The following is a 55,939-nucleotide window of genomic DNA, read 5'->3' as shown; positions in this document are numbered from 1 at the left end:
AGATGCGACGGCAGAGGAGATGTTTGACTTCCTCGCGGAGATCATCGACGAAGCAATCGACGGAAATCGGGAGACAAAATACCTCCTTGGACATACCTTCTCCTTTCCCTCCACACAGACCGACCTCTACAACGCACGGCTCATCGTCTGGACGAAGGAGTTCGCCACGCAGGGGGTCGAGGGCAAGGTTGTCAACGACCTGCTCAAAGAGGCACTCGCACGGCGCGGCATGACGAACGTTGAACCCGTCGCCGTCATCAACGATACGGTCGCAGTGCTGCTCGCAGCGGCGTACAAGCACGAGCACACCTACATCGGATCGATCTACGCCACGGGGCAGAACACCTGCTACTATGAGGAGTTCGCGGACGGCAGCGAGACGCCGACCGTCATCAACATGGAGTCGGGCGGCTTTGGGCGGCTGCCCTTCTCCAAATACGACGAACTCCTTGACAAGGAGTCCGAGCAGCCCGGCGCACAGCGGCTCGAAAAGATGGTGTCCGGGCGCTACCTCGGCACACTCTACGGTACGGCACTTGCAGATCTCCTCGGTGCGGACGGGGTCTATCCGTTTTCGAGCATCGAGCTCTCCGAGATCATCACCGATGCCTACCTCGACCGCCATGCGGCAGGTGCGGTCATCGAAGCCAAGACAGGCATGACCTTCACCGCCGCCGAGCGCGCCCTGCTGCAGGAACTCGCGACTGCCGTCATCGTCCGCTCCGCACGCATTGTTGCAGCAACGTACGTCGCCATCATCCAGCACCGCATGGGTGAGAACGAGCTCGAGAACCAGTTCGTCGCCGTCGACGGCTCCGTCTATGAGAAAGTACCGCTCGTCGCACATCACCTACGTGGTGCGCTCGACACCCTCCTCTTAGACGAGGCGGTCAACGTCAAGATCATCCTCGAAAACGCCGGCTCCGCCCTCGGCGCAGCGCTTGCCGCCGCGATGACGGAGAGAAAATAAAGATACACACGAAACCGCCCCGCAAGGTTCAACCCTGCGGGGCGGTTGTGTTCGTTTATCTGTACTATTGTTTTCTCTGCTCCAGCAGATCGAAGACCTCGTCCGCGTCCATCTCGAACATCTTGCTGTCCGCATCAATCGGTGCGAAATAGTAGTCCAGAGTCTCCGCACCGAACTCCTGCGCGAGCCGCCTCCACTGCTCCGCCTGCAACACACAGAACGCAAGCGTATCGCTGCCGAGCGAGCCCATATACCAGCGAATCTCATACATGGGCGCAAGATACTCCTGCGCTGCCTTCAGCGTGGTGTCCCTGTCCGCCGCATCCGCCGCGTAGGGAATGGCGTGCGCTGCTCCATCCACCTTTAGGAGAATATCAAAGCCGCGCTCCTCCGCCGAATCCGTACATTCGTAATCAATCTGCGCCGCCTCGGGGAGAACATCGTTCAGATAGCCAAGAACGGCATCGTCCTCCTCTCCCCAATCCACCCAGATCAGCGCATCGCTCGCGTCAAATTCGTCCGCGTTCTCAGTCGGAGCCGAAAGAAAAGCGCGAATCTGCTCAAATAAATTTTCCATACTGCCTCTCCTTCTGTAAATATGCCCTGCAAAGCACATTGAGCTTTGCAGGGATTTATACAAGCTTATAGTGTTTCAGCTGCCGATACAGGCTGTAGATCGCGGCAGGAAAGCCGAGGAGAATGCCCACGATGGTGCAGACATGCCCCGTGCCGAGGAAGTCGTCGGCACATTTGCCGAGAAAGATGAATACGCCAAGAAAGACGACAAAGTAGATGCCGACACCCGAGAGGAGACCGCATGCACGCAGAGCCTCAACGCCTGCGGATGGCGGCGTATTTTTCTGCTCCATCGGTTCTCCCTCCCTGCGCACGCGAAAGAATCCCTATGCCCCGAACGGTTCCGGCGGTGTCTGTGCGTGTCCCGCATGATAGAGGATCGCCTCGATGATGCGGCGCGATGCCTCTCCGTCACCGTAGGGATTGACCGCCTCCGCCATGTGCGTATAGGCGGTCGGCTCGGTCAGGAGGCGCATAGTCTCGTCATAGACGCGCTGCTCATCCGTACCGATGAGCCGCACGGTCCCCGCCGTGACTGCCTCGGGGCGCTCTGTGGTATCACGCAGCACGAGTACGGGCTTGCCAAGCGAGGGAGCCTCCTCCTGAATGCCGCCCGAGTCCGTGAGCACGATGTCAACACGCGCCATAAGATTTGCAAACGGCTCATAGTCGAGCGGATCGATGAGGTGCACGCGCGAAATTCCGCCGAGCTCCTCGCGCACGATCTCGCGCACCTTTGGGTTGCGGTGGACGGGGAAGATGACCTCCACATCGTCCATCTGCTCGATGATGCTGCGAATCGCACGGTAGACGTGACGCATCGGCTCACCGAGGTTCTCCCGCCGATGTGTCGTGACGAGGAGGACGCGGTGATTTGCAAAGTCCACACCCGCCAACTCTGCGGGAAGGACATAGTCGGGGCGTACGGTGTGATGCAGTGCGTCGATGACCGTATTGCCCGTGACGAAGATGCGCCGCTCGGGCACGCCCTCGGCGACGAGGTTCGCGTGTGCGGTCGGCGTCGGTGCGAAATGTAGGGTTGCGATCCCACCCGTCAGGCGGCGGTTCATCTCCTCGGGGAACGGCGAATAGATGTCATGCGTCCTGAGCCCCGCCTCGACGTGACCGACGGGGATCTGATGGTAGTATGCGGCAAGCGCGCCCGCAAATGTCGTCGTCGTGTCGCCGTGGACGAGCACGAGGTCGGGTCTCTCCTTTTGAAAGACCTCGTTGATGCCCATCATCGCACGCGTGGTGATGTCGAAGAGGGTCTGCCCTGCCGCCATGATGTTGAGGTCATAGTCGGGGACGATGTGGAAGAGGTGCAGCACCTGATCGAGCATCTCGCGGTGCTGCGCCGTGACGAGCGTCCGCATCTCGATCTCGTCCGTGTGCTGCATGAGCGCCCTGACGACAGGTGCCATCTTGATTGCCTCGGGACGCGTGCCAAAGATCGACATGACTTTGATTTTGCCGGTCATTCTGCCTTTGCTCCTCTCTGGATATGGAATCCCCAAATTTATATTTCTAGCTCAAATATTTTGAATCCTGCGGTTGAAGTCCCTTGCGGGGGTGCGCTTCGGAAAAGTTTCTTTTCAGTTCTATTTCTGCGGCACATCCATGCGGAAAATGCCCAACTTGCGCGCGCCGATAAAAACCGCCGCCGCGACAATCAGGATGATGAGTGCTGCCGCCTGGGGGCTGACTGCCGTGAGGGCAAGCGCACACAGCCCAAAGAGGCCGCTCACAACGTACATGAGCAGCACCGCCTGTTTCTGCGTGAAGCCGTGCGCGAGGAGGCGATGGTGAAGATGCCCCTTGTCCGGCTTGAAGATCGGGCGATGATTGCGCGCGCGCCGCACGATGGCAAACGTCGTGTCGAGGATCGGCAGCCCGAGCGCGAGAATCGGAACGATGAGCGCAATGGTCGCAGCGCTCTTGACTGCGCCGACGACGGAGATGCCCGCGAGCATGAAGCCGAGGAACATGCTCCCCGTGTCGCCCATGAAGATGCGCGCGGGGTTGAAGTTGTAATAGAGGAAGCCAACCGCCGCGCCCGCGAGCGCCGCCGTCATCATCGCGACGAAGGGGATGCCCTCCTCCATTGCGACAAGAAAAATTGTAATCGCGGCAATCGAGGAGACCCCTGCCGCAAGACCGTCCAGCCCGTCGATCAGATTCACGGTATTCGTCAGACCAACAACCCAGAAAATTGTCGCGGGAATTGCGAACCATTCCAGATAGATAAAGTCGCCAAGTGGGTCGGTGATAAAGTCGATGCGCACATCAAACGCGATGACAAGCACAGCGGCGGCAACGATCTGCCCGAGCAGCTTCACCTTAGCCGGCAGGTCGCAGTAGTCGTCGATGATGCCGATTGCGACGACGATCGTGCCGCCGACCATGAGTCCAATGAGGCTCATCATGAACTCAGGGCTAAGATCGACAAAGATGAGCTGTACGAGGATCGACACCATGAATGCGGCGTAGATCCCGATGCCGCCGATGCGCGGGATCGGGCGCGCGTGCACCTTGCGCGCGTCGGGCTTGTCGAGCGCCCCCGTGCGGCGCGCAAAGGCAATGACGCCGGGGGTGAGCACGAGCGCCATGCCAAGCGCGATCATAAATGCTAAGACATTATCGGGCATGAATTATAGCTCTCCTTCATTGAGGTTCTCTGCAAGCATACTTCTAGTAATCTTACCGCAGGATAGGTGCTCTGTCAATCAAACAATTTGTATCTGCAAAAACCGCCGTGCGAGGATCACAGCGACGAAATCATCTACAGGCACGGGCGGCACGAGCATGCCGCGCGGCACGAACCGCCGCCATCCGCACGGAGGGTGTACCTCCCAATAGAGCTGCTTCGCCCCATCTGTCGTGCGGTACTCATCGACCAGCGTCACCGTGGCGCCCAATGCCTCTATACGGGTACGCGCCTCTGCACTCGTCGTCCCGTTTCCCATGATAATGGTCGGCTCATATGCCGCAGCAAGTGCACCGACCACATCCGTCAGCGCCTCTGTCTGCACAATTTCCTGCACAAGAATGTGCCCATCTGCCGCAAGCACGGCGACGCCGCATTTCTCGCGTCCGGGGTCAATCGCAAGGACGGGGCAGCTCATGCGCCGCCCCCGTTTTCACTTTCAATCTTGAATTTCAGCCGCAGAGGCCCCATTGCGTCCGTATCGCCGTCCGCATAGGCGGAGATGACAACCGCGCCCGACTGCCCCGCGAGATCCTGCACAAGAGTGTAGAACTCCGCGCCTTCGATCACGCCAACCGTTCCGCGAATCGGATCGGGCAGGATGCCCTTTGCCGATGCCGCAGCATTGACCTCGCGCAGGAATGACATGACCGACTGCTCCGCAGCCGCCCCCATGCCCTCGGGCGCATAGACACGGGCAATGATGAGCTCGCCGTCGTGATAGATGACACGGTTCGGGTACAGCTCGAAGGACGCGCGGATCTCATCCCCGCGCACGAGATTCCCCGCCGCAACGATGCGCACGATCATATCGACGGAACTCGCCTCGATTGCTTTCACGGCGGCATCGTACTCCGGCCCATAGATCCAGATGTCCTGATCCGTATGGTTCTCCCCGAGGCGCGCGGAGATGTTGCGTGTGCCGAGCTGCGCAATCCCCGCTAGTCCGCGCTCAACCTCATCGTGGCTGAGTCCTGCGGGAATGATGCCGCTCGCGATGATCTCACCCGCCTGATAGGTGATGTTCCCCTCGCGCAGATTCAGGATGTTCTCGCGCAGCTCATTTGCACGCACGCCAAGCGCCTGAATGTCGGCGAGCAGCGTTTCATTTTCGCCCGAGAGCCGCCCGTTGATGGAAATGAGCCCCTCTTTCTCCATCATGAGCGCGCGGTTGCCTGCCGACAGCCGATCCGACTCCGCGCGCAGATCCGACTGCTCACCCTCAAGCCGCGCGATCTCCTCCTCGGACTTCTTGAGATCGCTGCTTGCCTTTGCCTGCGCCTCCTGCGCCTGCTGCAGCTCCCCAGATGTGAAGTCAAGCGCCGCGCGTGTATCGGCAATCATCGCATTCAGCCGATCCATGCCGAAGAGCGCCGTGCGCACATTCTCTGACGCCGCCGCGAGAATGCCGAACGTCACCGTCGTGATGCAGATCCCCGTAAAAATCGTCACAATCACTGCCGTATGGCGTGGGCGCAGCCCAAAAATAGATAGCTTCTTCTTTCCGATGCGCGTCCCGAGGCGATCACCAATGAAGGCGATGACGCCGCCGACAACCGCGAGAACGAGGATGAGCGTGATACCGTACATGAGCGTCACCCCTTTCTATCGTGTTCCAAATTTTACTGTGAGGCACGCTTCAGCAGAACCGCCCCCGCGATGATGCCGACGATATTCGGCAGCCAGACGGCAAGCATCGCCGGCAGTACTTCACCACGTGCAAATGCATTGCCCATCGTCATGAGTGCATAGTAGATAAAGATGATGATGACGCTCATAGCAAAGCCCGCCGACGAGGAGTTGCGCGTCGGCTGGAGGCCGAGCGGCACGCCAATCAGCGTGAAGATGAGGCTCGCCATCGGGATCGAGACGCGCTGATAGAGCTCCGTCTCGAGCTTCGAGGTATTGACATACTGCGTCTGCATGAGTGCAATCTGCTCACGCAGCTCACGCATCGTCATCTCCTCTGGTTTTTTCTGTTCGCTTATGATTTGACGCGGGTCTTTCTGAATGGGCAGCACCTGCGTCTCAAAGCGCATGCGACGCTCGAGATGTTCGTCCGCGATCTCATAGACATCGCCCTTGTGCATGATCCACTCCGAACCCGTCCACTCCGCGTACTCCGCATTCTCGACGTACGTGACCTTGCCGTCCGCGCCGAACACCTGCAGACTCACGCCCGTGAGGCGCTGCTGCTCCGCATCGTAGGAACGCGCATACACGAGCCGCTGGATCGCGCCATCCTCGATCTCCTTGATGATGAGATGCTCCTGCGACTTCATGCCCGAATTGCCTTCAATCTCATAGTAAATGACGTTGCGGTACGCCGTGTTCGCACGCGGCACAATGTGCTCGTTGAAGAGGATCGCGCCGACGCTCACGAGAAAGCCGAGCAGGATCGCGGGCGCGGCAATCCGCCCGAAACCGATGCCGCAGGACTTCATCGCCGTGATCTCGCTCGCGGACGAGAGACGCCCGAACGTCAGGAGGCTCGCAAGCAGCATCGACATTGGGAACGTCCACATGACGACCCCGGGCAGGCTGAACACGAAAATTTTGATGATCGACGGCAGTGATGCGCCGTAGTCCGTAATGTATTGCGCAATGCGAAAGAGCGTGCCCGAGCCGATGAAGACCGCTGAGAACGCACAGATTGCAAAGAGGAAGGACTGAAAGACCTCCCGAAAGATGTATTTGTCGAGGATTCGGATGTTCAGGCGCATAGAGCCCTCCTCTGATCGTTTCTGTCATGAGTGGTATCGCTCTATTTTATCATTTTCGCCTCTCCTTGACAAGGATAACAAAAAGGAGCCCCTTGCGGGGCTCCCGATCGAGCTTTATCGCTATGCGGCGATTAGCCGAGGATGACCATGGACTCGCGCACCTTGACCGACTGGCCTGCGGAGACGTTGACCGCCTTGACCGTGCCATCAGCGGGCGCAGCGATCTCGTTCTGCATCTTCATCGCCTCGAGGATGAGGAGCGTGTCGCCAGCCTTGACAGCCTGACCGACCGAAACCTTGACCTCGATGATCTTGCCGGGCATCGGAGCGTCCACGGACTGCTCGCCAGCTCCAGCCGTAGCAGCGGGAGCTGCCGGTGCTGCGGGAGCAGCCGGAGCCGGTGCAGCAGCAGGTGCGGGAGCGGGAGCCGCAGCGCGCGGTGCAGCAGCAGGAGCAGCAGCGCCGCCTGCGCGTACCTCCTCGACCTCAACCTCGTAAGCAGTGCCGTTGACAGTGATGTTGAACTTCTTCATGTGTTATTCCTCCAACATTTATATTCCCAAGGGGAGCGCGGACAACATCCGCTTATGCCCCCTCTCGGCGACAGACTACCTGCGTGCGCAGGAATTCTCAAAGGTTGCTACGGTTGGCAAGCGTCCAGACCTCTGCGGGCTTGATGCGCACAGCGACGACCTTGCCCCCCATTGCCGACTGAACGGCAGCGGTGATGGCGGCGACGATCTCCGGCGCCACGGTATTTGTAGCCATATTTTGCCTCCTGCTTTAGAGAGGAATGTTCCCGTGCTTCTTCGCGGGATTGTCCTCACGCTTGCTCGAGAGTGCGTTGAGCGCCGTGATGATGTACGGGCGCGTCTCGCTCGGCGTGATAACCATGTCGATGTAGCCGCGCTCTGCCGCCTTGTACGGGGTCGCGAACTCCTCGATGTACTCTGCCGTGCGCGCATCCTTGTCCGGATCCTTGCGGAAGATGATGTTGGCAGCACCCGCAGGTCCCATGACGGCGATCTCAGACGTCGGCCATGCCATGACCTGATCTGCGCCGAGCTCGCGGTTGCACATTGCGATGTAGGAGCCGCCGTACGCCTTGCGCGTGATGACCGTGACCTTCGGCACTGTCGCCTCGCTGTATGCATACAGCATCTTTGCACCGTGGCGGATGATGCCGCTGTACTCCTGATCGACACCCGGCAGGAAGCCCGGCACGTCGACGAGGTTGACGAGCGGAATGTTGAACGCATCGCAGAAGCGGATGAAGCGCGCCGACTTGTTGGACGCATCGACATCAAGGCAGCCTGCCATGACGTTCGGCTCGTTCGCAATGATGCCAACCGTGCGGCCGTCAAAGCGTGCGAAGCAGCAGATGATATTTGTCGCGAAATGCTGGTGCACCTCGTAGAACTCGCCGTTGTCGACGAGGCTGCGGATGACATCCTTCATGTCGTACGGCGCATTCGGATTGTCAGGGATGAGCGTATTGAGGCTCTCGTCCTGACGGTTCGGGTCATCGCCCGTCTCCACGCGCGGTGTTTCCTCCATGTTGTTGCTCGGGAGGAAGGAGAGCAGATAGCGGATCTGATCAATGCAGTCCTCATCGTTCTCCGCTGCAAAATGTGCAACACCGGAGCGGCTGTTGTGCGTCATCGCACCGCCGAGCTCCTCCGCCGTAACCTCCTCCGCCGTAACGGACTTGATGACGGCCGGACCCGTGATGAACATCTGGCTCGTGTTCTTCACCATGAAGATGAAGTCCGTGAGCGCCGGGCTGTAGACCGCGCCGCCAGCGCAGGGTCCCATGATGACGGAGATCTGCGGGATGACACCCGAGGACTTCGTGTTGCGGTAGAAGATGCCGCCGTAGCCCGAGAGAGCGTCGACCGCCTCCTGGATACGCGCGCCGCCCGAATCGTTGATGCCGATGCAGGGTGCGCCCATCTTCATCGCAAGATCCATGACCTTCCAGATCTTGTGTGCATGCTTCTCACCGAGCGAGCCGCCCTCGACCGTGAAGTCCTGCGCGAATGCGTAGACAAGACGACCGTTGACCGTGCCGTAGCCCGTCACAACGCCCTCGCCCGGCAGCTCCTTCTTGTCCTGACCGAAGTTCGTGCAGCGATGGCGAACGAACATATCCAGCTCGACGAAGGTGTCCTCATCGAAGAGCAGGTTCAGGCGCTCACGCGCGGTGAGCTTGCCCTTGCTGTGCTGCTTCTCGATGCTCTTGGCACCGCCGCCCTGCATGAGATGTTCTTTCTTCTCAAGCATGAGCTCAATTTTTTCCTGGACTGTGGACATCATATCCCTCCTGTATATTTACCTGCAGGGCGCCGGAATGAAGCGCCCTGCGGCTTTGTGTTAAAGAAGAGTTCGCTCAGCGATCCTCGTGCTCACAAATCTCGAGGAGAACGCCCTTCGTCGATTTCGGATGGAGGAACGCGATCTTCGCGCCGCCCGCACCGATACGCGGCTTCTCGTCGATCATCTTGACGCCCTTCGCCATGAGGTCGGCGATTGCGTTCTCGATGTTGTCAACGCGCAGAGCGATGTGCTGGATGCCCTCGCCCTTCTTCTCAATATATTTCGTGATCGGGCTGTCGTCAGCCGTGCCGATCAGCAGCTCGATCTCGCTCTTGTTCGGGGTCGGGTGGAAGGTCGTCGTAACCTTCTGCTCGGCAACCGTCTCCTCAGCCGTGCAGGGAATGCCGATCACGTCCGACCAGAAATTCTTCCCCTCTTCGAGATCCTTCACGGCAATGCCGATGTGATCTACTGCCAGAACCTTGAACATAGGTGCTTCCTCCTTGGGAAATTGCTATCAATTTCCACTTTTAAGATAACATTTCGGCCATGACATCGCCCACCACGGTGTAGGGGTCGGTCTCATGCGCCTTGATTTTCGCCACATAGTCGTCGAGTCTTCCCGTGTCGACAATGCGGTGCTCGATGTGACGGCGGACGCCTGCGTGCAGGATATCCAGCATCTCATCGCGTGTGCGGCGTGTGCGCCGCTCTGTGAGGACACCGTTGCCTTCAATGTGGGCACGGTGTTCCTCGATGGTGTCAACCAGCTCCGCGATCCCTTCGCCGCGATTCGCGACGACCTTACGGATCGGCGGACGCCAGTCCGACATATGATCGTCCAGATCCAGCATCATATTGATCTCACGGACGAGCTTATCCGCGCCGTCAAGATCGGACTTGTTGATCGCGAACACGTCGCCAATCTCAAGGATGCCCGCCTTGATTGCCTGGATGTCGTCGCCCATGCCCGGAATCAGTACAACCATGGTAGTGTCCGCCGCCCGCACGATATCCACCTCGGATTGCCCGACGCCGACGGTCTCGACAAAGATGATGTCCTTGCCGAACGCATCCATGACCTTTACTGCGTCCGCAGTCTTGTGCGAGAGGCCGCCGAGGCTGCCACGCGTTCCCATGCTGCGGATAAAGACGCCCTCGTCGAGGGTCAGGTCATTCATACGAATGCGATCGCCGAGGATCGCACCGCCGGAAAAAGGGCTCGTAGGGTCGACGGCGATGATGCCGACGGTTTTCCCGCGCTTGCGGTATTCCTTGGCAATCTTGTCCGTCATGGTGCTTTTGCCCGCACCCGGAGGGCCGGTAATGCCGAGAACGTAGGCATGTCCCGTATGCGGATAGAGCGCTTTCATGATGTCGGTCGCCGATGCACGCTCATTCTCGATCGCCGTAATGGCACGCGAGAGTGCGAGGCGGTTCCCTTTCAGCACTTCGGCTGCAATATCCATGCGCCCACCTCCTTCGCGCAGTCGCTCCATAGGAAACAAACGAATGGACGACAGACGGAAGTCCCTCTGCCTGTCATCCATACTTTCAAAGCAGCGTTTTACGCCACATGTTCCTTGATGAAGTCAACTACTTCGCCGGTCGGTGTGCCGGGCGTGAAGACTGCGGCAACGCCCGCATCCTTGAGTGCGGGTATGTCGCCCTCGGGGATGACGCCGCCGCCGATGACGAGCACGTCGTTCATGCCCTTCTCACGCAGGAGATTCACAACCTTCGGGAAGAGATGCGGATGCGCACCCGAAAGAATGCTCATCGCAACGACGTTCACGTCCTCCTGCAGAGCCGCCTCAGCGATCTCCTCAGGGGTCTGACGCAGCCCCGTGTAGACAACCTCGAAGCCTGCATCGCGCAGGGCGCGGGCAACAACCTTTGCGCCGCGATCATGACCATCCAGACCCGGCTTTGCAACGAGCACTCTGATTTTCTCTGCCATTTTGATATTCCTCCTGAACGGGGCTGCCGCAGCCTGCGCTGCGGCGCGCCCCCATTGCATTCACCTAATCGTTTCCGAACCCCGTTCTTACAGGTTGACGTGTGCCTCGTACTCGCCGAAGACCTCGCGCATGACGCCGCAGATCTCTCCGAGCGTTGCATAGGTCTTGACCGCTGCGAGGATGTGGGGCATGAGGTTCTCGTTCTCGTCGCCACACGCCGCCTTGAGGTCTGCGAGCGCCGCCTGCACTGCTGCATTGTCGCGCTTCGCCTTCATCGCCTCGACCTTCGCCTTCTGCTTCTCGCCGACGGATGCGTCGACGCGGAGCAGGTTCTTCGGTGCCTCTTCCTCCACCTGGAACTTGTTGACACCGACGATGACGCGGGCACCGGACTCGACGTCCATCTGCCACTTGTAGGCGCTGTCCTGAATCTCCTTCTGGATGTAGCCCTTCTCGATCGCCGCAACAGCGCCGCCGAGATCGTCAATCTTCTTGATGTACTCCCAAGCCTCTGCCTCGATGCGGTTCGTCATCGCTTCGACGTAGTAGGAGCCTGCGAGCGGGTCAATCACATCGGCAAGTCCGCTCTCGTACGCAACGATCTGCTGCGTGCGGAGGGCGACCATGACCGAGTCCTCGGTCGGAAGCGCAAGCGCCTCGTCGCGGGAGTTCGTGTGGAGGGACTGCGTGCCGCCCATGACCGCTGCTGCGGTCTGGAGGGCAACGCGCACGATGTTGTTGTTCGGCTGCTGTGCGGTCAGCATGGAGCCTGCCGTCTGCGTGTGGACGCGGAGCATCATGGACTTCGGCTTCTCCGCCTTGAAGCGGTCCTTCATGACCTTTGCCCAGATGCGGCGGGACGCGCGGAACTTCGCAACCTCTTCGAGCACGTTGTTGTGTGCGTTCCAGAAGAAGGAGAGGCGTCCTGCGAAATCGTCGACGCTGAGACCTGCCTTGATGGCGGCCTCAACGTAGGCAATGCCGTCCGCAATGGTGAATGCAATCTCCTGCGATGCCGTGGAACCGGCCTCGCGGATGTGGTAGCCCGAGATGGAAATCGTGTTCCAGTTCGGGACGTTCTTGGAGCAATATTCAAAGATGTTTGTGATGAGGCGCATGGACGGGCGCGGCGGGAAGATGTACGTGCCGCGCGCCGCATACTCCTTCAGGATGTCGTTCTGGATCGTGCCCTTGAGCTTGTCCGCCGAGACGCCCTGCTTCTCCGCCACTGCGATATACATCGCGAGGAGGACGGACGCGGGAGCGTTGATCGTCATGGACGTGGAGACCTTGCCGAGGTCGATCTGATCGAAGAGGATCTCCATGTCAGCGAGCGAGTCGATCGCTACGCCGACCTTGCCGACCTCGCCCTCAGCAATGGCATCCGTGGAGTCGTAGCCAATCTGCGTCGGGAGGTCAAATGCACAGGAAAGTCCCGTTGCGCCGCTCTCGATGAGGTAACGGTAACGCTTGTTGGACTCCTCCGCCGTGGAGAAACCTGCGTACATACGCATCGTCCAGAAGCGCCCGCGATACATGGTCGGCTGAACGCCACGGGTATAGGGGTAGACACCGGGGAAGCCGATGTCCTCTGCGTAGTCCGTCTCCTTGATATCGAGCGGGGTGTAGAGTCCCTGCTCGGGGATGTGGGGACGCGCCGGGAACTTCGCCGTTGCTTTTTCTACGGTAGCATTGTACTTGTCAAGCCCCGCCTGGATCTTTTCATTGCTCATGAAAGTATTCTCCTTTACCTTTACAGTTCTTTTGTTGGGGGTATATCCCCCTAAAGGGCTTTGTGCCCTTTTTTATAATTTATTTCTGCATCGACCCCGTCGCGAGGAAGCGCTGATGGAAGGAAAGCGCCTCATCGAGCAGGTGCGGCGTCTGTGCGCCCTTGGTCGCTGCAAGTGCACGCTCGTAGTAGTCGAGCAGGATCGGACGGAAGTCCGGATGCGCGCAGTTGTTGATGATCTCGAGTGCGCGCTCACGCGGGGATTTGCCGCGCAGATCCGCAACGCCCTGCTCCGTGATGACGATATCGACATCATGCGCACCGTGATCGATGTGCGAGCAGAACGGAACGATCGAGGAGATCTTGCCGCCCTTTGCCTCGGACTGCGTGTAGAAGATCGTGAGGTAGGCGTTGCGTGCGAAGTCGCCGCTGCCGCCGATGCCGTTCATCATCTTCGTGCCCGTGACGTGCGTTGAGTTGACGTTGCCGTAGATGTCGACCTCGATCGCCGTGTTCATCGCGATGACGCCGAGACGGCGGACAACCTCGGGGTTATTCGAGATCTCCTGCGGGCGGAGCATCATGATCTTCTTGTACTTGTCGATGTCCTTGTAGAAGCGCTGGAGACCGTCCGGCGAGGGCGAGAACGCCGTGCCCGACGCGAACTTCAGCTTGCCCGCATCCGCAAGGTCGAACATGCCGTCCTGGATGACCTCGGTGTAGACCTCAAGATCCGTGAAGTCGGAGTTCACAAAGCCCGCGATAACCGCGTTTGCGACGTTGCCGACGCCCGACTGCAGGGGCAGGAGTCCCTTCGGCATACGACCCTCGGCGATCTCCTTCTTGAGGAGTTCGACCGTGAATGCGCCCATCTTGCGCGCCGCATCATCGAGCGGAGCGAGCGGACGCGTCTTGTCCGTGATGTCGCAGGGGACGATGTACTTGATCTTCTCGAGCGGGCAGGGTATGAACGTCGTTCCGATCCGGTCTCCCGCCTTCGTAATGGGAATCGGCAGACGATTCGGTGGATCGAGAGGAATGTAAATATCGTGCATGCCGACAAGCTCCATCGGCTGGCTCGTGTTCACCTCGACGATGACCACGTCTGCACTCTGAATGAACGACGGCGTATTGCCGACCGAGGTCGAGGGGATGATGCCCTCCTCAGTGATGGCAACCGCCTCGACGAGTGCGACGTCGATCTTGCCGAGGAAGCCCTCGCGCGACTGCTGTGCCACCTCGGAAAGGTGCATATCGATGTAGTTCACGAGACCGGAGTTGATCGCATTGCGCAGCGGCGTATTCGTCTGATAGGGAAGACGCTGCTTGATGCCACCCGCTTCAGCCAGAGCACCGTCCAGCTCGGGCCCTGTCGAAGCACCCGTCCAGATGTTCACCTTGAACGGATTCTTCTTCATGCGCTCGGCGATGGCAAGCGTGACTGCCTTCGGATAGCCGGACGGGGTGAAGCCGCTCGCACCGATGGTCATGCCGTCGGCAAAGTATTCTGCCGCCGTCTCCGCGCTCACAATCCTGTCCATCAGGGACTTGGGTATGCGATCGGAAATATCGATCATAGAAAAACCTCCCTCTGATACGCCGGACAGCAAACGCCGCCGTCGTCCATTGCTCCTGTAGGAAGCACTGATAAATTCAGCGCCATCATCTTAGCGCATCTTTTTTGCCCGCACAACGCCTGCAAATCCTCCACATAGCTCTTTGCTATGCGTCCGGTTTGCCTCCTAGTTCGGACGAAAAATCTACGCCAATCTGAGGGTCTATTTTATCAGCGATTCCTATGACTCACGCAGGAAACAACTTGCAGGCATTCGGAACATCTTGTTTCATCTTGTGAATTATTCATGGTAGGAATGTTCAGAATAACTGCAAGTTATCGTAGCTGCATAAGTCAATTATATCTGTCCATAGGATATCACGAAAAAAAAATGCCGTCAAGATTACATTGACGGCATTTTCTGTGATTTGTGAAAAAAAGGGCAAAGAAGTTTTAATTCGTTAAATTTTTGTCTGATAACTCCCCGTCTTCCGCACTCGTGTGCGTCAGATAATACGAGAGTGCGCTGAGTCCGACAGACAGATCTTCGCTGACAAACGGTATGCTCGGCGGCACTCTCAGCTTCACGGGCGCGAAGTTCCAGATCCCGCGAATGCCCGCCGCTACAAGCTGATCGGCGACACCCTGCGCATGCGCTGCGGGCACGGCGATGACGCCGATCTGAATGTCACGCTCGGCGATGATCTCCGCGAGATAGGCAATGTCCTCCACGCGGCGCTCTCCGACGCGCGTGCCGATCACGACGGGATTCGCGTCGAAAATCGCGGCAAGTCGGAAGCCGAGTCGCGCAATTCCCTGATAGTTTGCGAGCGCCGCACCGAGATGCCCCATTCCGATGATCGCGACATTCCAATGCTGATCGAGTCCCAATATGCCGCCGATGCTCTCCTTGAGCTCTGCGACATAGTAGCCGACGCCCTTCTTGCCAAATTGTCCGAAGAACGCCAAATCTTTACGAATCTGTTCGGGGTTGATGGCAAGGCGGCGGCCAAGCTCCTCCGAGGAGGCAATCTCCACGCCCTCGTCTGTCAGCTGACGCAGACAGCGGTAGTAGCGCGGCAGACGGTCGACCGTCGCCTTGGATATCGATAGATGTTCCTGCATAGTCATCCTTCCCTCATCTCCCCCGCAATCGCATGCACCGCCGCCGTCATAGCGGCGAGCATCCAGAGCAGCATGGAGGACGGTATATTAAAGAGCAGATGATCTGTGATGCCGTTGAGAGCAACGGAGATGAACGCGAGTCCAAGCCCGAGCGAAAGTCCCTCGACGAAGCGGCGTCTGCGCCAGCGTGCGAGCGCGGCACGCACATCGGCAACGGTCTTCCACTCGTGCTCATGCGCGGCGAGCACCGCCTCCCACGGCGGCGTGCGCTTCGGCAGACGAAAGGCGAGCACGAGCGAGCCGAAGAAGAACCAGAGGAAGGAGAGTGCACCCGGCACACCAATCTCCGCTGCATAGTTCAGATACATATTGTGGGCGTGCACGATCTGCACGGGCGCGCCCTGCAAGTAGAAGTCGTACTCGGGGTAGACCATGAAGTACATGCCCCAGCCGATGCCGAGGAAGGGATGATCCATCACCATCGCAATCGTGCTCTCCCAGAACGCAAGCCGCATCTCCGACGACGTATCCACACGCGTGAAGACGGAGAGCAGACGATCTGCGAGCACGGGATCAACGAGGAGCGCTCCCGCACCGACGACGACGATCCCGAGGAGGACGCGCCAGTCGCGCAGCGCGCCGTAGCCCGCAAGTACGAGGGCGACGACAAGGCATGCACCGCGCGCATAGGTCATGCCGAGGCAGGCAAGTGCCGCCACAAGGAGCACGAGTGCGAGGATGCGCCATGAGCGCGTGAGCGCGCTCAGCAATCCAACGAAAATGCAGACGACGATATCGAGATAGCCCGCAAGGATGTTTGGATTCTCCCACGTCGAGAAGACGCGCTTCGAGAGTTCGGGGAACGACGCCCCGTCCACCCATTTCATCGCGGAGATGTCGATGCCAAAGATGAACTGATAGAAGCCGTAAAGGATGACGAGCGCCGCCGACACTGCCATCGCAATGACAACGCGCCGCAGTTCATGCGCCGTGCGCAGGGTCTGCCCAACGAGCAGATAGGTCATGGCGTAGATCGGCACGAGATGGTAGAAATTGTAAAAGCTGAACACCTTGTCCGGCGCAACCGCCACGGACAGGAGTCCGATGACGACAAAGAGCAGCGCCGGCGCATCATACGGCAGACGGCGCAGATGAAAGTTCCGATCGATCCGCAGCCGCAGGAGCATCGCCCCACAGCCGAGGAGCAGCACAACCATCGCCGCCAGCGGTGCGAGCGGGATGAGAAACGCCTCAGCGACAACGGCATACATCATCATGCGCGCCATACGCGCGCCCCAGCGACGGCGGCGCAGCACGCGCCGCCGCTCCTGAAAGTAGTCCTCTGCCACGCCGTCACCTCCCCGCCGTGAGGAGCGCACGGATGCCGCCCACGAGATAGAGCGAGCCGGCGGCGACGAGGAGCGCATTACCTGCGCGTGCGCGTGCGACAGCCTCGGCGAGCGCCGTCTCCGCATCGTTGCACGCATGGGTGGAGAGCCCTAGCCCCGCAGCAATGCCCGCCACAACATCCGCCGCCGCCGCGCGCTCGGAGTTCGGACGCACGGTGACGACCTGATCAGAGGGGCGCAGAAGCGCGGCGAGCATACCATCAATATCTTTATCCTTGAGAATACCGAGCAAAAAGACGCGCGGCGCATCGGGAAAGTAACGGTCGAGTCCCGCGCGCAGTGCCTTCATGCCCGCGGGATTGTGCGCGCCATCCACGACGACGGGCACGCCCTCATACGAGAGGATCTCAAAGCGTGCGGGATGACGCACGCTGCGCAGCCCCGCGCGCACGGCGTTCTCCGTCACGCGCGCGTCCTCGCGCTCGAGCAGTTTTGCCGCCATGATGACGAGCGCCGCATTCTCCGCCTGATAGACGCCCGCAAGCGCGAGTTCGAACGGCTCCGGTTCACGGCAGACGACGGAGTGGAAGACGACGCGCTGTCCGCCGCCGTTTGGAAAGAAAAGCTGTGCAGAGAAATCCTCACCGCAGACGAAGACATCCGCGCCCAGTTCCTCAGCACGCCGCTCGATGATCTCGAGCGGTTCTCCCGTCGCCGCCGTGATGACAGGCACGCCCTCCTTGATGATGCCCGCCTTGTGCTCTGCGATGCCCGCGAGCGTCCCGCCGCAGCGGTCGGCGTGATCCATCGCCACATTTGTAATGATCGTAAGGATCGGCTCGACGACATTCGTCGAGTCGAGGAGGCCGCCGAGCCCCGTCTCGATGACGGCGACTTCGACCTGCTCCTCTGCAAAGTAGAGAAAGGCGAGCGCCGTCAGCGCCTCGAACTGCGTCGGGTGCTCGTGTCCCGCCGCGACCATCTCATCCGTAGCCGAGCGCACGCGCGTGAGGAGCTCTGCAAAGCGCTCCTCAGGGATATCGTGCCCGTCCACACTCATGCGCTCCGTATAGGAGATGAGATGCGGCGAGAGATAACGCCCCGATCGGATGCCCGCCGCATGGAAAACAGCGTCCATCATCTGCGTGACAGAGCCCTTGCCGTTTGTCCCCGCGATGTGGATCACCGCATAGGCGCACTCAGGGTTTCCGAGGCGCGCGCACAGCTCCTCCATGCGCGCAAGCCCCAATCGAATGCCGAAGGTATTCAATTCCTCAAGATAGTGAAGCGACTCCACATAGTTCATCGGAGCACCTCAGAGCTTCGCCAGATCCGCAAGACGCGTCCGGATGAGGGCGACCTTCTCCTCATAGCCCGCCAACTTCTCGCGTTCCGCCGCCACGACGGCGGCAGGCGCCTTCGATGTAAAGCCCTCGTTCGCGAGCTTGCCCGTGAGGCGCCCAATCTCCTTCTCGAGATTATCGCGCTCCTTCGTCAGGCGCGCCGTCTCCTTCTCTACGTCGATGAGCCCCGCGAGCGGCAGATAGACCGCCGCTCCTGCCAGTGCCCCCGTCACGACATTCTCCGGATCGGGCGCATCCGCCGCGAGGAATGTGACCGCGGACGCGGACGCAAGCGCATGGAAATAATCGACGTGCGATGCAAATGTGTCCGCAAGCGCCGCGTCGCGCACGCGCAGGATGAGCGCGCTCTTTTTGCCCGGCGGCGTGCCGAGCTCCGCGCGCAGATTGCGCGTCACCTTGATGACCTCCATGATAGCGATCATCGCCGTCTCAGCCTCTGCATCGATGTCATTGTCACTGACCTCGGGCCACGGCGCGCGCATAATGCTCTCGCCCTCATGCGAGAGTTTCTGCCAGATCTCCTCCGTGAGGAAGGGCATGAAGGGATGCAGGAGGCGCATCGTGCGCTCGAGCACCGTGCGCAGGACGTAGAGCGCCGTGTTCTTTGCGCGTATATTTTCCTTGTCGTAGAGGCGCGCCTTCGTCAACTCGATGTACCAATCGCAGAACTCGCTCCACAGGAACTCGTAGATCATGCGGCCGGCTTCGCCGAGCTCGTAGCGCTCGAGATTCGCCGTCACATCGCGCGCCGTCTCCGCCGCACGCGAGAGAATCCAGCGATCCGCAAGCGTATAGTCGCTCTCCTCGGGCACAAAGCTGTCGTCCGCGCCTTCGAGATTCATCAGCATATAGCGCGACGCATTCCAGATTTTATTTGCGAAATTGCGCGCTGCCTCGACGCGCTCCCAGTAGAAGCGCATGTCGTTGCCCGGCGTATTGCCCGTGATGAGCATGAAGCGCAGCGTATCCGCACCGTATTTCTCAATGACTTCCACGGGGTCGATGCCGTTGCCGAGAGACTTCGACATCTTGCGCCCCTCACTGTCGCGCACGAGCCCGTGGATAAAGACATCGCGGAACGGCACGTCGCCTCCGAAGCGCAGCCCCATCATAACCATGCGTGCAACCCAGAAGAAGATGATATCGTAGCCCGTGACGAGGGTCGCCGTCGGGTAGAAATGGCGCAGGTCTTTCGTATCCTCCGGCCAGCCCAGCGTCTCGAACGGCCAGAGCGCGGAGCTGAACCACGTATCGAGCACGTCCTCGTCCTGATGGATGTGCGTGCTGCCGCAGTGCATACACGCCGTAATGTCCTCACGCGAAACAGAGGTCTCGCCGCAGTCTGCGCAGTGCCACGCGGGAATACGGTGCCCCCACCAGAGCTGACGCGAGATACACCAGTCGCGGATATTCTCGAGCCAGTTTTCGTATATCTTTGTAAAGCGTTCAGGGACGAAGCGGATGCGTCCGTCCTTCACCGCTGCAATCGCGGGTTTCGCGAGATCCTCCATGCGGACAAACCACTGCTTCGACACAAGCGGCTCAATCGTCGTCTTGCAGCGCGAGCAGTGCCCGACAGCGTGCTCGTGCTTCTCCGTGCTGACGAGCGCGCCGATCTCCTCAAGCTTCTTGACGAGCTGCTTGCGGCATTCGTAGCGGTCGAGCCCCGCGTATTTGCCCGCGCCCTCGCCCATTGTGCCGTCTGCATTGATGACGACAACCTGCTCGAGGTTGTGGCGCTGCCCCATCTCGAAGTCATTTGGATCGTGTGCAGGCGTTACCTTCACTGCGCCCGTGCCGAATGCGGGATCGACATAGGAATCCGCAAAGAGCGGAATGCGCCGCCCCACAACGGGCAGGATCAGCGTCTTGCCGACGAGTGCCTTGTAGCGCGCATCGTCGGGGTGCACGGCGACACCCGTATCGCCGAACATCGTCTCAGGGCGCGTCGTTGCAATCTCGACGTACTCGTCCGTCCCCTCAATCTGATAGCGGAGATGCCAGAGATGCCCCGCCTCCGTCTCGTGCTCGACCTCGATATCCGAGATTGCCGTCGTGCAGTGCGGGCACCAATTCGTAATGCGCGTCCCCTGATAGATGAGCCCCTGCTCGTAGAGACTCACGAAGACCTCGCGCACGGCGCGCGAGCAACCCTCGTCCATCGTGAAGCGCTCGCGGTCCCAGTCACAGGATGCGCCGAGCATGCGCAGCTGGTACATGATGCGGTCGCCATATTGCTGCTTCCAGTCCCATACGCGCTCCAGGAACTTCTCGCGCCCGAGCTCGAAGCGGTTCGTACCTTCCACGCGCAGGCTCTCCTCAACCTTTGCCTGTGTCGCAATACCCGCATGGTCGCAGCCCGGTACCCAGACGGCGTTCTTGCCGCGCATCCGCTGATAGCGCACGAGGATATCCTGAAGCGTATTGTCGAGCGCGTGCCCCATGTGCAGCTGCCCCGTCACATTCGGCGGTGGGATCACGACACTGTATGGTTCACGGCTCTCGTCCGCCTCGTCGTGAAAGAGTTTATGTTCTTCCCAATAACTGTACCATTTGCGCTCAAACGATGCAGGGTCATAGGTCTTTGGAATGTTCGCACCGGATTCCTGACACATATATCTGTTCCTCCCGAAAGAAACGCCCCCGTCCCGAGGGGACGAGGGCGTCCGCACGTCGTCAATGCTGTTGCTTCTATAATTGCAACGATAAGATTAGCATAAATCGACGTATTTTGCAAGAATTACGTACACACTCACCGACGGAAGCTCTCCGTATACTGCCACACAATATCGAGGAAATACCGTGCAAGCGCGTCGTCAAACACCTCGCGATAACCTTCATTGCGCTCGTGAATATGGTACGTATACCGATCAAGTGAGATCGTTCCATCCTCGCGCGTGAACTCTGCAGTCTCGAGATGGAACGCATATTGCTCTGTGCGCACGCAGATCTTGTACGTCTGCCCCGGATAGATGGAGTTGCTGACGGTGTATTCCCGCCGCTGTCCGCCAAATGCCTCGGGCAGGTTTCCGTCCAGATGCGCCGCATCGATCGGATAGCCCGCGAGCTTTCCGAGGATCTTGTAGATGTCCACGGAGCTCGTCAGCTCATCCACGCGCCCAAGCGCAGGAACACCCGCTCCGCGCGCCATCAGTGCCGCTCCCGTCTGCTCCTCGCTCAGCAGATACGGACTGCGTGCATGCACCGATGTTCCGTGGTCGGAATAGAGCATAACAATGTACTCATCGTCGTCGTAGTGTGAGGTGAGATAGTCAAAGAGATAGCCAAGCTGCCGGTCCACAGCTGCAATTTCACTGTGATTCACATACTTGCTCAACGGATTCGGCTTCAAAAATACAGAGGCGCTCCTATCCTGGTTCTGTAATACATCCGATAAGGGAAGATGGGTTGACGCATAGGCCGGAGTGCTGACATCCGCATTGTACGGATGTGTATCCGCAAAGTGCATGAAAAGGAAGTTATCGCATTCGTCAAAGGTTTCGAGATGACGAATCGTGCGCTCAACCCCATCCGTTGCCCGCAGCATCCAATGGTTCACGATGAGCCGGTCATAGCCTCGTGTCACGCCATTATAGATGCCTTCCCCATCTCCTTGAATGTTCGTGCAGTAGTATCCAAGGGTCTTCATTTGTTCAGATATCGTCACATAGGATGGATCGAGAGCAAGCGGAATGCCCGGCTTTGCAATCTGGGTCTTATGCTGATACAGCCCTGTCTCGATCGTCGCCAGTGCTGGATACGTATACTCTGCAGTAGAAAAATGATGGTCAAAAATGATCCCCTTGGAAAAGAATTTCAGGATGTTGGGGACAAGTGTTGGCGCTCCCCTATCTATCCCCTTCCAGCTGAGACCATCCGCAAGGATGCTCAATACAAGCTTTCTGCACTGAGGTCTATGTTGGAGTATGATCGGTTCTCCTACAATAAACGGAGTGGCCGACTGAAAGGCCACCGCCTCCTCAACACGGTAAAAATTGAGCTCCCCCTTACTGAACATTCGAGTGCGATCCAAAGCTGCAGTACGGAAACGTATCATCTGATGCGACTGCTTAGCCGCAATAGGAATAAGTACAGGAGCAGATGCTGCCGGCGCTGCACGAAACTCAGATGCCTCTTCCGCTTTCACAACATCAAAAACAAAATCGTTAAAAATTAATAAGTTGTCCTGCTCTGTGGCAGTATTCATGAGTTCAATTACTTTACTCTTGATGTACATTTGCCCATATGGATTATAGATTCCTGTCCTGTAACGCGGCATTGACTCAGAAAACCGCGGCAACTCCTCGCACAAATCTATACAGAGCACCGATTTCATTCCATGGTCTGTCTGCCTTGTATCTGTGATAAAAGGAGCAAATTGAGCGCCTGTTATTGCAATTTTGATTGCACGCAGCCATTTCGCCATTTCCTCCGGGTCATTCGTAAAAGATATGTGGGCGTTTCCTTGCGGAAGAATCATAAACAGCAATGCACGATCCATCTGCCCTGACTGCTTATATATACGATACAACAGGTCATACACGACCCGGCTCATCTTACGTTTTTCATAGGCCGCTTCACCATATCGAATAGCAGCCTCTGCATCTCCATGTGCAAGAGCTTCCTCCGCACGAAAAACTTCGTACATCTCTCCATAGGGGCATATACGCTTGTAGGTCTCAGCGCATGCCCCCATCTCTGCACAAAAATTGCTGTTATGAACCGCCTCCATGAGCTGCCTGCCAAGTTCTTGTATCTTGCTGTCTTGATCAGCACGAGAAAGCCGCTCCTCGCAAAGTGCAATGTTCTCATGCAAAGCATCATTTAAAACCAGATCACGGTACAAAATCTGCAGACTGCTTTCCTCCACATTGAGAAGAAAACGTTTCTGGTCTTTATCAAAAATCACACTGTAATCATCTGTCAGGCGAAAGAATCTGATCGGCAACTGTTCATAGTCGGACAGCGGAGGGAAATGCTCAATTGACGAAAAAGCGGATCGATTTGAAGCATAGGTCGTACGCATCAACTCTTCGTTTGGCGCACAGGAAATCGTGTATAAGAAATGATACAGATCTTCGTTGCCTCGCTCGTTGTAGGCCTGCATCAAAAGATGAATCGCTTCTACATAAGCATTTACATCACAGGAGTCGACAGACAGGCTCAGCAAAGTTTCACCGAGCAGAATGCGCATTCTATATGCTGTATCAAGATCCTGTTTTTTCTCATCACAGGCAATGTAGCCCCGAGCTAAGACACAGGCTTCTTCATGAAATCCCTGTGCGCACAGGAGCTGAAAGCGTTCCTCTACATCCACGTCCAACACTCCTCCCCCCCCTTCTGCCGGCGCTTTTTAAGTCAGAACAATCCCATAACTACGCCGTCCTCTGTAATGTCCATGCCCATCGCCGCTGGCTGCTTTGGCAGTCCCGGCATGGTGAGGACGCTGCCCGTGAGTGCAACGACAAAGCCTGCCCCGCAGGAGGCGCGCAGTTCGCGCACGGTGATGCGAAATCCCGTCGGACGGCCGAGGAGGGCGGGATTATCCGAGAAGGAGTACTGCGTCTTTGCCATGCAGACGGGCGTCTCCGTCATGCCGAGCGTCTCCATCTCCGCCAGTTGTTTTTTCGCCTCGGGTGTGAAGTCCGCGCCGTCCGCGCCGTAGATCTCGCGTGCAATCGTCTCGATCTTCTCTGCAATGCTCTTCTTCTCATCGTAGATCGGGTGGAAGTTCGAGGGCTTTGCAATCGCCTCCTCCACCGCATCCGCGAGTGCGAGACCGCCCGCGCCGCCCTTCGCCCAGACCTCGGAGCGCACGCATTTCGCGCCAAGACGCACGCAGAGTTCTTCGAGGAGAGAAAGCTCCGCCTCGGTATCGGTCGGGAACACATTGACCGCAACGACGGCGGGCAACCCGAACTTGCCGATGTTCTCGATGTGCTTTTCGAGATTTGCTGCGCCCTTTTTGAGGGCATCCAGATTCTCCGTGCCGAGTACGTCCTTCGGCACGCCGCCGTTCATCTTGAGCGCACGCACGGTGGCGACGATGACGACGGCATCGGGCGCGAGGCCCGCAAGGCGGCACTTGATGTCAAAGAATTTCTCCGCACCGAGATCCGCGCCAAAGCCCGCCTCGGTGACGACGTAGTCCGCGCATTTCAGTGCGTACTTCGTCCCCATGACGCTGCTGCAGCCGTGCGCGATGTTCGCAAACGGACCGCCGTGGATGAGCGCGGGAGTACCCTCGATGGTCTGCACGAGGTTCGGCTTGATTGCGTCCTTGAAGAGCAGGGTCAGTGCGCCCGTTGCGCCCAATTCGTCCGCATGAACGGGGCGACCGCCGCGTGTCCAGCCGATGAGGATGCGTCCAAGACGGCGCTTCATATCCGCCAGCCCGTCCGCAAGGCAGAGAATCGCCATCATCTCCGAGGCGACCGTGATGTCAAAGCCCGACTCGCGCGGGATGCCATGGACGCGTCCGCCAAGCCCCGTGACAACGTGGCGCAAGGCGCGGTCGTTGATGTCGAGGACGCGCTTCCACACAATGCGGTTCACGTCAAGGTCGAGCGCGTTGCCCTGAAAAATGTGGTTGTCTATGAGCGCGGCGAGGAGGTTGTGCGCCGTTGTAATCGCGTGGAAGTCCCCCGTGAAGTGGAGGTTGATGTCCTCCATCGGCACGACCTGCGCATAGCCGCCGCCCGCCGCGCCGCCCTTCATGCCGAAGCACGGGCCGAGCGACGGTTCGCGCAGGGCGACGACGGTTTTTTTGCCCTGCTGATGAAGTGCGTCGGCAAGCCCGACACTCGTCGTTGTCTTGCCCTCACCCGCAGGGGTCGGGTTGATCGCCGTGACGAGGATAAGCTTCCCGTTCTTCTCTGCACCCGCAAGTGCCTCGGGCGTCAGCTTCGCCTTATAGCGTCCATAGGGTTCGATATGTTCCTCGGCAATGCCGAGCGTCTTTGCAATCTCCGCGATGGGGCGCAGCTGCGCCGCGCGTGCAATCTCTACATCCGATTTCATCATGCTCTGCTCCTCCCCTATGCCGTCTGCGCCGCTGCCGCCTGCACGACGTTCTCCATCAGCATTGCAACCGTCAGAAGTCCCACACCACCCGGCACGGGTGTGATCGCACCCGCGACCTTCTCGACCGCCTCGAAGTCGACGTCCCCGACCAGCTTCTTCGGCGCAATGCGATTGATGCCGACGTCGATCACCGTCGCGCCGGGCTTCACCATATCCGCTGTGACGAAGTGCGGCTGTCCGACCGCCGCAACGAGGATGTCCGCCTCGCGCGCGATCTCGGCGAGGTTCTCCGTCCGCGAGTGGCAAAGCGTGACGGTGGCGTGGCGCTCCAAAAGAAGCATCCCCATCGGCTTGCCGACGATATTGCTGCGCCCGATGATGACGGCATGCTTCCCCTCAATGGGGATGCCCGCATACTCGAGCATACGGATGCAGCCTGCAGGCGTGCAGGGACGCAGCCCCGGTGCACCGATCGAGAGATGCCCGACGTTCATGGGATGGAATCCGTCCACATCCTTGCGGGGATCGATGCGGCTGAGGATCTCATCCTCGTGCGCTGCGAGCGCGGCGGGCAACGGCAGCTGCACGAGAATGCCGTGCACTGATGCATCCGCGTTCAGTGCATCGATGCGGGCAAGCAGATCCTCCCGCGTTGTCTCTGCGGGCAGGGCAATATGATCTGAGAGAATATCCAGCTCCGCACAGGTCTTCTGCTTGTTGCGGACATAGACCTCGGATGCAGGGTCATTGCCCACAATGATGACGGCAAGGCGCGGATGGATGCCGCGTTCACGCAGGAGAAGAGCCCCGTGCTCCGCGCTCGCCTTGATGCGCGCCGCGAATTCTTTCCCGTATAAAATGCGTGCCATATGCTCTCCTTTATACCAAATAGCTGATCCACGTAAAGACAAAAATCGCAATCGACACAATCCCGTTTCGCATGAAATACATCTGCGTCACGCGCGAAAAATTCGTCGGGCTCGCAATGCGGTGCTGATAGACGAGCGTCCCCGCCGCAATGCCGACGCCGATGTAGTAGGGAAATGCGAGGTGCATCATCATGCCGAGCGCAATAAAGAGGAGGATCGAAAAAATATGCATGGCGCGCGCAAGTTGGAATGCACCATGCGCACCGAATGTGACCGCGAGGGAGTGGAGTCCCTGACTGCGGTCGAACTCCTCATCCTGTGCACCATACATCGCGTCGAACGCCGCAATCCAGAGTGCAACTGCGATGAAGAGCACGACCGTCGGCAGCTCAACTTTGCCGCTGATCGCCACCCAACCGCCCGCCGGTGCCATGCCGATGGCGATGCCGAGGAAGAGATGCACCCACCCCGTCACACGCTTCATATACGGATAGATGAGGAAGGGCACAGCCGCAAACGGCAAAAGTCGGATGCAGACGGGATTCAGCTGCAAAACCGCAAATACAAGCACAAGGAGGCACACGCCTATAAAGACGAGCGCCTCCTTCTTTGTCACGCGCCCCTGCACCATCGCACGATAGGCGAGGCGGGGCTGCTGCTTATCGTATTTCAGATCGGCGAGATTGTCGAGGGCAAGCGCCGCCGAGCGCGCCGCCGTGATGGCGAGCACGATCCAACCGAGCTCGCCGAGCGGGGGATTGCCCCCTGCCGCGAGCAGCGCCCCCATTAGGGCAAACGGCAGGGAGAACACCGTATGGTGAAAGGCGGTATTGTTCATGTGCGCCCGCAGGCGCTCCATCCACCAGCTCAATCCAGACCGAACTCCTTCCACCGCGCGTCAACGCGCTTTACAATCTCCTCGGACATCTCGATCTCATCGGGCCACTCACGCGTATGACCTTCCTCCGGCCAAGTCTTGGTCGCGTCGATGCCGAGCTTCGAGCCCCACTTCGCCATCGGCGAGGAGTGATCGAGCACATCGAGAGGTCCCTGCACGATCTCGAGGTCGTATTTCGCGTCGATGTTGTTGAAGACGCGCCACCAGACTTCCTTCATGTCCTGCACATTGACGTGCGCATCCACGACGATAATCATCTTCACGTTCATCATCTGCCCCATGCCCCAGAGCGCATGCATGACCTTGCGCGCGTGCATCGGGAACTGCTTCTTGATGGAGACGACAATGCAGTCGTGGAATACGCCCTCGAGCGGCATATTCACGTCGATGACCTCGGGGAGCATCTGCTTGAGGAGCGGCAGGAAGATGCGCTCCGTCGCCTTCGCGAGGAAGCAGTCCTCCATCGGTGGCTTGCCGACAACCGTCGCAGAGTAGATTGCATCCTTGCGATGCGTGATCGCCGTAATGTGAAAGACGGGATAATCGTCCGCGAGCGAGTAGTAGCCCGTGTGGTCGCCGAACGGCCCCTCGCGGCGCATCTCGTTCGTATCGACGTAGCCCTCGAGGATGATCTCCGCCGTCGCGGGCACCTCGAGATCGACCGTGATGCACTTGACCATCTCGACGGATTTGTGCCGCAGGAAGCCCGCAAAGACCATCTCATCGATGTCGCGCGGGAGCGGCGCCGTCGCTGCATAGGTGACGACGGGGTCGGTGCCGATGGCGACCGCCGCCTCGATGCGCTGTCCGCCGCGCGCTTTCATGTCGCGGAAGTTCTCCGCGCCGTTCTTGTGGATGTGCCAGTGCATGCCCGTCGTGAGGCTGTCGTACTTTTGCAGACGATACATGCCGACGTTGCGCTTGCCCGTCGCAGGGTTCTTCGTAAAGACGAGCGGCAGGGTCACGAACGGGCCGCCATCGTCCGGCCAGCATTTGAGGATGGGGATCTCGTCGAGGTTCGGATGCTCCGTCTCGATGACCTCCTGACATGGCGCGTTCTTCACGTATTTCGGGAAGTTGATCGCCTTACGCGCCATGGGGATCAGCGTCATGAGGTTCATTTTGTTTTGCAGGGAGATGTGTGGGATCTTCAGGATCTCCGTCAGCTCGTCCGCCACATCGTCGAGCTTCTCCACGCCGAAGGCGAGTGCCATGCGCTCGTAGCTGCCGAATGCGTTCATGAGCACGGGCATCTTCGATCCCTTGACGTTCTCAAAGAGGAGGGCGACGTTCTTCTCCCCCTCCTGTTTCGAGATGCGGTCGGTGATTTCGGTGATCTCAAGCTCTGGATCGACCTCTGCGGTGATGCGTTTCAAAAGCCCGCGCTCCTCGAGCGCGGCGATGTACTCGCGCAGATCCTTATATGCCAAGATTTTCCCTCCTAGATTATTTTCTCAGTATAAATCTCACGATCAGATATCCCACGCCGTAGAGTGCAATCATGGGCAGGGCGATCATCGACTGCGTGAACACATCCGGTGTCGGCGAGATGATGGCAGCGATGACGAACGAGAGGAAGATGACGATACGGGCGTATTTCCGCAGGAAGTCCGACGAGATGAAGCCCAGCTTGCCGAGAATCGTAATGACGAGCGGCAGCTCGAAGACGAAGCCGAACGGCAGGACGAACATGATGACGAACTCGAAGTAGCGGTTCACGGAAAAGAGCGCCTCGAGTTCCTCGTTGCCGAATCCCTTGAAGAACACGATTGCTGCGGGGAAGACAAGGAAGAACGAGAACGCCAGCCCGAGGAAGAAGAGGACAACCGAGACGGGCACGACGATCCCAAGCACGAGTCGCTCCGCACGCGTGAGTGCAGGCAGGAAGAAGCGCCAGACGTGATAGAAGATCACGGGCAGCGCGAGAAGAAAGCCCACGACGACGGCGATCTTGATATAGGTGAAGAACGCCTCCGCGGGCTGCATATAGTAGAGCTTTCCGACCGGAACGGTCAGATAGTGCATGATGTCGTCGATGAAGTAGTAGCCGACGCACGAGCCGACGGCGACTGCCAGCAGACATTTGATGAGGCGCGAACGCAGCTCCGTCAGATGCGCAATCAGCGTCATGCTGCCGTCGTCCTCCGGGTTTGCGGTATCCTCGCGCTGTGTTTCCGTCTGTGGGGCGGGCGGCGTGATGGGCGGGTGCTCTGCGTGCGCGGACTGCTCCCCGCTTACGCTGTCGCCTTGCTCAGTCGCAAGGGGTTTCGATTCCTCCGCCATGGATCAACTCTTCGCCTCTTTTTTCTCGCCGCTCTCGAGCTGCTTCGCCTCCTCGGTGACATTGATCTCCGTACGGGAATCCTGCGGCGACTCGTTGTTTGCCGATTTGAATTCCTTGATACTCTTCCCGAGCGCCTTGCCAATGTCGGGCAGGCGGCCGGGGCCGAAGATCACAAGGCCGATGATGAGGATGAGTACGAGTTCGGGAACTCCCAGACCAAACATAAGAACCTCCTAAAATGATAATTCACTCATTTATGATACTTGTGCAAATCTTACACATTATGATTGAGACTTGCTTTCTGTTCCACTCTGCTCCGCTGCATGCGCCGCGACTGCTGCCGCAGCGGTCTCTGCCGTCGGCGTTGCCGTGGGTGCGGCGGGTGCTGCCTGCGCCTCTGTCGGTGCGGCAGCCGGCTGTGCAGCGGGCTGTACCGGTGCGGGGGCGGCGGGCGGCGGCTCGGGTGCGTTGATTGCCGCCGTCAGCGCATTCGACGCCTTGCGGAACTCACGGATGCCCTTGCCGAGCGAGCGCCCCATCTCGGGGAGCTTGCCGGGACCAAAGACGATGAGTCCCACGACCAGTATCAAAATCAGTTCGGGTACGCCAATGCCAAACATGCTGACTCCTTCTTATGGCTATGCCATGTTCTCTCCTAAAAGGTCTAAAACTCTCTGCGTCCGATAAAGTCCGCCGCCATCAGGCAGGTCTCACGGATGCGCTCGTCAAGCGGCTCCGGCAGTGCCGCCTTTGCACGCGCGAGATAGGCATCCGCCTTCTCCTGCGCATAGTCGAGGCCGTCCGTCGTGCAGACGATTTCGAGCGCACGCGCGACCTCCGCTTCCGACATCTTCGGGTTCGTAATGAGTGCCGTGAGTTCCCTACGCCCTGCCTCATCCAGCACTTCGAGCGCGCGGATGACAGGCAGCGTCACAAAGCCCTGCGCGAGGTCATGCCCTGCAGGCTTTCCGATGTGCTCCGAGGTCTGCCGATAGTCAAGCAAGTCATCCGTGATCTGGAACGCCATGCCGATGGCGTGCCCATAGAGCGCCATGCGCTCTGTATCTGCCGCACTCATGCCGCCGATCACGCCGCCGAGTTCGCAGCAGATCTCAAGGAAGTCCGCCGTCTTCTTGCGGATGCGCTCATAGTACGCATCCTCGCTCGCGGGCACCTGATAGGCTGTGTGATCTTGGAGAATCTCACCCTCGCTCAGCGTACAGACGAGCTGCGCGAGCTTGACGTAGACCGAGGAATCATAGCCCGCCTCCGCAACGAGTTTGAACGCACGCGCAAAAAGATAATCGCCGCTCAGAATGGCGACCTGATTGCCCCATTTTGCATTCGTCGTCGCCGATCCCCGCCGCGTATCCGCCTCGTCGATGACATCATCGTGCACTAGGGATGCCGTGTGAATCAGCTCGAGCGCAACGGCAACAGGCATCGCACGCGCACGATCAAACGCCGCACCGCCGCGTGCCGCAAGCAGGAAAAGGGCGGGACGCAAGCGCTTCCCCCCCGAGGAGACAAGATGTGCTCCCACATCTGTTATGAGAGCGGTCTCGGAGATAATGGATTCTGCAAGCGCAGGTTCAAATTCCTCAAGATCCGCCTGTATGACATCAAACATGTCGTTCTTCAACGTCGTATCACCTACATCGGGCGCAGGAGCGCTCCGCCAACATTCTTCCATCGAGTGTAAACCTTTACACATTCTATCATATTGCGCCCAGACCGTCAAAATTATTTCATGACTCTCTCATCTGCGGGAAAATCATTTTTTCTGCAAAATCAGCGCACTGCCGACCGCCCGCTCCGACCCGTCCGAGGGAGAGTTGACAACACCGCCGTTCACATAGAGCGCAGAGGAGCCTCCGCCGTCGAGATTGATTGCATTCTGGACGCCGAATTTCACGAGCAGCTCGGCGAACTCCGTCAGCGTCAGTCCGTGGCTGTGCGACTGCCGCCCGTCGACCACAGCAAAGACCACTTTTCCACTCTTCGTCACCCCAACAGCACTGCGCGGCGCGCGTCCGTAACGAATGTCTCCGGGGAACTGCTCCTCGCCCGCCGTCACATGAACGACGCCATTCTCGACCAGACGCGGTCCTGCGCCGACGATCTGCACGGCACGATCCCACATCGCCCCCGTCTCTTCTCTCAGCACTGTCGGGTCACCGACGCGCGTTCCCGCTGCGGCAAAGGCATCCATCGAGGAGCCGTGCACGGAGACAACGTAGCCGTCCGAGGGAATCACGGAATCATTCGTATTGATCTCTGCCACGCGGCCCCCCCGAATCACATATTCGAGCCCGTACGGATTTGTCCCCGTCGTTCTGCCGTAAGCGCGGTTGTAAATGATGAGTCCGTTCTCACCGCGCTCGGCGTTGACCCCCGAAACGGGCAGCGTCACCTGATCGATCTTCACCGTGCCGTTGTAGGAAACCGTGCCGAATACAAAGGAGCCGTCGGGCATCACGCCGAATGCGCTGCGATCGTAGTAGGTCGTCCCGACAATCGTACCGTCGATCTTCGTCACGCCGAGAATCACGCCGTTTACCGCAAAGTAGGAGGCATTGATCGCCGCTACTGCATTCGTATCGCGCGCAATCCCCGTTACAGTCTGCCGCCCCGGGATGATGCCGCGCGCAAGCGCGGAGCGAACGCTGTACTGCACGGGATCTGCCTCAACGAAGTACGAAGTCACCTGCCCGTCCTCATCTTCGTAAATGTACGTGCGCTGCATAAGCCCCGGCGCAATCGTTTCTTCCTTCAGAATTGGGAGCGTGGGCTTCTTCGGCTCCTCTTCCGCAGCTTTTCCGGGCTTTGGCTGCGTCGACAGCTTTACGGGAGGTTCGGCGGGCGTCGTCTTCGACGGATTCGCTCCCGCAGGCGACACATCGAGAAAAACACGCGCAGGATTCATCAGATTGCCAAGTGCATACTTCATGCCCTTCGCCATCGTGACCGTCACATAAAAATGCCCGCTGCGCGACGCATAGGAGACGGAGTCAATGCGCTTTGTGTGCACAGAAGCTCGTTTGAACGCCGCCACATCCGCATCCGCAAAATCAAAGGTCAACTCGCGCCCATCCTCGGAAAGGCTGACATGATAGATGGGCATCTCTGAAAAGTCAAAGACGAGCCGATCGCGCTCCGCCGTACTCGACGTGCGCAGATCGTTCAGCTCCGCCGCCCACGCATAGGAGGACGCCGTCAAGAGCAGCGCCGCCAGAAGCACAAGGATTTTCTTCAAGATACGCATAAACACTCCAAACTAAGGACATAATATCCGCAATAGAAAAGGGGAAGCTGCGCTGGCAGCATCCCCTTATAAGTCTACATTATATCTCATCTGGTCTTGATGGTCAACTGCTTATACATCATATCTGCGATGCCGATGCCGCCGCTCTTTGCCGCCGCATTCATCATCTCCGTATCGCGCATATCCTCGAAGATCTCAAGCGCGTTGGACTTTTTTCCAAAGAGGCCTCCCTCCGGCACGGTCGCCCGCATTTGCTTATACATCATGCTGAGAAACATTGCCTCGAAGCCCTCGCACGCCTCACGTAACTTCTTCGCCTCACGCTCCTCGGCGCTCATTGGATTCTTCGGGACGTAACCCGTCTCCTCTGTCTCAGGTGCTGCCGCAGCCTTGCGCTGCAGCTCGTCAAGCGTCGCCTGAAAGGATTTGCTCTCAGCGCTCATGCGCGCCGCATCGTAGGAGGGCTGTGCGGCACCGCCCAAAAGTGCGTTGTCGCCAATTGGCTGAATCGTCATAGGCTACCTCCTTAAACTATATCGAGTTCGGCGTGCAGTGCCCCTGCCGCCTTCATCGCCTGCAAGATGGAGATGATCTCACGTGGATTCGCTCCCACGGTGTTGAGTGCGCCCACAATGTCGCTGATATTGGTCGTTGCGGGCAGGATGATCGTATTTCCCTTCATATCGTTCACTTCGACATCGGCATCCTGCGTGACGACCGTATTTCCATAGCTGAACGGTCCCGGCTGCGAGACATCTGTCGCCCCCTGAATGCGGATCGTCAGCCCGCCCTGCGTGATTGCAACCGTATCGACGGAGACATCGCCGCCCGTGATGATCGTCCCCGTGCGCTCGTTCACAATGACACGCGCCATATTGTCGGGGCGGACGGGCAGCTCTTCGATTGAGGCAACAAAGCCGACCACGTTCCCGCGGAAATAGGACGGAATCGCCACATCCACGCGTCCGGGATTGCTTGCCTGCGCGATACTGCCATACTGCGCGTTGATCGCCCCCGCGACCCGTGTCGCTGTCGTAAAGTCAGGGCGTGCAAGCGAAAGGGAAAGCTGCCCGTTCGCACCAATCCCATCGTCCTCCACCGTACGCTCGACAATGCCGCCGTTCACAGCAATGCCGACCGTCGGGAACGCCTTCGTCATGCTGCTACCGCCGCCCGCCGCGGCAAAGCCGCCCGTCGAGACACTGCCCTGCGCAACGACATAGACCTCACCGTTACCCGCACGCAGCGGTGTCTGGAGCAGCGTACCGCCGCGCAGGCTCTTCGCATCACCAATCGAGGAGACCGTCACATCGAGCGTATCGCCCTCGCGCACGAACGGCGGCAGAGTCGCCGTCACCATGACCGCCGCGACGTTCTTCAGCTTGATCGAGCTGCTGTTGACCGTGATGCCATAGGTGGTCAGCATATTTGCAATGGACTGTACCGTCTCCCCCGAGCTTGAGCCGTCGCCCGTGCCGTCCAGACCGACGACGAGACCGTAGCCCATGAGCTGGTTGGAGCGCACACCCTGCACCTTGGAGATATCCTTGATTCGCGTCACAGCGGAATCCGCCGAAGCAATTCCCGGCAGTGTTCCGACCACAAGTCCAAGGAGGAGCAGAAGGATGCCCAATTTCTTCATAAAAAGCGCCTCCCGTCAGAACAAAATGTTGAAGATCTGGGTCAGGATGCCCTGCCGCTGCTTTGCGTTCAGAGGCCCCTTTCCGTCAAAGCGCACCGTCGCATCAGCCACACGCGTCGAGAGGATCGTATTCGAGCTCGAGATGTCCTCGGGACGACAGGTGCCGCGGAAGACAATCTTGTGCTCGTTGCGGTTCTGCCAAATGGACTGTGTGCCCTCGAGGACGAAATTGCCATTCGGCATGACATCCACCACGGTCACGGTGACATTGCCCGCAACGCGGTTCGAGGAGGAGGCAGAGCCCTTGGCGCTGAACTTGTCCGAGCCGTTTGCAGATGCGGCCTGCAGGAAGTCGAAAATACCAAGCCCTGCACCAATACTGACCGACCCGCTCTTCTCATTCGAGGAGTTCCGCGTTGCCGAAGTCGTTGTTGTCTCACTGATGACGATGGTGACGATGTCCCCGATGCCCGTCGCCCGATGATCGGAAAACGGACTCTTCGTTGGATGTCCGCTCGGATTATTCCACAGGGATTCTGCCGAGACAGTGGGAGCGAGACTTGCCGTGCAGAGTGCAGCGGCGAGCACGCCTGCGAGCCATTTTTGTTTACTCATATCGAACTCCTTATGGAAAATTGAGGGAAAATTTCATCCGATGACCTGAACCGTGTGCGCATCAATCACCTTGCCGCGCAGGATTTTACCAGAGCTCACATTGCGTACGCGGATCGTGTAGTCGATGCGTCCCGGCTCGAGCGCCACGCCCTCAGCGCGAATCACGATGCCATTTGCATCCAGAACGAGCTCCACGGGATTGCCTGCACGTATGACGAGCGGCATCGCAAGCAGCGAGGGTGTGATCGTCACATCCTTGCGAATGTAACGCCCCGCAACACGACCATCCACACGTGCAAAATCAGTGAGCGTCAATTCGGGCAGGGTATCCACCGCCCGTTCCTCGACGCGCGCATTTGCGGGAGAGATTGCCTCCTCCGCACGAATATCCGTCATCGCCACGAGCACGCGGTCATAGACGGTCAGCTGATAGTAGCTCGTCGCCTTCCGATGCATGACGCCATCGATGTAGATGGCAAATACCGCCGGGAACTCCCGTCCATAGGGCAGCCCGCGGGGAAACTCGACAACCGCTGTCACCTCGCCCGCAGGGAGGTGCATCGTCGACGCCACACGCTGCAGGCGCAGCTCATGCCGCCGCGTCTCGCCGATCCCGGCAAGCTTCTCCTCGATCTTCTGCTCTGCGAGTGCAGAGAGCTGCGCCGAGGACAGAATGGTGGGGAAGTGATCGCCCTGGGCAGGATTGTAGGCAGAGGCCTCTGCTGTACCCACCCACAGAAAAGCGAATAAGCCACTCCATAGGCATAGAATGGCTGTAATCGTACGTCTTTGAAAGCTCAACGCTTGAGTGAATTCGCAATCTCGAGCATCGAATCCGATGTCGTGATCGCCTTCGAGTTGGACTCGTAGGCACGCTGGGAGACGATCATCTCAACCATTTCCTCAACGATCTGCACATTGCTCATCTCAAGGGTTCCCTGTGTGAGCGTACCCGCACCATCCACGCCGGGATTCGACTCGATCGCCTCGCCCGAAGCATCGGACACAACGAAGAGATTCTTGCCAATGGAGGTAAGTCCTGCCGGATTGACAAAGCGAGCAAGTGTGATCTGCCCTGCCTCCTGCTGCTGATTCTGTCCTGCCTCGCGGTAGGACACACGCCCGTCACCCGAGATCGTGATGGAGTCGAGCGGCGCATTCTGACCGATCGTGATGCCGTCGGCAAGCAGATAGCCGTCCGTCGTCACCATGCGGCGATCGCTGTCGAGCTTCCACGTGCCGTCACGCGTGTATGCCGTCGTACCATCGGGCATCGTGACGCGGAAAAAGCCCTCGCCCTGAATGCCGATGTCCGTGGGGTTGTCCGTCGTCTGGAGCGGTCCCTGTGTAAAGACGCGCTGCGTCGCAGCCACACGCGTACCGAGACCGATCTGGAGCGCCGTCGGATACTGCGAATCCGCGCCGTTCTGTGCGCCCGCCTCACGCAGCGTCTGATAGACGAGATCCTGGAACTCCGCACGCACCTTTTTTCCGCCGTAAGTGTTGACGTTCGCAATATTGTGCGCAACGATGTCCATATGCACCTGCTGCGCCTTCATGCCGGACGCCGCAGACCAAAGTGCTCGCATCATAGTCGATATCCCCCTCCAAGGAAAGATGATAAGTCATTCACATTTTTATATCGAATAAAAGGGGTCGTTCCTTAAATAATTTTAACTCGTGCGGCCGACATCATTGACCGCCTTGTCGAGCAGCGTGTCCTGTGTCTGCACGGCCTTCGAGCCTGCCTCGTAGACACGGTAGTTGTTGATGAGCTCGACCATCTCCGTGACAATGCTCGTATTCGACATCTCAAGCATCCCCTGCTCGATCGTGCCCGTCGCCTGCTGTGGACGCGCGCCTTCCTGGGGGCGGTAGAGATTGTCTCCCTGCTTGATGACCGCATTCTTCCCAGCAAACTGCACAAAGCCGAGCTGCGCAACCTCTGCACCGTCCGCGTAGATGCGTCCGTCGCTCGAGACATTCACACGCTGCGCATTCTCCGGAATCCTGATTGAGCGCCCGCGTGAGGAGAGCACCTCCTGCCCGCGCATATTGAGCAGAGTTCCGTTCGTCGAGCGGTAGAAGCCGCCATCACGTGTATAGCGCGGTCCATCAATCGTATTGACGACGAAGTAGCCTTGTCCCGAGATCGCAAAGTCATAGGTGTTGCCCGTCGTCTGCATCGCGCCCTGCAGATGCTCCGTCGCAATCTCATCCACGGCAGACCCGAGCCCGAGCGTACCGACGATCGGCGCACGATTCCCCTCGACGCGAAAGCCCTTGAAGCTCGTCACCTTGGTATCCGCAGAGTTGTCATTGATGCGGCGAAGCAGCATCGGCTCGAACTCGCGGATCGCCATGTCGTCGCGCTTGTAGCCCGTGGTCGACGCATTCGCGAGGTTGTTCGCGATCATGTCCGTGTGCTTGGTCTCCGTAATCATGCCCGAGGCTGCAATATAGAGTCCTCTCCACATAGTTCATCCCTCTTTTTCACGAAAGTTGTCCAATGTTTATAATTTCGCTGTAAAATAGAAATTCCCTTTATTTTTTTCGCCCAAAACTTGTATTTGTCGCCTTGCCGTCAAATTTATCGAAGATATCAAGAGCCTTGCCGCAGCCGAGCACAACACAGGTCATGGGATCATCTGCCACAAGCGTCGGCGTCCCCGTCTCGCGCTGAATGAGATCTGCCATGCCATAGAGCAGTGCTCCGCCGCCCGTCAATACGATACCGCGATCCATGATGTCCGCCGCGAGCTCCGGCGGCGTCTCCTCGAGCACCTTCTTTACGCAGTCCACAATGCGCATGACCGAGCCCTCAATTGCGGAGGAGGCCTGTGCCGTGGAGATCGTGATATTCTTCGGCAGACCCGTAAGCAGATCACGCCCGCGGATGTCCATCTGCTCACGCCGCGCAGTCGTATACGCCGCACCGACGCGCAGCTTGAGATCCTCCGCCGTGCGCTCGCCGATGAGCAGATTGAACTCGCGCTTGACGTAGTTGATCAGATCCTCATCGAACGTATCGCCCGCAATGCGGATGCTCTCACTCGTCACGACGCCGCCGAGGCTGATGACGGCGACATCCGTTGTGCCGCCGCCAATGTCGACAACCATCGACCCCTGTGCCTCCACGATGTCGAGTCCTGCGCCCATCGCCGCAGCAAGCGGCTCCTCGATGAGCTGGATGTGCCGCGCCCCCGCCTGCTCAGCGGCCTCCTGCACGGCGCGCTGCTCCACCATCGTCACCCCCGAGGGGATGCAGATCATGATGCGCGGGCGGAAGACAATGCTGCGCCCGACCACCTTTTCGATGAAGAAGCGCAGCATACTCTCCGTTATATCATAGTCCGCGATGACGCCGTCGCGTAGCGGACGAATTGCAACGATGTTGCCGGGCGTGCGCCCGATCATCCGCCGCGCCTCTTCGCCGATCGCAAGCACCTGATTCGTGTCGCGGTTCACCGCGACCACGGAGGGTTCCTTGAGGACAACCCCCTTGCCCTTGACGTAGACGAGCACATTGGCCGTCCCAAGGTCAATTCCTATATCCATCGACATACCGAACATCAGCGGCGAGCCTCCTACAATCTGTTGCTGTCAATCGTTCTCGGTGCTCTCGCTCTCAGCCACCTGCTGCGGCGCCGCAGGAACGAGTGCCACGCGTATCTCCTCAAGACCTTTTTCGAGCGATGTCTGATACTCCTCCTGCACAGTCTCATTGTCCCATTCGGACTGCTTTCCAAAGAGAAGAATCGCATCGAGATACCGCAGAACCATTTCCGAAACGTAGGCTCTTGCAACCTCGTTCGCAGCCATATAGACATCTTTTGTCTGCAGTTCAAAGGCAATGCGGTCGATATAGTGCTCGCCCTCGATCAGATAGGCGAGAGCGCGCAGGCGCAGCGTGATTTCCCTTGCTGTTATGGCATCCTTTGAGCGCGCGGAACGCTCTGCAGCGATTCTTTCAAAAAGCGCCCATGACTCGTCGCAGAGTTTCCCCACGGTATCGAGCATCTGATCACGCGCACGCTTTTTGCGCCAAAGCACATCGCGCACCGACGGTTTTTTCTGTGCTGCCATGCCCTGCCTCCCATTCGACATACATTCCCTATTTTGTCTTTCCATTATAAGATGTTCGTCCCCTATCGTCAATCTATAATTATGGTGCCGGCACAGACGCCTTGCATTTCCATGTCCGTTCAATGTAAAATAAAGGAAAAGATTGAAACAAGGGAGGACATTATGTCTGAAATATTGAAAGAGGGTTCACGCCTGCGTCTGCGCCGCGCAGAGATTGCAGATGTCGACTACATCTGCGCCCTGCAGGAAGAAAAAGACAACAGCGACTACATCGTCCCGTTTTCACGCGCAGATCACGAGACGATCGTCACACAGGGACGCGCGGCGATGGACATCATTGTCGAAGAGCGCGAGAGCGGCGAATGTGTCGGCTATCTCCACGTCACGGGACTCCTGCTTGCCTCCAAGGAGCAGGAGTGGACACATGTCATCATCGGGAAGAAAGGGCTCAGTTACGGACACGAGGCGATGAAACTCCTGAAGGCGTGGGCGTTCGAGGATATGGGGGCGCACCGCGCGTGGCTCGACTGCAAGGACTACAACGCGCGCGCCCTGCATCTCTACGAGAGCGAGGGCATGGTGCGCGAGGCGCTGATCCGCGAGACGATCCTGCATCGCGGCGTCTACGAGAACCTCGTCGTGCTCGGTATTCTCGACCGCGAATATCACGCGCGCAAACGCGCGGGGTTGGAACTGTAGGAAAGGTGACAATTATGCAAAAAAGTGGAATCAAACGCGTATTTCTCATCGTGCTCGACAGCTTCGGCTGCGGCGCTGCGCCCGATGCGACGGACTTCGGTGACGCTGCCTCGTGCAGTACGCTGCGCTCCGTCACAGAGAGCGGACTCTTCCCCGCCGCAAACCTCACGCGTCTCGGCATTTACAACATCGACGGTGTGAGAACGGGCACGCCTGACGCAGCACCCATCGGCGCACATGCGCGTCTGCGCGAACTCTCACGTGGAAAGGATACAACCATCGGTCACTGGGAGATGGCGGGCATCGTGCGCAACGAGCCCATGCCGACCTACCCCGACGGCTTCCCGCCCGAGGTTGTTACGGAACTTGAGGAGGCATTCGGGCGCAAGATACTCTGCAACAAGCCCTACTCTGGCACGGCGGTCATCCACGACTACGGACAGGAGCACGAGGAGACGGGTGCGCTCATCGTCTACACCTCCGCCGACAGCGTGCTGCAGATCGCAGCACACGAGGAGCACGTCCCCGTAGAGGAGCTGTACGATTACTGCCGCAAGGCACGTACAATCATGCAGGGCGCACATGGCGTCGGACGCATTATCGCGCGCCCCTTCGTCGGTACGTATCCGAACTACACGCGCACGGCGCGCCGCCACGACTTCTCCCTCGATCCGACGGGCGATACGATACTCGATGCACTCAGCCGCGCGCAGTATGACGTGATCGGGGTCGGCAAGATCTCGGACATCTTCGGCGGACGTGGACTCACGCGTTCGCTCGGCGTCAACGAGTCAAATGCCGACGGCATGAAGAAGACCACAGCGCTTCTTGACGAAGACTTTACGGGGCTCGCGTTCGTCAACCTCGTCGACGGCGACATGATCTACGGACACCGCCGCGACGTGCCCGGCTATGCGCGCGCCATGCAGGAGTTCGACGACTGGCTCGCGGACTTCCTCCCCTCCATGCGTGCAGACGATGTGCTCATGATTACGGCAGATCACGGATGCGACCCGGGTGCTGCGGGCACGGATCACACGCGCGAGTACGTCCCCCTCCTCATCTACGGAGAGAAGATCGCGCCCGTCAACCTCGGCACCTATCCGACCTTTGCCATGATCGGTGCAACGATTGCCGATATATTTGGAGCGGAGCTGACGACAAAGGGCGAGAGCTTCCTGCCGCGCATTCTAAACTAGGAGCTTTCCTATGAACATGTATGACATCATCACGAAGAAGAAGCACGGCGGCGAACTTGCTGCGGATGAGCTTTCCTATATCATAGACGGCTATGTTGCCGGAGAGGTTCCCGACTACCAGGTCGCGGCGCTCCTCATGGCAATCTGCCTGCGCGGCATGACGATCGCGGAGACCACCGCCCTCACCAAAATCATGGCGGCATCGGGCGACCACGTCGACCTCTCCGCCATCGCGGGGCACAAGATCGACAAGCATTCGACGGGCGGCGTCGGTGACAAGACCACGTTCATCGTCAGCCCCATCGTCGCTGCGTGCGGCTGCAAAGCCCCGAAGATGTCGGGACGCGGACTCGGCCATACGGGCGGCACCATCGACAAACTCGAATCCATCCCCGGCTTTCGTACAAATCTCTCGCAGGACGAATTCATTACTGTCGTAAAGGAATGCGGACTTTCCCTTATCGCGCAGACGGGCACCCTCGCGCGCGCAGACAAGCTGCTCTATGCCCTGCGCGACGTGACAGCAACTGTCGACAGCATTCCGCTGATCGCATCCTCCATCATGAGCAAGAAGCTCGCCTCGGGTGCGGACGCCGTCCTCCTCGATGTAAAGGTCGGACGCGGCGCCTTCATGAAAACACTGGAAGAGGCGCGCGAACTTGCAGAGACGATGGTTGCCATCGGAAAGACAGCAAACTTCCCCACCGCCGCCCTCCTCACGAATATGGATGCGCCGCTCGGCAATGCCGTCGGCAACAGCCTCGAGGTTGCAGAGGCGGTCAGCGTCCTGCGCGGCGCGGGGCCTGACGATCTGCGCACGGTCTCGCTCGCACTTGCGGCGGGCATGCTGCAGCTCGCAGGACAGGGTGCATTCGAGGAATGTCATGCACGCGCAGAAAATGCAATCCGCAGCGGCGCAGCGTTCGAGGCGCTCCTGCGCATGACGGCGGCGCAGGGTGGTGATACTGCCGTCCTGCACGATACGGCAAACTTCCCGCAGGCGCGTATGCAGCGCACGATAACGGCAGACGCGGACGGATATCTTACACGTCTGGACGCAGAAGCCGTCGGGCGCACCGCCGTCCTGCTTGGTGCGGGGCGCATGACAAAGGATAGCACGATCAACCATGCGGCAGGCATCATCCTCCACAAGAAATATAGGGACGCCATCACAGCGGGCGCGCCGCTCGCCACCCTCTATGCGGAGAGTGAGGAGCAGATCGCAGCGGGAGCGGAGCGCTTCCGCGCCGCGTTCGAGATCGGCGCAGCTGCCCCTGCCCCGATGAAGCTCATCTACGGCGCTGTCGATGCGGAGGGCTGGCATGAACGATAAAGAACTGATCGCACGCGCGGCAGAGTTCCGCCGCCATGCCTACGCGCCCTACTCGGGATTCGCCGTTGGGGCAGCGCTCCTCGCACGGAGCGGCAGGGTCTACGGCGGCGTCAACGTCGAGAACGCCTCCTATCCCGTCGGCATCTGCGCCGAGCGCGCGGCAATCGCAGCTGCTGTCACAGCGGGTGAGCTGGAATTCGAGGCGCTTGCCGTCATTGCAGACAGCCCGGAACCATGTGCCCCCTGCGGCATGTGCCGCCAGGTGCTCGTGGAATTTCCAATCAAACGCATCATTCTCGCCAACACACGGGGCGACGTGCGCATACTCACACCTGCCGCGCTGCTTCCGCACGCCTTCGGCGCGGCGGCGCTGCCTACAAAGGAGACCTCTCATGAAGATACTGATTGTTGACGACTCACGCCTCGTGCGCATCAAGCTCAAGGCGGAACTCTTCGACCGCGGGCACACAGTCATTGAGGCGCGCGACGGTGAGGAGGCGCTGCGGCGCATTGCGGACAAGAAGCCCGACGCCGTCTTTCTCGACATCATCCTGCCAAAGCTCGACGGCTGCACTGTGCTGCGCAGTCTGCGCAAGACGCATCCAAAGCTCCCCGTCGTCATGCTCTCGACAGCAGCAACAGAGGAAAACATCGCGTGTGCCAACGAGCACCACGCGCTCATGTTCATCCAAAAGCCCTATTCCGATCACGAGATCAGTACGGCACTCGCCAAGATGCGGCAAGCGATGGAGGAGCAATGAGCGAACTGTATACTTCGTACATTGAGACATTTCTCACGGGACTTGCCGACTACGCACGCGCGGAGGCAGTAATCGACGAGGCGCGCGAACAGGAGCCGACCTACGTCACCATATCGCAGCACCTCGATGCGGACGGCAGTCCGTTGATCGTTGCACTTGCCGCCTCCGTAGATGCCTTCTATTCCCTCGCAAGCGGCTACAGCGGAGTCTCTCTCGATGGCATGGACGAGCTTGCCGTCGATGCAGTCGGCGAGCTCTTCAACGTCATCAACGGCCATTTCTCGTCGCGTATGCGCGCAGAGGGACGCGCCGTCTCCATCATCGACCCGCCGCGCCACCATCACGGTGCAGCAGCGCCGGGTGCATGCGAATTCACCTGCACCGTTACAAGCCCCATCGGCCCCATGACGCTCATCGGCACGCGTGAGGAATTTGTTCCGGCACATGCACATTGAACTTTAGGAAGCACTGATAAATTCAGCGCCGCCATCTTAGCACATCTTTTTTGCCCGCACTTCGTCGGCAAATCCTCCACATAGCCCTTGCTATGCGTCCGGTTTGCCTCCTAGTTCGGACGAAAAAATCTGCGCCAATCTGACGGACTTCATTTTATCAGCGATTCCTTTATTTTGAAAGGAGTTTCCCTTGACCATATTCTCACATACCATAGACTTCAACACGCTCATCGAGCTCCTGATCGTTCCCGTCGGCATCGTCCTCGCCTCGCTCACCGTCGGCATCATCGTCGACCAGCTCATCCGCCGCTACATCAACCATCATCTCGACGTTGAGGAGAGCACGTGGAAATACGTCTTCGTCCGTTCCATGCACGGCGTGCCGATCTTTTTCAGCTTCATCATCGGACTCTACTGGGCGATTGATGCCGTTGAGATCTCCCCGACACTCACCAAGCTGCTCTCGTATCTCCTCTTTACGAGCAACGTCTTCTCCATCACGCGTGTCATTGCGCGCACGGTGGACGGTGTTGTCACCATGTACTTTGAACGCTCGGGGAGAAACCTGCCCAAGACAACGCTGCTCAACAGCATCCTCATCGGGGTCATCTACGCCATGGGGCTGCTCGTCATCCTCCAATACTACGGCATCTCCATCGCTCCAATCCTGACGGCGGCAGGTGTCGGCGGTATGGCGGTCGCCCTTGCCCTGCAGGAGACGCTTGCCAATATCTTCTCCGGTCTCCACCTCATCCTCTCCAAGCAGCTGCGCATCGGCGACTACATCAAACTCGGCTCGGGCGAGGAGGGACGCGTCACGGACATCACATGGCGCTTTACCACCATCATCCCACTCGGCGCGAGTAACACCATCGTCATTCCGAACAAGACCATCGCGGGCGCAAACATCACGAATTACAGCCTACCCACGCTGAACATCAACATCAGCGTCCCCGTCGGGGTCGCGTATGACAGCGACCTCGCCACTGTCGAGCGCGTCACCATCGAGACGGCGAAGGAAGTGCTCGCACGCGTGGACGACAATCCGAACGCGGAGCCGCTCGTGCGCTACACGGACTTCGGCGACTCCTCCATCAACTTCAACGTCATTCTGCCCTCAAGTATGTTCGACCATCAGGGCATCATCAAGCACGAGTTCATCAAGGCGCTCACCGACCGCTACCGCGCGGAGAGCATCGACATCCCCTATCCCATCCAGACCATCATTCAGGAGAAGGATGAAGCGGCAAAAACTTCTCCACAGGAAGCTGCTCACGCAGAGAAGTAACGGCGTAGATCGTGTTCCTTTTATCCACAAATTCCACAGTTTCTCCCTAGGGAAACTGTGGATAACTTTCACTCCAGCAACGTGTCCGCCACGCCTTTTTTCATCGGTGTTTTTTGGAAAAATACCCCATTTTTCCAAAAAATCCCTGTGGATAAGTCTGTGAACAAACAACTATATATAGATTTCCTATTGACGAGTACCCACTAGATGTTGTATAATCCTCACGAAACGGCGATACATCGCCGAAGAGGAAACCGCGCCGACAGGGCGCGCAAAAAAAGGAGAATGCAGCATGATCGTCAACGACATCAACGTCACAGTAAATGGCCTCTCGGATATCACCCCGCACGAGGTTGAGAACTACATCGCATACATCGAGGGACAGACCCACGAGAAGCTTGACCGCCTCTCCATCACTGGGACGGATGACGGTCGTGTCACGCTCGGCTACGAGATGCGCCAGCCGAAGTTCGAGCGCGTGCGCCGCATCACGGGCTACCTGGTCGGCACCACGGACCGCTGGAACAATGCGAAGCAGGCCGAAGAGCATGAGCGCGTCAAGCACGGACTCCACTGAGATCCACATCTCGGGGATTGCACGTGATTCCATCGTCGACGGCGAGGGCATACGGCTGACAGTCTTTACGCAGGGCTGTCCGCGCCGCTGTCCGGGCTGTCACAATCCGGACACACAGCCGCGCACCGGCGGGCGCATGACGACCGTCGGCGCGGTGCTCGCCGAACTCGACGAAAACCCACTCCTCACAGGGCTCACCCTCAGCGGCGGTGAGCCCTTCTTGCAGCCCGCCGCCCTGCTCCCGCTCGCACGTGGAGCACACGCGCGAGGACTGGACGTGTGGAGCTACACGGGCTACACCCTTGAGGAGCTGCGCGCACAAGAAAATCCCGCCGTGGATGCCCTGCTCGATGAGCTCGACGTACTCGTCGACGGCGACTACCGCGAGGAAGAACGCGATCTCACACTGCACTTTCGCGGCTCGCGCAATCAGCGCGTCATCGACCTCGCAGCAACGCGTGCCACGGGCACACTCACACTGCTCTACAAAGACGAATAGGAAAATCCCCTCACACTGGCAAGCGAAATTTTCTTGTGTGGGGGGATTTTGTTAGAAAATCTTGGCATATTCATAAAAAAATGGTATGATTCAACCATGAGAAAGATTTTGTTGGGAGGAATCGAATATGGCAGAGAAATCGTCACGAGCAGAAAAGGTAAAGGAGACAAAGGAGCTTGCGCTGAACATCGATGCAACCGATGAAATCGGCATGCTTGAGATCTCGACGACGCAGGCACTGCGCGTATCCATCATCCGCTCACGCGGACGCCGCTACACCGCCATCACCCCCTTCTATCGAAAACGTGCCAACGACCGGTGGAAGCCCAAGGCCTCCGTCTGGATCCCCGTGGAGCACACGGGTGCCATTGCCGAATTCCTCGCGCGTGCAGACGAAAAGATTCGCGAAAACGACTAAGCATAGAGCAGCCCCCGCACATCACGAAACAGATGCACGGGGGCGATTTTATTGTATTGATTGTGAGGCGGAAATACTTCCTAAGGAAAGATCGCAAGCAGCAGTCCGCCCGCCGCAATCATGGCAATCGCGATGCCGTGCATGAAACTCACGCGCTCGCCGAAGATGAGGGCGGCAATCACGACGGCAAAGACGACGCTCAGCTTGTCGATCGGGGCAACCTGCGTCACCGCACCGTCCTTGAGTGCCAAAAAGTAGAAGAGCCACGAGAGCGCGCCCGCGATGCCGCTGAGCGCAACGAAGAGCAGCGCCTTCTTGTCCGCGAATACCTGCGGGAGGTCAGCCGTATGCCCCTCGGCGATGACGACACCGACGAGGAATACCGCCATGATTACGGCGCGCACAGCCGTTGCGGCGCTACTGTCGAGCCCCGCGACGCCCACCTTGCCAAAGATGGACACGAACGCCGCGCACAGCGCCGAGAGCAGCGCGTAGATCAACCAAGAACTCATGCCATCCTCCCCCATTCAAAAAGTGTGATTCAGTATAGCATTATTTCCCCTTTGCCGCAAACGCTTCTTTCAAAATATCTGCAAATCGTGTAAAATGAGTAGAAATGGGGTGGTACATTATGGTACGGCAGGCACAGGAGGGGGATGTCACGGACATCCTGCGCATCTATGATGCGGCGCGCACCTTTATGCGCCGCACGGGCAACATGACGCAGTGGAGCGGCGGCTATCCGTCAGAGGAAATCGTACGCGCAGATATTCTGCGCGGTGTCAGCTATGTGCTGGAAAACGAGGCAGGGCATCTCCATGCCGCATTTGCGCTCATCCCCGGCGACGACCCGACGTATGCGCACATTGAGGGGGCATGGCGCGACGACTCCCCCTATGCCACGATTCACCGTGCGGGCAGCGACGGAACGGAACGCGGTACATTCCGCGCCATACTCGCCTTCGCACGCGCGCAGCATGAGCACCTGCGCGCCGACACCCACGCGGACAACATCCCCATGCAGAACTGTCTGCAAAAGAGCGGCTTTACTTACTGCGGCATCATCTATCTCAAAAACGGCGACCCGCGCCGCGCCTATGAGTGGAGCAGCAGACACGACTGACCTGTTCGCCTCTGTGTATGTTTAGGAGAGAACATCTATGGCAATGATCTTTTATCCGAGCTGCAAAATCCAAGCAGACTTTCCCGCCGAGAGCGCGGCGGTGCGCCGCTACCTCGAAGCGCACTATGGGGTGGAGACGACAGGCTGCTGCCGCCCGCATCACCCGAAGCTGACCCCCGAGGATCACGTAATCGTGACGTGCAACAACTGCGCGAATATCGTCGAGGAAAGTTCCAATGCAGACACATTCACCTATGTCTGGGAGCTGATTGATCGGGACGAGAGCTTTCCCTTCCCCGACTACGGCGGCGAGCGCATGACTGTGCAGGACTGCTGGGCGGCGGTGGAGCGGCGCGGGATGCAGGAGGCGATTCGCTCTCTCCTGCGCAAGATGAACGTGACCATCGTCGAACAGGAGGAGAACTTTGACAAGACCCGTTTTCACGGGCCTGCACTGCTCGCACCCTGCTTTCCCGGCAACGCGAAACTCATCCCGCGCCGCTACGAAAACGGCAAGTCCCCCATGTTCACCCCCATGACGGAGGAGGAACAGCACGCCTACTTCCAGCGGCACGCACAGAAGCTGCCGACGGAGAAGGCCGTCTGCTCGTGCAAATACTGCCGTGACGGCATTGACGCGTGTGGCAAGACGGGCGTTCACATCCTCCAACTTCTATTTCCCGCAAGATGAGGAGAATCCACATGATCGAATGTATGACCGTCGGTGACATGATCCCGACCAATGCCTTTTTCTATATCGACGATACAACACAGCACGGCTTCCTCATCGACGCGGGCTCGGACGGCGACCTGCTTGCCGAACACGCGGAGATGCGCGGATGGACGATCGAGCGGCTCCTGCTCACGCACTGTCATTTTGACCACATCGGCGGCGCAGAGGACTTCTCCATACGCGCAGGTGCTCCCATCTATGCCGCCGAGGACAGCCCGCGCTACTACAGTGATCCGCGTTGGAATCTCTCGCTCTGGGGCAGCGGCAGTGTAACGCTCTCGGACGTGACAACCTTTTCCGACCGCGAGGTCATCACGCTCGCGGCAAATCCCGACGTCGCTCTGGAGGTGCGCTACACACCTGGGCATACCACGGACTCCTGCATCTTCTACAGTGCACGGGACGGTGTCGCCTTCGTCGGCGATACGATCTTCTGCGCGAGCGTCGGCCGCACCGATTTCCCGGGCGGCGATGAGCAGATGCTCTGGGACAGCATCGCACGCGAGGTCTTTACCCTACCGCCCGATACGGTTCTCTACTCGGGGCACACGGAGCCGACCACCGTGGGTGCAGAGATGGCACGCTACCGCCGATGAACTACGCAGAGTTCATGGCATCGCTCGCAAAGGGTGAGCCGCCGCACGTCTTCCTGCTTGCGGGCGAGGAGAGCTACTATGTGCGGCGCGCCGAGGAGGCGATCCTGCGCCGCCTTCTGCCTGTGCCGGAGGAACGTGCGGACGCACTCATCCGCTACGAGGAGATGCCGCCCCTCGACGCACTGATGGAGTCACTCGAAACGGCACCATTCTTCACGGACAAGATTGTTGTCCTCGTACGCGATGCCGCTATCTTCCGTGCGACGAAAAAAAAGGACGGGGACGAGGATGCCCCTGCGACAAAGGATACGGCGGCGGATGCGCTGATTGCCCGCCTCGCCGACCTCCTCCCTACCACCTATGTCATCTTTACGCTTGACACGAAGCCTGACAAGCGGCGCAAGCTCTATCAGACGGTTGAAAAATACGGGCGCGTGCTGGAGAGCGAACCCGTGCGTCCATGGACGGTGGAGAACTGGCTGAACGGGCGGCTGCGCGAGATGAACCGCTCCATGCACAGGGAGGCGCGCACCTTCTTTCTGAATGTCGTCGGCATCATGCCGACGATTTCGCTTGAGTTCCTCGACCGCCAGCTGGAAAAGCTAACGCTCTACACAGACAAGCCCCAGTTCACAGAGGACGATCTGCGTGCGGCGTTCTCGGAGATGCCCGAGGTGTCCGTATTCGCGCTGATGGATGCCGTGAGTGCACGCGATGTCAGGCAGGCACTCGACCTCCTCGCACGCTGCCGTGCGGACGGCGTACACTTCACCGTCCTGCTCGCCCTCCTCGTGCGCCATGTCCGCCAGCTCTGGCAGGCAAAGCGTCTGCTGATGAACCGCACACCGCCGAAGGGGCTCGGCAAGATCATGGGACTGCATCCCTTCATCGCCGAAAAACTCGGGGGACACGCGAAGGCATTCTCCGAAGCGACACTCGAACGCACCGTCCTCTCCCTCGCTGATGCGGACTATCTGCTGAAAACGGGACAGGCAGGAGACGAATTGCTCGAGGATGTCGTGATTCGGCTGTGCAGGAAATAAATAAGGGATGTTGTACGAAGCGCATCGTACAACATCCCTTATTTTATTTCTTCAAATATCCCGTATACTCCCCCACGCGCAGAATCTTCTCCGCACAGGCAATCTCCTCCGCCGTCGGTGCGGGTGTGTCCCCGAGCCGATACGGCAGACGTAGCTCCTCATACTTGTGGAGTGCCATCGCATGATAGGGCAGCACCTCCACGCGGTCAACCGTCCCCAGTCCCGCGATGAACTCCGAGAGTCGGGCGAGATCGTCCTCCCCCGTCGTCCATCCCGGCACGAGCACATGGCGAATCCACATCCGCTTGCCGCGCTCCGAAAGGAACTGAGCCAGTGCAAGCGCACTCTCATTCGATACACCCGTGAGTGCCCTGTGCACTTCATCATCGATGTGCTTCAGATCGAGCAGGAACAAATCCACGAGCGGCAGCAATTCCTCGAACGTGTTAAAAAATGGCTCATCCCGTGTGAACGGCTCGCCCGCCGTGTCGATGACGGTATTCACCCCCTTTGCCTTCGCGAGACGGAACAGCTCCGTCACGAATGCGAGTTGGAGCAGCGGCTCGCCGCCGCTGACCGTGATACCGCCCTTCTGCTTCCAGTACGGGCGGTACCGCCACGCCTGCCGAAAGATCTCCTCTGCCGTCGCCTCATAGCCGCCCTCCCGCTCCCATGTCTCTGGGTTGTGGCAGTACTGACAGCGATAGCGGCAGCCCTGCACAAAGACGATGAAGCGGATGCCGGGGCCGTCGACCGAGCCGAAGCTCTCTGTCGCGCTGATTCTGCCTTTACATATGCTCATGGAAGGTGCGCGCGATCACATCCTCCTGCTGCTCACGCGTCAGACTGATGAACTTGACCGCGTAGCCCGAGACGCGGATGGTAAAGTTCGCATAGGCGGGATCCTCGGGATGCTCCATGATGTGCTCCAGCGTCTCGCGCCCGAACACGTTCACGTTCAGATGGTGCGCCCCCTGATCGAAATAGCCGTCCATCGCACTCACAAGGTTCTGCACGCGCTCATCCTCGTTGTGTCCGAGCGCCGAGGGATTCATACTCTGCGTGTTCGAGATGCCGTCGAGCGCCCAGTGATACGGCAGCTTTGCGACCGAGTTGAGCGAGGCGAGCAGACCGCAGCACTCCGCGCCATAGCTCGGATTTGCACCCGGCGCGAGCGGCGTCCATGCGGGGCGGCCGTCCGGCATTGCGCCCGTGTACTTGCCGTAGACGACGTTCGACGTGATCGTGAGGATGGAGGTCGTCGGCTCGGAGTGGCGGTAGGTGTGACGCGCCTTGATCTTCGAGAGGAAGGTCTTGAGCACCCATTTTGCAATCTCGTCCGCGCGGTCATCGTCGTTGCCGTAGCGCGGGAAGTCCCCCTCGACCTCATAGTCCACGACGATGCGGTCGTTGTAGATCGGCTTCACCTTTGCATACTTAATCGCCGACAGCGAGTCGACCACGTGCGAGAAGCCCGCAATGCCCGTTGCGAATGTGCGGCGCACGTCCGTGTCGATGAGTGCCATCTCCGCCGCTTCGTAGTAGTACTTGTCATGCATATACTGGATGATGTTCAGCGCGTTCACGTAGACGTGTGCAAGCCAGTCCATCATACGCTCGTACTTGATGATGACGTTGTCGTACTCAAGGTACTCCGTGCGGATCGGGCGGTAGGCAGGCCCGACCTGCACGCCGCTCTTCTCATCCATGCCGCCGTTGATCGCGTAGAGCAGGCACTTCGCGAGGTTCGCACGCGCACCGAAGAACTGCATCTCCTTACCCGTCTGCGTCGCAGAAACGCAGCAGCAGATCGAGTAGTCGTCGCCCCACTCGGGCTTCATCACATCGTCATTCTCGTACTGGATCGAGCTCGTGCGGATGGAGATCCGCGCCGCGTAGTCCTTAAACTTCTCCGGCAGCTTCGAGGAGTATAGCACGGTGAGGTTCGGCTCGGGAGAGGGTCCCATGTTCTCAAGCGTGTGGAGGAAACGGAAGTCATTCTTTGTGACCATGTGGCGGCCGTCCATGCCGATGCCCGCCATTTCAAGCGTTGCCCAGATTGGGTCACCCGAGAACAGCTCGTTGTAGGACGTGATGCGCGCGAACTTCACCATGCGGAACTTCAGCACGATGTGATCGATAAGCTCCTGCGCCTCCTCCTCGAAGAGGATGCCGCGTGCGAGGTCGCGCTGGATGTAGATGTCGAGGAAGGTCGAAATGCGCCCGACGCTCATCGCCGCGCCGTTCTGCGTCTTGATCGCCGCGAGATAGCCGAAGTACAGCCACTGCACCGCCTCGCGTGCGTCCTTCGCGGGTGCTGAGATGTCAAAGCCATAGAGCTGCGCCATCTCCTTCATGCCCTTCAACGCACGAATCTGCTCCGCGACCTCCTCGCGCTGCTGAATGACATCGTTGCTCATGATGCCGTCGCCGTAGTTCAGCAGGTCGCCCTGTTTGAACGCAATGAGATGATCGATGCCGTAGAGGGCGACACGGCGGTAGTCGCCCACGATTCGCCCGCGCCCGTACGTGTCGGGCAGTCCCGTGATGATGTGACTGCGGCGCGCCGCGCGGATCTCGTCCGTGTACGCATCGAATACTGCCGCATTGTGCGTCTTGTGGTACTTCGTAAAGATCTCGTGGAGCTTCGGGCTGACCTTGTAGCCGTAGTTCTCGAGTGCCTCCTCCGCCATGCGGATGCCGCCGTATGGCATGAAGGCCTGCTTCAGCGGCTTGTCCGTCTGGAGGCCGACCACCTTTTCGAGGTCTTTCAGCGCGGGGTCGATGTAGCCCGGCCCGTATGCCGTCAGACCAGATACAACCTCCGTCTCCATGTCGAGCACGCCGCCCTTCGCGCGCTCCTCCTTCTGGAGTTCCTGCACGCGTGCCCACAGGCGGTTCGTCGCGTCCGTCGGCGGCGCGAGAAAGCTCTCGTCGCCGTCGTACGGCGTGTAGTTGCGCTGAATGAAGTCGCGGACGTTGACCTCCTCCTGCCAGACGCCCCCTTCAAAACCGTCCCAGCTCTTGCTCTGCAGCATATTCTGCCTCCTATTCTGTTGATCGAAACCCATCTGAAATAGATTCCCATATGATGCTTCCATAATACTTGAACCGTGTTCACTTTTCAATAGGAGAAGGCAAAATAAATGCTATCAATATTTTTCATGTGAAATATAATTTATGTATATGTCATCTGTTCTTCGGCTCCGGTGTGATATGCGCGAGGATAGCCGCAAGGGGGAGTGCAAGGACGGAGACGAGGAGGGCGGGCGCGAGCCCGATGACATCGCCGAGTGCCGCCGTCGCCGCCACACCGAGACTGCCGAGTCCGAACGACATACCGAGCATCATGCCCGATGCCATCGCTGCATTCTCGGGCAGTGCCTGCTGTGCCCATATAATCGAACTCGGCTGTGGTGCCATCAGAGCAAAGCCCGCGGCAAAGAGCACGATGCCGCCGAGCACATCCGCGCTCACATGGGTAAAGTAGTAGGCGCACGGCAGAATCCCAAGCACGAGGAACGTCACAATGATCGCACGCCCCGTGAACCTGTCCGCGAGATTGCCGCCGACAAGACCGCCCGTCATGCCGCCGAGCATAAAGATCGTGAGGAAGAGTCCTGCCGCGCTCGTATCCTCCCCATTTCCAACGAGCAGCAGCGGCAAGAACGTCCCGAATGCGCCGTGCGTCCAGCAACGCAGCCCCATCGCGAGATTCAGCGTGATCGTCGTACGTGCAAAGAGGACGCGTGCGAGCTTCGGGCGCACCGCCGCCCGCCGTTCCGGCAGAGACGAGACCTCACACAGACCCGAGCGTGCAAGGAGCACTCCCATGAGTACAGCAGGCAGGATAAGGAGCGGCAGCGCATTCAGCGACAGTTTTTCAAGGAATGCCACGAGGACGAGCGGCACAAATGCCATGCCCGCATTTCCGCCCGCAATGAAATAGCTCATCATGCCGTTGCCCCGCCCCCGCGCCGCCGTCCGCCCGACGAGCATCGACGAGAGAGGATGATACGCCGCGACCGCCGTCCCCGTCACCGCGACAAGCACGAAGAGCAGTGTCTCATGCCCTGCAAAGCCGACCATGCAGATCGGCACAGCTGCAGCGGGCACGATGTACGGAAGCACGGGGCTGAAGTTCCGCTTGTCCATGAGATAGCCGAAGAAGGGCTGCAGCATATTCGTCGTCACCGACGCGACCATGACGAGCACACCGCACATCGTCAGCGACAGTCCGAACTTGATCATGAGCAGCGGCAGGAGGATCGGCAGGAAATTCGCATAGAAATCCACCATCGCGTGTCCCGCCGATAGCAGTGCTGTCGCGTACCGTATTTTCTGTTTCATGCCGGATTCCCCCTGCCAGTCTGTCCTTTTGCATTCTCTGCGGTGCTGTCTTCTCCTGTGACCTACATCCTTGCATCCCCTTAGAAAATATGATGTAATGTATTGTAACAAAGCCACAGGAAAAGTAAAGGAGTATTCATAATGAGAAAATGGGCTGTTATCTATTCATCCACCACGGGCAATACAAAGGCCATCGCCGAAGAGATCGCGGGCACGGCGGGCGCAGATCTCTTCCGCGTGCAGGACGCACCGGCGGATCTATCCGCATATGAGGTCGTCGCGCTTGGCTACTGGCTGCGGCGCGGCGGTCCCGACGATCTTATGAAGGCATACCTGCCAAAGGTCAGAAATGCGTGCGTCATCCTCTTCCAGACGCACGGCGCAGATGTCGGCTCCGAGCACGCCGTCACCTCCTTTGCACGTGCCGCCTACCTCCTCGGCGCAAACTGCGAAATCCTCGGCACCTTCTCCGCACAGGGGAAGCTTGCCCCCGCCCTCATCGCCCGCCGCAAGAAATCCGATCCCGATGATACACACAACAGTCCCGAGGCGCAGGAGCGTTGGGTACGCGCTGCGGATCATCCAAACGAGGAGGATCGTGCCGCCGCACGCGAATTCGTGCACAAGATGGAGCACAAACTTGACCTCCTCGAGAAGTTCCGCCGTGCACAGGAGGCGAAGGCGCACGCGAAACTTTCATAACCCCTTGCCATCTTCCCCATAAAGGAGTAAAATAAGCGCAGGATTAAAGCTATAAAGGGGAGGATTTTATGAAGTACCGCGTCACATTGACCGCCATCGGAGATTTTGCACTCCAGCTGCTCCAGACGCGCGGCAACCTCATCATCTTTGACAAGGACGTTCCCTACTCCTACGAGAACATGGTCATCTCGCACACGAAGGGCAGCTTGACCGAGGATGTCAGGGAGGGCGACACTATTGTCATTGCCGAGCGCAGCTACAAGGTCGCACGCGTCGGCTCGGATGCAAATGCGAACCTGCGCGCACACGGACACGTCACCCTCCACTTCGAGAGCGAGGACTCGGGCACGGAGGCGCAGCCCGGCGAGATCCACCTCATCGGCGAGGGCTTCCCACGCATCATGGTCGACGACACTCTCGAGATTCTGTAACGAATGCCTACGAATGCCGCCTGTTTGCGTACGGGCGGCATTTTTGCGGAAATATCCCGCCGCCCCTTGCAGAACGAAATTCCTACATAGTATACTGTCTATAGACTTTTCTAAAAGGAGCACGCACATGGATACCGAACGAAAACGCACAATGGAGGCGGAGGTCATGACGGAGATGATCGCCCTCTACTGCCGCGGGCACAGCCATGCACATCGTGTACAGGAATACCCCGCCGAGGGAATCCCCGCGCTCTGCCCCGACTGCCGCCAACTCCTCGAATACGCGCGCACACGCATCATCCGCTGCCCGCGCATGGATGTGAAATCGTTCTGCTCCGTCTGCCCCGTGCACTGCTACAGCATGGATATGCGCGCGCGCATCCGCGAGGTCATGCGCTACAGCGGGCCTCGGATGCTCCTGCACCGTCCCTTCATGACCCTGCATCACATCTGGATCGATTTCGCAGCGCGCAGGCGCGAAAAGAAAGGTACGCCCTCATGAAAATCCTCCTCCTTGCCACGGGCGGCACAATCGCCTCACGCGAGACTGAGCATGGGCTGCGCCCCGCCCTCACTGCCGAAGATATGGGCGCGGCAATCGGTGCAGAAGACGGCTCACTGGAGGTCGTCGATCTCCTCGCCCTCGACTCCACGAATATCGCTCCATGTCAC

The 55,939-nt window shown here is 58.9% G+C and carries 60 protein-coding genes and 1 pseudogene (2 of these 61 cut by a window edge); 19 read left to right on the top strand and 42 right to left on the bottom strand.

Annotated elements, in window-relative coordinates:
* Positions 1-970 carry the 3' portion of a hexokinase family protein gene (locus tag H1B31_RS04575; protein WP_185981067.1) on the top strand. It extends 320 nt beyond the left edge of the window, so only the last 970 of its 1,290 coding nucleotides appear in the window; the start codon falls outside the window, past its left edge; its stop codon occupies positions 968-970.
* Between the two features lie 64 nt (positions 971-1,034).
* Here H1B31_RS04575 and H1B31_RS04570 read toward each other — a convergent pair whose 3' ends face one another.
* The 37 genes from H1B31_RS04570 to H1B31_RS04390 all read right to left on the bottom strand — a co-directional run bounded on the left by H1B31_RS04570 (position 1,035) and on the right by H1B31_RS04390 (position 39,060).
* The gene (locus H1B31_RS04570) at positions 1,035-1,547 is read right to left on the bottom strand and encodes a glutathione reductase (RefSeq protein WP_185981066.1); all 513 of its coding nucleotides are present in this window, start codon (positions 1,545-1,547) and stop codon (positions 1,035-1,037) included.
* 55 nt (positions 1,548-1,602) lie between these two features.
* Positions 1,603-1,839 carry an AtpZ/AtpI family protein gene (locus H1B31_RS04565; RefSeq protein ID WP_185981065.1) on the bottom strand — a complete coding sequence of 79 codons (237 nt, stop codon included), beginning with the start codon at positions 1,837-1,839 and terminating at the stop codon, positions 1,603-1,605.
* A gap of 33 nt (positions 1,840-1,872) precedes the next feature.
* Positions 1,873-3,027, bottom strand: a complete 1,155-nt coding sequence (gene wecB, locus H1B31_RS04560) for a non-hydrolyzing UDP-N-acetylglucosamine 2-epimerase (protein WP_185981064.1) — start codon at positions 3,025-3,027, stop codon at positions 1,873-1,875.
* Between the two features lie 120 nt (positions 3,028-3,147).
* Positions 3,148-4,194, bottom strand: coding sequence for a glycosyltransferase family 4 protein (locus tag H1B31_RS04555; RefSeq protein ID WP_185981063.1), 1,047 nt, complete (start codon positions 4,192-4,194; stop codon positions 3,148-3,150).
* A 78-nt stretch (positions 4,195-4,272) separates the two neighbouring features.
* Positions 4,273-4,671 carry a RuvC family protein gene (locus H1B31_RS04550; protein WP_185981062.1) on the bottom strand — a complete coding sequence of 133 codons (399 nt, stop codon included), beginning with the start codon at positions 4,669-4,671 and terminating at the stop codon, positions 4,273-4,275.
* Complete coding sequence (locus H1B31_RS04545) at positions 4,668-5,843, bottom strand: DUF3084 domain-containing protein (protein ID WP_185981061.1); 1,176 nt, start codon at positions 5,841-5,843, stop codon at positions 4,668-4,670. The genes H1B31_RS04550 and H1B31_RS04545 overlap by 4 nt, the downstream gene beginning before the upstream one ends.
* A 32-nt stretch (positions 5,844-5,875) precedes the next feature.
* On the bottom strand, positions 5,876-6,976 hold the full coding sequence (locus H1B31_RS04540; protein WP_185981060.1) for an LptF/LptG family permease: 1,101 nt from the start codon (positions 6,974-6,976) through the stop codon (positions 5,876-5,878).
* Between the two features lie 131 nt (positions 6,977-7,107).
* Positions 7,108-7,509 (bottom strand): biotin/lipoyl-containing protein, encoded by a 402-nt coding sequence (locus tag H1B31_RS04535; protein ID WP_009656385.1) that lies wholly within the window; start codon positions 7,507-7,509, stop codon positions 7,108-7,110.
* A 97-nt stretch (positions 7,510-7,606) separates the two neighbouring features.
* Entirely contained in the window at positions 7,607-7,744 is a 138-nt protein-coding gene (locus H1B31_RS04530; protein ID WP_009441352.1) for a hypothetical protein, read from the bottom strand.
* A 15-nt stretch (positions 7,745-7,759) separates the two neighbouring features.
* Positions 7,760-9,289 (bottom strand): methylmalonyl-CoA decarboxylase subunit alpha, encoded by a 1,530-nt coding sequence (mmdA, locus tag H1B31_RS04525; RefSeq protein ID WP_037346712.1) that lies wholly within the window; start codon positions 9,287-9,289, stop codon positions 7,760-7,762.
* A gap of 76 nt (positions 9,290-9,365) precedes the next feature.
* Complete coding sequence (gene mce, locus H1B31_RS04520) at positions 9,366-9,782, bottom strand: methylmalonyl-CoA epimerase (RefSeq protein WP_006692992.1); 417 nt, start codon at positions 9,780-9,782, stop codon at positions 9,366-9,368.
* A gap of 40 nt (positions 9,783-9,822) precedes the next feature.
* Positions 9,823-10,761 (bottom strand): methylmalonyl Co-A mutase-associated GTPase MeaB, encoded by a 939-nt coding sequence (gene meaB, locus H1B31_RS04515; RefSeq protein ID WP_185981059.1) that lies wholly within the window; start codon positions 10,759-10,761, stop codon positions 9,823-9,825.
* Between the two features lie 98 nt (positions 10,762-10,859).
* Positions 10,860-11,252: a cobalamin B12-binding domain-containing protein gene (locus H1B31_RS04510; RefSeq protein ID WP_006692994.1), complete on the bottom strand. Its 393-nt coding sequence runs from the start codon at positions 11,250-11,252 to the stop codon at positions 10,860-10,862.
* Positions 11,253-11,339: 87 nt separating this feature from the next.
* On the bottom strand, positions 11,340-12,986 hold the full coding sequence (locus H1B31_RS04505) for an acyl-CoA mutase large subunit family protein (protein WP_009441357.1): 1,647 nt from the start codon (positions 12,984-12,986) through the stop codon (positions 11,340-11,342).
* Between the two features lie 79 nt (positions 12,987-13,065).
* Positions 13,066-14,562 carry a succinyl-CoA:acetate CoA-transferase ScpC gene (locus H1B31_RS04500; RefSeq protein ID WP_185981058.1) on the bottom strand — a complete coding sequence of 499 codons (1,497 nt, stop codon included), beginning with the start codon at positions 14,560-14,562 and terminating at the stop codon, positions 13,066-13,068.
* Between the two features lie 431 nt (positions 14,563-14,993).
* The gene (locus tag H1B31_RS04495; protein WP_185981057.1) at positions 14,994-15,665 is read right to left on the bottom strand and encodes a redox-sensing transcriptional repressor Rex; all 672 of its coding nucleotides are present in this window, start codon (positions 15,663-15,665) and stop codon (positions 14,994-14,996) included.
* Between the two features lie 2 nt (positions 15,666-15,667).
* Positions 15,668-17,014, bottom strand: coding sequence for an O-antigen ligase family protein (locus H1B31_RS04490; protein WP_185981056.1), 1,347 nt, complete (start codon positions 17,012-17,014; stop codon positions 15,668-15,670).
* Between the two features lie 4 nt (positions 17,015-17,018).
* Positions 17,019-18,320: a bifunctional folylpolyglutamate synthase/dihydrofolate synthase gene (locus H1B31_RS04485; protein ID WP_185981055.1), complete on the bottom strand. Its 1,302-nt coding sequence runs from the start codon at positions 18,318-18,320 to the stop codon at positions 17,019-17,021.
* A gap of 9 nt (positions 18,321-18,329) precedes the next feature.
* On the bottom strand, positions 18,330-20,993 hold the full coding sequence (locus H1B31_RS04480; RefSeq protein WP_185981054.1) for a valine--tRNA ligase: 2,664 nt from the start codon (positions 20,991-20,993) through the stop codon (positions 18,330-18,332).
* A gap of 137 nt (positions 20,994-21,130) precedes the next feature.
* Positions 21,131-23,695 carry a sulfatase-like hydrolase/transferase gene (locus tag H1B31_RS04475; protein ID WP_226372150.1) on the bottom strand — a complete coding sequence of 855 codons (2,565 nt, stop codon included), beginning with the start codon at positions 23,693-23,695 and terminating at the stop codon, positions 21,131-21,133.
* 41 nt (positions 23,696-23,736) lie between these two features.
* The gene (locus H1B31_RS04470; RefSeq protein WP_185981228.1) at positions 23,737-25,398 is read right to left on the bottom strand and encodes a formate--tetrahydrofolate ligase; all 1,662 of its coding nucleotides are present in this window, start codon (positions 25,396-25,398) and stop codon (positions 23,737-23,739) included.
* Between the two features lie 17 nt (positions 25,399-25,415).
* Positions 25,416-26,270 carry a bifunctional methylenetetrahydrofolate dehydrogenase/methenyltetrahydrofolate cyclohydrolase FolD gene (folD, locus tag H1B31_RS04465; protein WP_185981052.1) on the bottom strand — a complete coding sequence of 285 codons (855 nt, stop codon included), beginning with the start codon at positions 26,268-26,270 and terminating at the stop codon, positions 25,416-25,418.
* A gap of 10 nt (positions 26,271-26,280) precedes the next feature.
* On the bottom strand, positions 26,281-27,129 hold the full coding sequence (locus tag H1B31_RS04460; protein WP_185981227.1) for a 4-hydroxybenzoate octaprenyltransferase: 849 nt from the start codon (positions 27,127-27,129) through the stop codon (positions 26,281-26,283).
* Positions 27,130-27,137: 8 nt separating this feature from the next.
* Complete coding sequence (locus H1B31_RS04455) at positions 27,138-28,598, bottom strand: menaquinone biosynthesis decarboxylase (protein WP_185981051.1); 1,461 nt, start codon at positions 28,596-28,598, stop codon at positions 27,138-27,140.
* A 16-nt stretch (positions 28,599-28,614) separates the two neighbouring features.
* Positions 28,615-29,451 (bottom strand): twin-arginine translocase subunit TatC, encoded by an 837-nt coding sequence (gene tatC / locus H1B31_RS04450; RefSeq protein ID WP_185981050.1) that lies wholly within the window; start codon positions 29,449-29,451, stop codon positions 28,615-28,617.
* 3 nt (positions 29,452-29,454) lie between these two features.
* Entirely contained in the window at positions 29,455-29,676 is a 222-nt protein-coding gene (gene tatA, locus H1B31_RS04445; protein WP_009441372.1) for a twin-arginine translocase TatA/TatE family subunit, read from the bottom strand.
* A 57-nt stretch (positions 29,677-29,733) separates the two neighbouring features.
* Entirely contained in the window at positions 29,734-30,072 is a 339-nt protein-coding gene (gene tatA, locus H1B31_RS04440) for a twin-arginine translocase TatA/TatE family subunit (RefSeq protein WP_009441373.1), read from the bottom strand.
* 44 nt (positions 30,073-30,116) lie between these two features.
* Positions 30,117-31,082, bottom strand: coding sequence for a polyprenyl synthetase family protein (locus H1B31_RS04435; protein ID WP_185981226.1), 966 nt, complete (start codon positions 31,080-31,082; stop codon positions 30,117-30,119).
* A gap of 144 nt (positions 31,083-31,226) precedes the next feature.
* The gene (locus tag H1B31_RS04430) at positions 31,227-32,717 is read right to left on the bottom strand and encodes a phosphodiester glycosidase family protein (protein ID WP_185981049.1); all 1,491 of its coding nucleotides are present in this window, start codon (positions 32,715-32,717) and stop codon (positions 31,227-31,229) included.
* 86 nt (positions 32,718-32,803) lie between these two features.
* A complete protein-coding gene (locus H1B31_RS04425; RefSeq protein ID WP_009441376.1) occupies positions 32,804-33,232 on the bottom strand; it encodes a rod-binding protein in 429 nt (142 codons plus the stop codon).
* A gap of 11 nt (positions 33,233-33,243) precedes the next feature.
* Positions 33,244-34,359 (bottom strand): flagellar basal body P-ring protein FlgI, encoded by a 1,116-nt coding sequence (locus tag H1B31_RS04420; protein ID WP_185981048.1) that lies wholly within the window; start codon positions 34,357-34,359, stop codon positions 33,244-33,246.
* A gap of 15 nt (positions 34,360-34,374) precedes the next feature.
* Entirely contained in the window at positions 34,375-34,974 is a 600-nt protein-coding gene (locus H1B31_RS04415) for a flagellar basal body L-ring protein FlgH (RefSeq protein ID WP_009656389.1), read from the bottom strand.
* Between the two features lie 33 nt (positions 34,975-35,007).
* Positions 35,008-35,706, bottom strand: a complete 699-nt coding sequence (gene flgA / locus H1B31_RS04410) for a flagellar basal body P-ring formation chaperone FlgA (RefSeq protein ID WP_226372149.1) — start codon at positions 35,704-35,706, stop codon at positions 35,008-35,010.
* A gap of 65 nt (positions 35,707-35,771) precedes the next feature.
* Positions 35,772-36,566: a flagellar basal-body rod protein FlgG gene (flgG, locus tag H1B31_RS04405; RefSeq protein WP_009441380.1), complete on the bottom strand. Its 795-nt coding sequence runs from the start codon at positions 36,564-36,566 to the stop codon at positions 35,772-35,774.
* A gap of 81 nt (positions 36,567-36,647) precedes the next feature.
* Positions 36,648-37,451, bottom strand: a complete 804-nt coding sequence (locus H1B31_RS04400; protein ID WP_009656409.1) for a flagellar hook-basal body protein — start codon at positions 37,449-37,451, stop codon at positions 36,648-36,650.
* Between the two features lie 67 nt (positions 37,452-37,518).
* Positions 37,519-38,547 (bottom strand): rod shape-determining protein, encoded by a 1,029-nt coding sequence (gene mreB / locus H1B31_RS04395; RefSeq protein WP_185981047.1) that lies wholly within the window; start codon positions 38,545-38,547, stop codon positions 37,519-37,521.
* A 30-nt stretch (positions 38,548-38,577) separates the two neighbouring features.
* The gene (locus H1B31_RS04390; RefSeq protein WP_185981046.1) at positions 38,578-39,060 is read right to left on the bottom strand and encodes a hypothetical protein; all 483 of its coding nucleotides are present in this window, start codon (positions 39,058-39,060) and stop codon (positions 38,578-38,580) included.
* 162 nt (positions 39,061-39,222) lie between these two features.
* Between H1B31_RS04390 and H1B31_RS04385 the strand changes: the two genes are divergently transcribed.
* Genes H1B31_RS04385 through H1B31_RS04360 form a run of 6 tightly spaced genes read left to right on the top strand, consistent with a single transcriptional unit; the run spans position 39,223 to position 43,507 of the window.
* Positions 39,223-39,759: a GNAT family N-acetyltransferase gene (locus H1B31_RS04385; protein ID WP_185981045.1), complete on the top strand. Its 537-nt coding sequence runs from the start codon at positions 39,223-39,225 to the stop codon at positions 39,757-39,759.
* A gap of 14 nt (positions 39,760-39,773) precedes the next feature.
* Entirely contained in the window at positions 39,774-40,958 is a 1,185-nt protein-coding gene (locus H1B31_RS04380) for a phosphopentomutase (protein WP_185981044.1), read from the top strand.
* A 10-nt stretch (positions 40,959-40,968) separates the two neighbouring features.
* On the top strand, positions 40,969-42,291 hold the full coding sequence (locus H1B31_RS04375; protein ID WP_185981043.1) for a thymidine phosphorylase: 1,323 nt from the start codon (positions 40,969-40,971) through the stop codon (positions 42,289-42,291).
* Positions 42,281-42,703, top strand: coding sequence for a cytidine deaminase (locus H1B31_RS04370; RefSeq protein ID WP_185981042.1), 423 nt, complete (start codon positions 42,281-42,283; stop codon positions 42,701-42,703). Before H1B31_RS04375 ends, H1B31_RS04370 begins: the two co-directional genes overlap by 11 nt.
* The gene (locus H1B31_RS04365; RefSeq protein WP_185981041.1) at positions 42,684-43,052 is read left to right on the top strand and encodes a response regulator; all 369 of its coding nucleotides are present in this window, start codon (positions 42,684-42,686) and stop codon (positions 43,050-43,052) included. Before H1B31_RS04370 ends, H1B31_RS04365 begins: the two co-directional genes overlap by 20 nt.
* A complete protein-coding gene (locus H1B31_RS04360) occupies positions 43,049-43,507 on the top strand; it encodes a hypothetical protein (RefSeq protein WP_185981040.1) in 459 nt (152 codons plus the stop codon). The genes H1B31_RS04365 and H1B31_RS04360 overlap by 4 nt, the downstream gene beginning before the upstream one ends.
* A 5-nt stretch (positions 43,508-43,512) precedes the next feature.
* On the opposite strand, the pseudogene H1B31_RS11565 reads toward H1B31_RS04360, so the two are convergent.
* Positions 43,513-43,660: pseudogene (locus H1B31_RS11565) on the bottom strand (secretion protein HlyD); the annotation flags it as partial.
* Between the two features lie 37 nt (positions 43,661-43,697).
* Here H1B31_RS11565 and H1B31_RS04355 point away from each other — a divergent pair.
* The 4 genes from H1B31_RS04355 (at position 43,698) to H1B31_RS04340 (ending at position 46,289) form a co-directional block, all read left to right on the top strand.
* Complete coding sequence (locus tag H1B31_RS04355) at positions 43,698-44,795, top strand: mechanosensitive ion channel family protein (RefSeq protein ID WP_185981039.1); 1,098 nt, start codon at positions 43,698-43,700, stop codon at positions 44,793-44,795.
* A 292-nt stretch (positions 44,796-45,087) separates the two neighbouring features.
* Positions 45,088-45,372 carry an anaerobic ribonucleoside-triphosphate reductase gene (gene nrdD, locus H1B31_RS04350; RefSeq protein ID WP_006304909.1) on the top strand — a complete coding sequence of 95 codons (285 nt, stop codon included), beginning with the start codon at positions 45,088-45,090 and terminating at the stop codon, positions 45,370-45,372.
* On the top strand, positions 45,344-45,871 hold the full coding sequence (gene nrdG, locus H1B31_RS04345; RefSeq protein WP_185981038.1) for an anaerobic ribonucleoside-triphosphate reductase activating protein: 528 nt from the start codon (positions 45,344-45,346) through the stop codon (positions 45,869-45,871). Before nrdD ends, nrdG begins: the two co-directional genes overlap by 29 nt.
* A 127-nt stretch (positions 45,872-45,998) precedes the next feature.
* Positions 45,999-46,289, top strand: a complete 291-nt coding sequence (locus tag H1B31_RS04340; protein WP_185981037.1) for a hypothetical protein — start codon at positions 45,999-46,001, stop codon at positions 46,287-46,289.
* Positions 46,290-46,369: 80 nt separating this feature from the next.
* On the opposite strand, the gene H1B31_RS04335 is transcribed toward H1B31_RS04340, so the two are convergent.
* Complete coding sequence (locus tag H1B31_RS04335) at positions 46,370-46,801, bottom strand: EamA family transporter (RefSeq protein WP_185981036.1); 432 nt, start codon at positions 46,799-46,801, stop codon at positions 46,370-46,372.
* 119 nt (positions 46,802-46,920) lie between these two features.
* On the opposite strand from H1B31_RS04335, the gene H1B31_RS04330 reads away from it, so the two are divergent.
* The 4 genes from H1B31_RS04330 to holA are packed head-to-tail and all read left to right on the top strand — an operon-like array spanning position 46,921 to position 49,784.
* Entirely contained in the window at positions 46,921-47,412 is a 492-nt protein-coding gene (locus H1B31_RS04330) for a GNAT family N-acetyltransferase (RefSeq protein ID WP_185981035.1), read from the top strand.
* Positions 47,413-47,449: 37 nt separating this feature from the next.
* A complete protein-coding gene (locus tag H1B31_RS04325; protein WP_185981034.1) occupies positions 47,450-48,103 on the top strand; it encodes a hypothetical protein in 654 nt (217 codons plus the stop codon).
* 11 nt (positions 48,104-48,114) lie between these two features.
* Positions 48,115-48,741: an MBL fold metallo-hydrolase gene (locus H1B31_RS04320; RefSeq protein ID WP_185981033.1), complete on the top strand. Its 627-nt coding sequence runs from the start codon at positions 48,115-48,117 to the stop codon at positions 48,739-48,741.
* Positions 48,738-49,784, top strand: a complete 1,047-nt coding sequence (gene holA, locus H1B31_RS04315; RefSeq protein WP_185981032.1) for a DNA polymerase III subunit delta — start codon at positions 48,738-48,740, stop codon at positions 49,782-49,784. The genes H1B31_RS04320 and holA overlap by 4 nt, the downstream gene beginning before the upstream one ends.
* 43 nt (positions 49,785-49,827) lie before the next feature.
* On the opposite strand, the gene pflA is transcribed toward holA, so the two are convergent.
* The 3 genes from pflA to H1B31_RS04300 all read right to left on the bottom strand — a co-directional run bounded on the left by pflA (position 49,828) and on the right by H1B31_RS04300 (position 54,134).
* On the bottom strand, positions 49,828-50,586 hold the full coding sequence (gene pflA, locus H1B31_RS04310; RefSeq protein ID WP_185981031.1) for a pyruvate formate-lyase-activating protein: 759 nt from the start codon (positions 50,584-50,586) through the stop codon (positions 49,828-49,830).
* On the bottom strand, positions 50,573-52,822 hold the full coding sequence (gene pflB, locus H1B31_RS04305) for a formate C-acetyltransferase (protein WP_185981030.1): 2,250 nt from the start codon (positions 52,820-52,822) through the stop codon (positions 50,573-50,575). The genes pflA and pflB overlap by 14 nt, the downstream gene beginning before the upstream one ends.
* 151 nt (positions 52,823-52,973) lie before the next feature.
* Positions 52,974-54,134: an MFS transporter gene (locus tag H1B31_RS04300; protein WP_185981029.1), complete on the bottom strand. Its 1,161-nt coding sequence runs from the start codon at positions 54,132-54,134 to the stop codon at positions 52,974-52,976.
* A 141-nt stretch (positions 54,135-54,275) separates the two neighbouring features.
* On the opposite strand from H1B31_RS04300, the gene H1B31_RS04295 reads away from it, so the two are divergent.
* From H1B31_RS04295 to H1B31_RS04280, 4 genes are all read left to right on the top strand, one after another.
* The gene (locus H1B31_RS04295) at positions 54,276-54,836 is read left to right on the top strand and encodes a flavodoxin family protein (protein ID WP_185981028.1); all 561 of its coding nucleotides are present in this window, start codon (positions 54,276-54,278) and stop codon (positions 54,834-54,836) included.
* Positions 54,837-54,904: 68 nt separating this feature from the next.
* Positions 54,905-55,267, top strand: a complete 363-nt coding sequence (locus H1B31_RS04290) for a PTS glucitol/sorbitol transporter subunit IIA (RefSeq protein ID WP_185981027.1) — start codon at positions 54,905-54,907, stop codon at positions 55,265-55,267.
* 127 nt (positions 55,268-55,394) lie between these two features.
* Positions 55,395-55,769 carry a nitrous oxide-stimulated promoter family protein gene (locus H1B31_RS04285; RefSeq protein ID WP_009656366.1) on the top strand — a complete coding sequence of 125 codons (375 nt, stop codon included), beginning with the start codon at positions 55,395-55,397 and terminating at the stop codon, positions 55,767-55,769.
* On the top strand, positions 55,766-55,939 hold the start of the coding sequence (locus H1B31_RS04280; RefSeq protein ID WP_185981026.1) for an asparaginase. Its footprint extends 756 nt past the window's final position; the window shows 174 of its 930 coding nt (coding positions 1-174); it begins with the start codon at positions 55,766-55,768; the stop codon falls past the right edge of the window. The genes H1B31_RS04285 and H1B31_RS04280 overlap by 4 nt, the downstream gene beginning before the upstream one ends.

It is taken from the genome of Selenomonas timonae (assembly GCF_014250475.1).
Taxonomy (GTDB): Bacteria; Bacillota; Negativicutes; order Selenomonadales; family Selenomonadaceae; genus Centipeda; species Centipeda timonae.
The sequence above is the reverse complement of the archived record's forward strand: the minus strand, read 5'-3'. Positions and strand labels throughout refer to the sequence as shown.

Coding starts and splice junctions, on each gene's coding strand:
- H1B31_RS04335 (WP_185981036.1), bottom strand. CDS start 46,801: ATGAGTTCTTGGTTGATCTACGCGCTGCTCTCGGCGCTGTGCGCGGCG.
- H1B31_RS04570 (WP_185981066.1), bottom strand. CDS start 1,547: ATGGAAAATTTATTTGAGCAGATTCGCGCTTTTCTTTCGGCTCCGACT.
- H1B31_RS04485 (WP_185981055.1), bottom strand. CDS start 18,320: ATGAACTATGTGGAGTCGCTTCACTATCTTGAGGAATTGAATACCTTC.
- H1B31_RS04320 (WP_185981033.1), top strand. CDS start 48,115: ATGATCGAATGTATGACCGTCGGTGACATGATCCCGACCAATGCCTTT.
- H1B31_RS04390 (WP_185981046.1), bottom strand. CDS start 39,060: ATGGCAGCACAGAAAAAACCGTCGGTGCGCGATGTGCTTTGGCGCAAA.
- H1B31_RS04430 (WP_185981049.1), bottom strand. CDS start 32,717: ATGCGTATCTTGAAGAAAATCCTTGTGCTTCTGGCGGCGCTGCTCTTG.
- H1B31_RS04370 (WP_185981042.1), top strand. CDS start 42,281: ATGAACGATAAAGAACTGATCGCACGCGCGGCAGAGTTCCGCCGCCAT.
- H1B31_RS04505 (WP_009441357.1), bottom strand. CDS start 12,986: ATGAGCAATGAAAAGATCCAGGCGGGGCTTGACAAGTACAATGCTACC.
- tatC (WP_185981050.1), bottom strand. CDS start 29,451: ATGGCGGAGGAATCGAAACCCCTTGCGACTGAGCAAGGCGACAGCGTA.
- pflA (WP_185981031.1), bottom strand. CDS start 50,586: ATGAGCATATGTAAAGGCAGAATCAGCGCGACAGAGAGCTTCGGCTCG.
- H1B31_RS04545 (WP_185981061.1), bottom strand. CDS start 5,843: ATGTACGGTATCACGCTCATCCTCGTTCTCGCGGTTGTCGGCGGCGTC.
- H1B31_RS04550 (WP_185981062.1), bottom strand. CDS start 4,671: ATGAGCTGCCCCGTCCTTGCGATTGACCCCGGACGCGAGAAATGCGGC.
- pflB (WP_185981030.1), bottom strand. CDS start 52,822: ATGCTGCAGAGCAAGAGCTGGGACGGTTTTGAAGGGGGCGTCTGGCAG.
- nrdD (WP_006304909.1), top strand. CDS start 45,088: ATGATCGTCAACGACATCAACGTCACAGTAAATGGCCTCTCGGATATC.
- H1B31_RS04340 (WP_185981037.1), top strand. CDS start 45,999: ATGGCAGAGAAATCGTCACGAGCAGAAAAGGTAAAGGAGACAAAGGAG.
- H1B31_RS04480 (WP_185981054.1), bottom strand. CDS start 20,993: ATGTGTCAGGAATCCGGTGCGAACATTCCAAAGACCTATGACCCTGCA.
- H1B31_RS04425 (WP_009441376.1), bottom strand. CDS start 33,232: ATGACGATTCAGCCAATTGGCGACAACGCACTTTTGGGCGGTGCCGCA.
- folD (WP_185981052.1), bottom strand. CDS start 26,270: ATGGCACGCATTTTATACGGGAAAGAATTCGCGGCGCGCATCAAGGCG.
- H1B31_RS04400 (WP_009656409.1), bottom strand. CDS start 37,451: ATGTGGAGAGGACTCTATATTGCAGCCTCGGGCATGATTACGGAGACC.
- wecB (WP_185981064.1), bottom strand. CDS start 3,027: ATGACCGGCAAAATCAAAGTCATGTCGATCTTTGGCACGCGTCCCGAG.
- H1B31_RS04470 (WP_185981228.1), bottom strand. CDS start 25,398: ATGAAATCGGATGTAGAGATTGCACGCGCGGCGCAGCTGCGCCCCATC.
- mmdA (WP_037346712.1), bottom strand. CDS start 9,289: ATGTCCACAGTCCAGGAAAAAATTGAGCTCATGCTTGAGAAGAAAGAA.
- holA (WP_185981032.1), top strand. CDS start 48,738: ATGAACTACGCAGAGTTCATGGCATCGCTCGCAAAGGGTGAGCCGCCG.
- flgG (WP_009441380.1), bottom strand. CDS start 36,566: ATGATGCGAGCACTTTGGTCTGCGGCGTCCGGCATGAAGGCGCAGCAG.
- H1B31_RS04540 (WP_185981060.1), bottom strand. CDS start 6,976: ATGCGCCTGAACATCCGAATCCTCGACAAATACATCTTTCGGGAGGTC.
- mreB (WP_185981047.1), bottom strand. CDS start 38,547: ATGTTCGGTATGTCGATGGATATAGGAATTGACCTTGGGACGGCCAAT.
- H1B31_RS04380 (WP_185981044.1), top strand. CDS start 39,774: ATGCAAAAAAGTGGAATCAAACGCGTATTTCTCATCGTGCTCGACAGC.
- H1B31_RS04290 (WP_185981027.1), top strand. CDS start 54,905: ATGAAGTACCGCGTCACATTGACCGCCATCGGAGATTTTGCACTCCAG.
- H1B31_RS04510 (WP_006692994.1), bottom strand. CDS start 11,252: ATGGCAGAGAAAATCAGAGTGCTCGTTGCAAAGCCGGGTCTGGATGGT.
- H1B31_RS04295 (WP_185981028.1), top strand. CDS start 54,276: ATGAGAAAATGGGCTGTTATCTATTCATCCACCACGGGCAATACAAAG.
- H1B31_RS04360 (WP_185981040.1), top strand. CDS start 43,049: ATGAGCGAACTGTATACTTCGTACATTGAGACATTTCTCACGGGACTT.
- H1B31_RS04500 (WP_185981058.1), bottom strand. CDS start 14,562: ATGATCGATATTTCCGATCGCATACCCAAGTCCCTGATGGACAGGATT.
- H1B31_RS04420 (WP_185981048.1), bottom strand. CDS start 34,359: ATGAAGAAATTGGGCATCCTTCTGCTCCTCCTTGGACTTGTGGTCGGA.
- H1B31_RS04330 (WP_185981035.1), top strand. CDS start 46,921: ATGGTACGGCAGGCACAGGAGGGGGATGTCACGGACATCCTGCGCATC.
- H1B31_RS04300 (WP_185981029.1), bottom strand. CDS start 54,134: ATGAAACAGAAAATACGGTACGCGACAGCACTGCTATCGGCGGGACAC.
- H1B31_RS04385 (WP_185981045.1), top strand. CDS start 39,223: ATGTCTGAAATATTGAAAGAGGGTTCACGCCTGCGTCTGCGCCGCGCA.
- H1B31_RS04495 (WP_185981057.1), bottom strand. CDS start 15,665: ATGCAGGAACATCTATCGATATCCAAGGCGACGGTCGACCGTCTGCCG.
- meaB (WP_185981059.1), bottom strand. CDS start 10,761: ATGGATATTGCAGCCGAAGTGCTGAAAGGGAACCGCCTCGCACTCTCG.
- H1B31_RS04415 (WP_009656389.1), bottom strand. CDS start 34,974: ATGAGTAAACAAAAATGGCTCGCAGGCGTGCTCGCCGCTGCACTCTGC.
- H1B31_RS04555 (WP_185981063.1), bottom strand. CDS start 4,194: ATGCCCGATAATGTCTTAGCATTTATGATCGCGCTTGGCATGGCGCTC.
- tatA (WP_009441373.1), bottom strand. CDS start 30,072: ATGTTTGGCATTGGCGTACCCGAACTGATTTTGATACTGGTCGTGGGA.
- tatA (WP_009441372.1), bottom strand. CDS start 29,676: ATGTTTGGTCTGGGAGTTCCCGAACTCGTACTCATCCTCATCATCGGC.
- mce (WP_006692992.1), bottom strand. CDS start 9,782: ATGTTCAAGGTTCTGGCAGTAGATCACATCGGCATTGCCGTGAAGGAT.
- H1B31_RS04365 (WP_185981041.1), top strand. CDS start 42,684: ATGAAGATACTGATTGTTGACGACTCACGCCTCGTGCGCATCAAGCTC.
- H1B31_RS04325 (WP_185981034.1), top strand. CDS start 47,450: ATGGCAATGATCTTTTATCCGAGCTGCAAAATCCAAGCAGACTTTCCC.
- nrdG (WP_185981038.1), top strand. CDS start 45,344: ATGAGCGCGTCAAGCACGGACTCCACTGAGATCCACATCTCGGGGATT.
- H1B31_RS04535 (WP_009656385.1), bottom strand. CDS start 7,509: ATGAAGAAGTTCAACATCACTGTCAACGGCACTGCTTACGAGGTTGAG.
- H1B31_RS04460 (WP_185981227.1), bottom strand. CDS start 27,129: ATGGAGCGCCTGCGGGCGCACATGAACAATACCGCCTTTCACCATACG.
- H1B31_RS04565 (WP_185981065.1), bottom strand. CDS start 1,839: ATGGAGCAGAAAAATACGCCGCCATCCGCAGGCGTTGAGGCTCTGCGT.
- H1B31_RS04285 (WP_009656366.1), top strand. CDS start 55,395: ATGGATACCGAACGAAAACGCACAATGGAGGCGGAGGTCATGACGGAG.
- H1B31_RS04435 (WP_185981226.1), bottom strand. CDS start 31,082: ATGTTTGATGTCATACAGGCGGATCTTGAGGAATTTGAACCTGCGCTT.
- H1B31_RS04375 (WP_185981043.1), top strand. CDS start 40,969: ATGAACATGTATGACATCATCACGAAGAAGAAGCACGGCGGCGAACTT.
- H1B31_RS04530 (WP_009441352.1), bottom strand. CDS start 7,744: ATGGCTACAAATACCGTGGCGCCGGAGATCGTCGCCGCCATCACCGCT.